This is a genomic window from Pseudomonas entomophila (assembly GCF_013523125.1).
Lineage (GTDB): Bacteria > Pseudomonadota > Gammaproteobacteria > Pseudomonadales > Pseudomonadaceae > Aquipseudomonas > Aquipseudomonas entomophila_B.
Genome location: NZ_JAAMQJ010000026.1, coordinates 1 through 57164 on the forward strand (window position 1 = coordinate 1; position 57164 = coordinate 57164).

At 66.7% G+C, this 57164-nt stretch carries 48 protein-coding genes and 1 riboswitch; of the genes, 20 read left to right on the forward strand and 28 right to left on the reverse strand.

All coding sequences use genetic code 11. The features are described from left to right. Positions 1–255 precede the first annotated feature (255 nt). The 7 genes from G7007_RS14115 to gshB form a co-directional block, all read right to left on the reverse strand. Positions 256–1527: a dihydroorotase gene (locus G7007_RS14115; protein ID WP_181102626.1), complete on the reverse strand. Its 1272-nt coding sequence runs from the start codon at positions 1525–1527 to the stop codon at positions 256–258. Continuing rightward, positions 1524–2528 (reverse strand): aspartate carbamoyltransferase catalytic subunit, encoded by a 1005-nt coding sequence (locus tag G7007_RS14120; RefSeq protein ID WP_181102628.1) that lies wholly within the window; start codon positions 2526–2528, stop codon positions 1524–1526. Before G7007_RS14120 ends, G7007_RS14115 begins: the two co-directional genes overlap by 4 nt. 10 nt (positions 2529–2538) lie before the next feature. Continuing rightward, positions 2539–3057 (reverse strand): bifunctional pyr operon transcriptional regulator/uracil phosphoribosyltransferase PyrR, encoded by a 519-nt coding sequence (gene pyrR / locus G7007_RS14125; RefSeq protein WP_181102630.1) that lies wholly within the window; start codon positions 3055–3057, stop codon positions 2539–2541. A gap of 49 nt (positions 3058–3106) precedes the next feature. Further along, on the reverse strand, positions 3107–3538 hold the full coding sequence (gene ruvX / locus G7007_RS14130) for a Holliday junction resolvase RuvX (RefSeq protein WP_181102632.1): 432 nt from the start codon (positions 3536–3538) through the stop codon (positions 3107–3109). Continuing rightward, positions 3538–4107, reverse strand: a complete 570-nt coding sequence (locus G7007_RS14135) for a YqgE/AlgH family protein (RefSeq protein ID WP_181102634.1) — start codon at positions 4105–4107, stop codon at positions 3538–3540. The genes ruvX and G7007_RS14135 overlap by 1 nt, the downstream gene beginning before the upstream one ends. Before the next feature lie 228 nt (positions 4108–4335). Then, positions 4336–5241, reverse strand: coding sequence for an energy transducer TonB (locus G7007_RS14140; protein WP_181102636.1), 906 nt, complete (start codon positions 5239–5241; stop codon positions 4336–4338). A 107-nt stretch (positions 5242–5348) separates the two neighbouring features. Continuing rightward, positions 5349–6302: a glutathione synthase gene (gene gshB / locus G7007_RS14145; protein ID WP_181102638.1), complete on the reverse strand. Its 954-nt coding sequence runs from the start codon at positions 6300–6302 to the stop codon at positions 5349–5351. Between the two features lie 431 nt (positions 6303–6733). On the opposite strand from gshB, the gene G7007_RS14150 reads away from it, so the two are divergent. From G7007_RS14150 to trhA, 7 genes are all read left to right on the forward strand, one after another. Continuing rightward, positions 6734–7138 carry a response regulator gene (locus tag G7007_RS14150; RefSeq protein WP_181102640.1) on the forward strand — a complete coding sequence of 135 codons (405 nt, stop codon included), beginning with the start codon at positions 6734–6736 and terminating at the stop codon, positions 7136–7138. Between the two features lie 44 nt (positions 7139–7182). Next, positions 7183–7548: a twitching motility response regulator PilH gene (gene pilH / locus G7007_RS14155; RefSeq protein WP_181102642.1), complete on the forward strand. Its 366-nt coding sequence runs from the start codon at positions 7183–7185 to the stop codon at positions 7546–7548. After that, the gene (locus tag G7007_RS14160) at positions 7545–8099 is read left to right on the forward strand and encodes a chemotaxis protein CheW (RefSeq protein WP_181102644.1); all 555 of its coding nucleotides are present in this window, start codon (positions 7545–7547) and stop codon (positions 8097–8099) included. The genes pilH and G7007_RS14160 overlap by 4 nt, the downstream gene beginning before the upstream one ends. A gap of 14 nt (positions 8100–8113) precedes the next feature. Then, positions 8114–10174, forward strand: coding sequence for a methyl-accepting chemotaxis protein (locus G7007_RS14165; protein WP_181102645.1), 2061 nt, complete (start codon positions 8114–8116; stop codon positions 10172–10174). Beyond that, on the forward strand, positions 10171–15135 hold the full coding sequence (locus G7007_RS14170) for a hybrid sensor histidine kinase/response regulator (RefSeq protein WP_181102646.1): 4965 nt from the start codon (positions 10171–10173) through the stop codon (positions 15133–15135). The genes G7007_RS14165 and G7007_RS14170 overlap by 4 nt, the downstream gene beginning before the upstream one ends. Continuing rightward, the gene (locus G7007_RS14175) at positions 15128–15586 is read left to right on the forward strand and encodes a chemotaxis protein CheW (protein ID WP_181102647.1); all 459 of its coding nucleotides are present in this window, start codon (positions 15128–15130) and stop codon (positions 15584–15586) included. The genes G7007_RS14170 and G7007_RS14175 overlap by 8 nt, the downstream gene beginning before the upstream one ends. Before the next feature lie 628 nt (positions 15587–16214). Then, a complete protein-coding gene (gene trhA, locus G7007_RS14180; RefSeq protein ID WP_181102648.1) occupies positions 16215–16832 on the forward strand; it encodes a PAQR family membrane homeostasis protein TrhA in 618 nt (205 codons plus the stop codon). A 24-nt stretch (positions 16833–16856) separates the two neighbouring features. On the opposite strand, the gene G7007_RS14185 is transcribed toward trhA, so the two are convergent. Both G7007_RS14185 and G7007_RS14190 read right to left on the reverse strand, forming a co-directional pair. Then, a complete protein-coding gene (locus G7007_RS14185; RefSeq protein WP_181102649.1) occupies positions 16857–17576 on the reverse strand; it encodes a 16S rRNA (uracil(1498)-N(3))-methyltransferase in 720 nt (239 codons plus the stop codon). Positions 17577–17649: 73 nt separating this feature from the next. Continuing rightward, positions 17650–19056, reverse strand: coding sequence for an adenosylmethionine--8-amino-7-oxononanoate transaminase (locus G7007_RS14190; protein ID WP_181102650.1), 1407 nt, complete (start codon positions 19054–19056; stop codon positions 17650–17652). 201 nt (positions 19057–19257) lie between these two features. On the opposite strand from G7007_RS14190, the gene G7007_RS14195 reads away from it, so the two are divergent. The 3 genes from G7007_RS14195 (at position 19258) to G7007_RS14205 (ending at position 22532) form a co-directional block, all read left to right on the forward strand. Beyond that, on the forward strand, positions 19258–21162 hold the full coding sequence (locus G7007_RS14195) for a flavin monoamine oxidase family protein (RefSeq protein ID WP_181102651.1): 1905 nt from the start codon (positions 19258–19260) through the stop codon (positions 21160–21162). Between the two features lie 195 nt (positions 21163–21357). Continuing rightward, positions 21358–21912 carry a cytochrome b gene (locus tag G7007_RS14200; RefSeq protein ID WP_181102652.1) on the forward strand — a complete coding sequence of 185 codons (555 nt, stop codon included), beginning with the start codon at positions 21358–21360 and terminating at the stop codon, positions 21910–21912. Between the two features lie 35 nt (positions 21913–21947). Continuing rightward, a complete protein-coding gene (locus G7007_RS14205; RefSeq protein WP_181102654.1) occupies positions 21948–22532 on the forward strand; it encodes a YceI family protein in 585 nt (194 codons plus the stop codon). A 141-nt stretch (positions 22533–22673) separates the two neighbouring features. Here G7007_RS14205 and G7007_RS14210 read toward each other — a convergent pair whose 3' ends face one another. From G7007_RS14210 to ahcY, 4 genes are all read right to left on the reverse strand, one after another. Next, complete coding sequence (locus G7007_RS14210) at positions 22674–24575, reverse strand: DEAD/DEAH box helicase (protein WP_181102655.1); 1902 nt, start codon at positions 24573–24575, stop codon at positions 22674–22676. Between the two features lie 220 nt (positions 24576–24795). Further along, positions 24796–25575: a substrate-binding periplasmic protein gene (locus G7007_RS14215; RefSeq protein WP_181102657.1), complete on the reverse strand. Its 780-nt coding sequence runs from the start codon at positions 25573–25575 to the stop codon at positions 24796–24798. Between the two features lie 97 nt (positions 25576–25672). Further along, positions 25673–26518 (reverse strand): methylenetetrahydrofolate reductase [NAD(P)H], encoded by an 846-nt coding sequence (gene metF / locus G7007_RS14220; RefSeq protein WP_181102659.1) that lies wholly within the window; start codon positions 26516–26518, stop codon positions 25673–25675. A 189-nt stretch (positions 26519–26707) separates the two neighbouring features. After that, positions 26708–28117 (reverse strand): adenosylhomocysteinase, encoded by a 1410-nt coding sequence (gene ahcY, locus G7007_RS14225; protein ID WP_181102661.1) that lies wholly within the window; start codon positions 28115–28117, stop codon positions 26708–26710. A gap of 20 nt (positions 28118–28137) precedes the next feature. Continuing rightward, a riboswitch (S-adenosyl-L-homocysteine riboswitch) is annotated at positions 28138–28234 on the reverse strand. 174 nt (positions 28235–28408) lie between these two features. On the opposite strand from ahcY, the gene G7007_RS14230 reads away from it, so the two are divergent. After that, positions 28409–28807: an acyl-CoA thioesterase gene (locus G7007_RS14230; protein ID WP_181102663.1), complete on the forward strand. Its 399-nt coding sequence runs from the start codon at positions 28409–28411 to the stop codon at positions 28805–28807. 80 nt (positions 28808–28887) lie between these two features. On the opposite strand, the gene G7007_RS14235 is transcribed toward G7007_RS14230, so the two are convergent. Then, positions 28888–30132 carry a cation:proton antiporter gene (locus G7007_RS14235; protein ID WP_181102665.1) on the reverse strand — a complete coding sequence of 415 codons (1245 nt, stop codon included), beginning with the start codon at positions 30130–30132 and terminating at the stop codon, positions 28888–28890. A gap of 225 nt (positions 30133–30357) precedes the next feature. Between G7007_RS14235 and G7007_RS14240 the strand changes: the two genes are divergently transcribed. Next, positions 30358–30744: an MAPEG family protein gene (locus G7007_RS14240; RefSeq protein ID WP_181102667.1), complete on the forward strand. Its 387-nt coding sequence runs from the start codon at positions 30358–30360 to the stop codon at positions 30742–30744. Positions 30745–30754: 10 nt separating this feature from the next. On the opposite strand, the gene mltA is transcribed toward G7007_RS14240, so the two are convergent. The 6 genes from mltA to G7007_RS14270 all read right to left on the reverse strand — a co-directional run bounded on the left by mltA (position 30755) and on the right by G7007_RS14270 (position 37118). Beyond that, positions 30755–31912 (reverse strand): murein transglycosylase A, encoded by a 1158-nt coding sequence (gene mltA, locus G7007_RS14245; RefSeq protein WP_181102668.1) that lies wholly within the window; start codon positions 31910–31912, stop codon positions 30755–30757. Between the two features lie 194 nt (positions 31913–32106). After that, on the reverse strand, positions 32107–32502 hold the full coding sequence (locus G7007_RS14250; protein WP_181102670.1) for a DUF1090 domain-containing protein: 396 nt from the start codon (positions 32500–32502) through the stop codon (positions 32107–32109). Between the two features lie 138 nt (positions 32503–32640). Then, on the reverse strand, positions 32641–33036 hold the full coding sequence (locus tag G7007_RS14255) for a DUF1090 domain-containing protein (RefSeq protein ID WP_181102671.1): 396 nt from the start codon (positions 33034–33036) through the stop codon (positions 32641–32643). Positions 33037–33094: 58 nt separating this feature from the next. Then, the gene (gene ligB / locus G7007_RS14260; protein WP_181102673.1) at positions 33095–34768 is read right to left on the reverse strand and encodes an NAD-dependent DNA ligase LigB; all 1674 of its coding nucleotides are present in this window, start codon (positions 34766–34768) and stop codon (positions 33095–33097) included. Positions 34769–34912: 144 nt separating this feature from the next. Further along, positions 34913–36103, reverse strand: coding sequence for a methionine adenosyltransferase (gene metK / locus G7007_RS14265; RefSeq protein ID WP_181102674.1), 1191 nt, complete (start codon positions 36101–36103; stop codon positions 34913–34915). 19 nt (positions 36104–36122) lie between these two features. Beyond that, positions 36123–37118: an ArsR/SmtB family transcription factor gene (locus tag G7007_RS14270; protein ID WP_181102675.1), complete on the reverse strand. Its 996-nt coding sequence runs from the start codon at positions 37116–37118 to the stop codon at positions 36123–36125. A gap of 238 nt (positions 37119–37356) precedes the next feature. Between G7007_RS14270 and tkt the strand changes: the two genes are divergently transcribed. The 5 genes from tkt (at position 37357) to fba (ending at position 43211) form a co-directional block, all read left to right on the forward strand. Continuing rightward, the gene (gene tkt, locus G7007_RS14275; RefSeq protein WP_181102676.1) at positions 37357–39354 is read left to right on the forward strand and encodes a transketolase; all 1998 of its coding nucleotides are present in this window, start codon (positions 37357–37359) and stop codon (positions 39352–39354) included. Positions 39355–39503: 149 nt separating this feature from the next. Continuing rightward, the gene (gene epd, locus G7007_RS14280) at positions 39504–40583 is read left to right on the forward strand and encodes an erythrose-4-phosphate dehydrogenase (protein WP_181102677.1); all 1080 of its coding nucleotides are present in this window, start codon (positions 39504–39506) and stop codon (positions 40581–40583) included. Continuing rightward, positions 40583–41746, forward strand: coding sequence for a phosphoglycerate kinase (locus G7007_RS14285; protein ID WP_181102678.1), 1164 nt, complete (start codon positions 40583–40585; stop codon positions 41744–41746). The genes epd and G7007_RS14285 overlap by 1 nt, the downstream gene beginning before the upstream one ends. A 32-nt stretch (positions 41747–41778) precedes the next feature. After that, positions 41779–42000, forward strand: coding sequence for a hypothetical protein (locus tag G7007_RS14290; protein ID WP_181102679.1), 222 nt, complete (start codon positions 41779–41781; stop codon positions 41998–42000). Positions 42001–42146: 146 nt separating this feature from the next. Continuing rightward, complete coding sequence (gene fba, locus G7007_RS14295; RefSeq protein ID WP_181102680.1) at positions 42147–43211, forward strand: class II fructose-bisphosphate aldolase; 1065 nt, start codon at positions 42147–42149, stop codon at positions 43209–43211. Positions 43212–43389: 178 nt separating this feature from the next. Here the strand turns inward: fba and G7007_RS14300 are convergent, their stop codons facing one another. After that, positions 43390–43857: a nuclear transport factor 2 family protein gene (locus tag G7007_RS14300; RefSeq protein WP_181102681.1), complete on the reverse strand. Its 468-nt coding sequence runs from the start codon at positions 43855–43857 to the stop codon at positions 43390–43392. Positions 43858–44202: 345 nt separating this feature from the next. On the opposite strand from G7007_RS14300, the gene G7007_RS14305 reads away from it, so the two are divergent. From G7007_RS14305 to G7007_RS14315, 3 genes are read left to right on the forward strand one after another with little or no spacing between them, the layout of a single operon-like run. Further along, entirely contained in the window at positions 44203–46335 is a 2133-nt protein-coding gene (locus G7007_RS14305) for a putative bifunctional diguanylate cyclase/phosphodiesterase (RefSeq protein ID WP_181102683.1), read from the forward strand. 26 nt (positions 46336–46361) lie between these two features. Continuing rightward, complete coding sequence (locus G7007_RS14310; protein WP_060395182.1) at positions 46362–46862, forward strand: M48 metallopeptidase family protein; 501 nt, start codon at positions 46362–46364, stop codon at positions 46860–46862. A gap of 20 nt (positions 46863–46882) precedes the next feature. Continuing rightward, on the forward strand, positions 46883–47176 hold the full coding sequence (locus G7007_RS14315) for a winged helix-turn-helix domain-containing protein (RefSeq protein ID WP_369811824.1): 294 nt from the start codon (positions 46883–46885) through the stop codon (positions 47174–47176). A gap of 11 nt (positions 47177–47187) precedes the next feature. On the opposite strand, the gene G7007_RS14320 is transcribed toward G7007_RS14315, so the two are convergent. The 7 genes from G7007_RS14320 to G7007_RS14350 all read right to left on the reverse strand — a co-directional run bounded on the left by G7007_RS14320 (position 47188) and on the right by G7007_RS14350 (position 57087). Further along, positions 47188–47640: a GNAT family N-acetyltransferase gene (locus G7007_RS14320; protein ID WP_181102685.1), complete on the reverse strand. Its 453-nt coding sequence runs from the start codon at positions 47638–47640 to the stop codon at positions 47188–47190. Positions 47641–47708: 68 nt separating this feature from the next. Beyond that, positions 47709–49889: a YccS family putative transporter gene (gene yccS / locus G7007_RS14325; protein ID WP_181102687.1), complete on the reverse strand. Its 2181-nt coding sequence runs from the start codon at positions 49887–49889 to the stop codon at positions 47709–47711. 109 nt (positions 49890–49998) lie between these two features. Beyond that, the gene (locus G7007_RS14330; protein ID WP_181102689.1) at positions 49999–51180 is read right to left on the reverse strand and encodes a BaiN/RdsA family NAD(P)/FAD-dependent oxidoreductase; all 1182 of its coding nucleotides are present in this window, start codon (positions 51178–51180) and stop codon (positions 49999–50001) included. Between the two features lie 241 nt (positions 51181–51421). Further along, positions 51422–52759 carry an ATP-dependent RNA helicase DbpA gene (gene dbpA / locus G7007_RS14335; RefSeq protein WP_258198582.1) on the reverse strand — a complete coding sequence of 446 codons (1338 nt, stop codon included), beginning with the start codon at positions 52757–52759 and terminating at the stop codon, positions 51422–51424. A 105-nt stretch (positions 52760–52864) separates the two neighbouring features. After that, positions 52865–54292, reverse strand: coding sequence for a multidrug transporter subunit MdtD (gene mdtD / locus G7007_RS14340; protein WP_181102693.1), 1428 nt, complete (start codon positions 54290–54292; stop codon positions 52865–52867). A 21-nt stretch (positions 54293–54313) separates the two neighbouring features. Then, positions 54314–55645, reverse strand: a complete 1332-nt coding sequence (locus tag G7007_RS14345) for a TldD/PmbA family protein (protein WP_181102695.1) — start codon at positions 55643–55645, stop codon at positions 54314–54316. Continuing rightward, positions 55645–57087: a TldD/PmbA family protein gene (locus tag G7007_RS14350; protein WP_181102697.1), complete on the reverse strand. Its 1443-nt coding sequence runs from the start codon at positions 57085–57087 to the stop codon at positions 55645–55647. Before G7007_RS14350 ends, G7007_RS14345 begins: the two co-directional genes overlap by 1 nt. Positions 57088–57164 lie beyond the last annotated feature (77 nt).

A 57164-nucleotide genomic window follows, 5' to 3' on the forward strand; every position in this document is an offset into this window, starting at 1 on the left:
GACGAGTGGTGGGGGGGACGGGCTGGAGGCTGCAAGCTACAAGCTACGAGCTACAAGTGGCCTGGCTGTGGAGAGAGGGTGGCTGGCGTGTGGGCCCTGCGGGCCCAATCGCGGCCGGTCCGGCGCCCCGGCAGGGGCCGCTCACCCACCGCTGTGGTGCAGGCAGCCGCGGTGCCCTGTGGGGGGGGCGTGCCGCGATGGGCCGCCAAGCGGCCCCAGACTCGCAACGTCGCTACTGCCCTGAGCAATACCCGCTCACCCCTCGTGACACACCCGCCCATCGACCAACGTGTAGCGAACCGCCCCCGGCAGGCAATGCCCGATGAACGGGCAGTTCTGCCCCTTCGAATGCCAGTGCTCGCCCGCGACGGTGGAGGCCTTGGGATCGAAGAGCACCAAGTCGGCCGCCGCGCCCACTTTCAACGCACCCGCCGACAGGCGCAGGGCCTCGGCCGGGCCTTGGGTCAGGCGGGCCAGCAACGTCGGCAGGTCCAGCAGGCCGTCCTCGACCAGGGTCATGGCCAGCGGCAGCAGGATGTCGACGCTGCTGATGCCCGGCTCGGTGGCACCGAACGGGGCCAGCTTGGCGTCGCGCTCGTGAGGCTGGTGGTGGCTGGAGATCGCCTGGATCACCCCCGACTTCACCGCCTCGCGCAGGCCGTCGCGGTCCGCGGCGGTGCGCAGCGGTGGCTGGACGTGGTACAGGCTTGAGAAGTCGCGCAGCGCCTCGTCGGTCAGGATCAGCTGGTACAGCGCCACGTCGGCGGTCACCGGCAGGCCGAGGGCCTGGGCCTGGGCGATCAACCGTGCGCCACGGGCGCTGGTGATCTGCGTGAAGTGCGCCCGCACGCCGGTCTGCTCGACCAGCAGCAGGTTGCGCGCCAAGGCCACGGTCTCGGCCGTTTCGGGAATGCCCGGCAGGCCGAGGAAGCTGGCCATCGGCCCTTCGTGGGCCAGCCCGCCCTGGGCCAGGTCGCGGTCCTGGGAGTGGAAGATCACGGTCAGGTCGAAGGTCGCGGCGTACTCCAGCGCGCGTGCCAGGGTCCGGTTGTTGCCGATGCTGGTCAGGCCGTTGCCGAAGGCCACGCACCCGGCGTCGCGCAGGGCGACCAGTTCGGCCAGTTGCTCGCCTTCCAGGCCCTTGGTCAACGCGCCGATCGGGAAGACCTTGCTGTGGCCGGCGTCCCGGGCACGGTCGAGGATCAGCTCGGTCACCGCCGAGGTGTCCAGCACCGGCTTGGTCTGCGGCGGGCAGCACAGGCTGGTGACGCCGCCGGCGACCGCTGCGCGGGTTTCGCTGGCGATACTGCCCTTGCGGCTGTAGCCCGGCTCACGCAGGGCCACGTCGAGGTCGACCAGGCCGGGCGCGGCCACCAGGCCCTGGGCCTGGATGATCCGTTGCGCTTCGAACCCGGCAGGCGCCTGACCGATCGCCAGCACCTTGCCCTGGTCCAGGTGCAGGTCGGTGATCTCGTCCAGCCCGCTGTGGGGGTCGATGACCCGCGCGCCAAGAATGCTGATGCTCACAGGGCGTTCTCCTGAGCGAATTGACGTTGCGCGGTCTGCCCGCTCATGGCCATGGACAGCACCGCCATGCGCACGGCGATGCCGTAGGTGACCTGGTTGAGAATGACCGAGTGAGCCCCGTCGGCCACCGCCGACTCGATCTCCACGCCCCGGTTGATCGGCCCCGGGTGCATGACGATGGCATCCGGCTTGGCCACGGCCAGGCGCGCAGTGGTCAGGCCGAACAGGCGATAGAATTCGCCCTCGCTGGGCAGCAGGCCGCCGGCCATGCGTTCGCGCTGCAGGCGCAGCATGATCACCACGTCGACGTCCTTCAATCCCTCGGACAAGTCCGTATAGACCTTGACGCCGTATTGCTCGATGCCGATCGGCAGCAGCGTCTTGGGGCCGATCACGCGGATGTCCGGGCAGCCCAGGGCCTTGAGCGCCAGCATGTTGGAGCGGGCGACGCGCGAATGCAGGATGTCGCCGACGATGGCCACCGAGAGGTTTTCGAAGCTGCCTTTGTGGCGGCGGATGGTGAGCATGTCGAGCATGCCCTGGGTCGGGTGCGCGTGACGGCCGTCGCCACCGTTGATCACCGCCACGTCCGGACAGACGTGTTCCGCGATGAAGTGGGCAGCGCCCGAGTCGGAGTGCCGCACCACGAACATGTCGGCAGCCATGGCCTCGAGGTTGCGCAGGGTGTCGAACAGCGTCTCGCCCTTGCTGGTCGAGGAGGTCGAGACGTTCAGGCTGATCACGTCGGCCGACAACCGCTGGGCGGCCAGCTCGAAGGTGGTGCGGGTGCGCGTGGAGTTCTCGAAGAACACGTTGCAGACCGTCTTGCCGCGCAGCAGCGGGACCTTCTTGACGGCACGCGCGCCGACCTCGAGGAAGGAGTCGGCGGTGTCGAGGATTTCGGTCAGCAGCTCACGGGGCAGGCCGTCGAGCGAAAGGAAATGGCGCAGCTGGCCCTGATCGGTGAGCTGCAGCGGGCGCTTGGCGTCGAGTGGCGTCATCGCGAGGTTCTCAAGGGGCGGTGGCAGGGACGAGGTCCTGGCGCTCGAGGGCGAGCGGCGTGGGGCCGGACAATTTTACCCGTTCGTGGGCGTCCAGCGACAGCGTGGCGCCGAGCACGTCGGGGCGGATCGGCAGCTCGCCGGCCTCGAGGTCGAGCAGGCAGACCAGGGTGACGCTGGCAGGGCGGCCATAGTCGAACAGTTCGTTGAGCGCGGCGCGAATGGTGCGGCCGCTCATCAGCACGTCGTCCACCAGCACCAGGTGCTGGCCCTCGATCTCGAACGGCAGCGCCGACGGGCGTACCTGAGGGTGCAGGCCGTTCTGGCTGAAATCGTCGCGGTAGAACGACACGTCGAGCGTGCCCAGGGGGCTGTCATCGCCCAGCTCGGCCTGCAGGGCCTGGGCGACCCAGACGCCTCCGGTGTGGATGCCGATGAAGCGGGGCGTGTCGATGGCGCGGCGCGTCAGGTGCGCGCGCAGGTCCACGGCCATCTGCCGAACCAGGTCGGCGGGATTGGGTAGGCTCATGCTTGCTCCTCAAGAAGCCGGGCGGCCCCGGCCTGAAACCGATGTCGAATCATTGTCCGGCGTTGGCGTCCAGCCAGCCTTGCAACAGCAAGGCCGCGGCGATGGCGTCCACGGGGTTGTCGCGATAGCTGCCACGCTGGCCGCCCCGGGCCAGGCGCTCGCCCTTGGCCTCGAAGGTGGTCAGGCGCTCGTCATGGGTGTGCACCGGCAGGTTGAAACGGCCATTCAGGCGCCGGGCGAACTTCTCGGCGCGCGCGCTCATGTCGCTGGGCGTGCCGTCCATGTTCAGGGGCAGCCCGACCACGATCGCGTCGGGTTTCCATTCGGCGACCAGGCGCTCGACCTGGGTCCAGTCCGGGACACCGTTCTGGGCCTTCAAGGTGCACAGCTCACGGGCTTGACCGGTGACCACCTGGCCGACCGCCACGCCGATCTGCTTGGTGCCGTAGTCGAAACCCAGCAGCAGACGCAACCCGGCCATCAGGCGTGACCTGCCTGGCGGGTCAGCAAATTCAGGTCGATCCCGAGACTGCTGGCCGCAGCGGCCAGACGCTCGTCGCTGCGGGTGTCGAACAGGATGCGCGGGTCGAACGGGCAGTTCAGCCAGGCGTTGTCGGCCAGTTCGGCCTCCAGTTGACCGGCTTCCCAGCCTGCGTAGCCCAGGGTGATCAGGCTCTGCCGAGGGCCGGTGCCCTCGGCGATGGCGAACAGCACGTCCTGGGAGGTCGACAGCGAGACGCCCTGCAGCTCGACGGTGCCCTCATAGCCGGCATCCTGGCTGTGCAGCACGAAACCTCGCTCGGTCTGTACCGGCCCGCCCTGGTAGATGGGCACGTGCAGGCAGCCCGGCGAAGGTTCTTCGTCGGGACGCAGCTGCTCGAGGATGTCGGCCAGGCTCAGTTCCTGCGGACGATTGACCACCAACCCCATCGCACCGTTGGCATTGTGCTCGACGATGTAGGTCAGCGTATGGGCGAAGTTCGGGTCGCTCATGTGGGGCATGGCGATCAGGAACTGATGCTTGAGGTAGCTGGGGGTATGGTTTTTCATGTTCGATAGTGTGGCGCCAGGCGGGGCGGGCCGCAAGGTGGCGTGTGGGGCGGGGCGTTACAAGGGGTGAGTGGCAGGTTGTGAGCGGCAAGTTGCAAGCGACAAGCCGCGATGTGGCTGAGCCCGTATGCTTGGCTGGGAGACGGTGGGGCCGTCAATTCGCACAATCGATACTGGATCTTGGACGTTTCGAAGAACCCTCGCCCAACGCCACTTGCCTCTTGCCCCTCAATTGCTGGACAACCGATCCCCCCGCGCGAAGCGCCAGGTACGGATGATCTCCAGCCGGTCGAACTCGGCCAGGTCGCCGGTGAAGGGCGCGAAGGGCGCTGCCAGCCTGACGATCCGCTGGGCTGCCTGGTCCAGCAGGGGCTGGCCGGACGATTCGAGCACCAGCACTTCGTACAACGAACCGTCCCGGTTGATCGACACCATCATCCGCAGGCTGCCGTAGATCTGCTGGCGGCGCGCCTCGTCGGGGTAGTTCAGGTTGCCGATGCGCTCGACCTTCTTGCGCCACTCTTCCTTGTACCAGGCGCCCTTGTCGCGCAGGGTCGAGGCGGCGTTGAGTCGGTGGATGCGCGGCCGCTTGGCGTATAGCTGCTGTTCATGGGACAGCTCCGCCTCCAGGCTGGCGATCTGGCTGGACAGCTGCGAGCTGTCGAACTCGGGCGCGGCAGGCTCGGGCGTGGGTTTGGGTGGGGTGGCCTTGGGCTGGCTGACCGCCTTCTCCGGCTTGGGCGTGCGCGTGGCCACGGCGGTCTTTTCCGGCTTGGGGGGCGCCGGGACCGGAGGTTTGGCGACCGGCGGCGGCGCCACCTTGTTGACCTTGCTGTCCTGGAACGGCGCGACCTCGGTGGTGGTCGGCACGGCCTTCTTGTCCAGCGTGCCGCTGCCCTGCTGGTTGTCCTGCGCCTGGTAGTCGGCCTTGTCCGGCGCCTTCTCGCTCTTGAAGATGGCGAGCGTGATGTCCATGGAGCGTCGGACCTCCTTGGGCACGTCGTAGGAAAAGCCCAGGCCCAGGATCAGACCGAGGTGTATCAGGGCCGCCAGGGCCACGGTGAGGCCCAGCCGGCCGCTTGGGCGTCGGCGGGCTGAGCGCAGGGTATCGGGAATGTCGGCAGGCAACGTCATCGGGCATCCAGCGAACCGCGAAAGCCGGCGGCGCCAGGGCGGGCACGCCGGTCAGGAAAGAAGACCGGCATGATACCGCACTCTGTCGGCGCGCCTGGCGTCAGTGATCAACGCGCCTTGAGCTGGCGCTCGATGGTGTCCATCAGGCGGGCGCCGATCCGGGTGTCCTGCGCGGCGTCGATCTCGCGGATGCAGGTCGGGCTGGTGACGTTGATCTCGGTGAGGTAGTCGCCGATCACGTCCAGGCCGACGAACCACAGGCCTTTCTCGCGCAGGGTCGGGCCGACCTGGGCGGCGATCCAGCGGTCGCGCTCGGTCAGTTCGCGTACCTCGCCCCGGCCGCCGGCCGCCAGGTTGCCGCGGGTCTCGCCCTTGGCCGGAATGCGTGCCAGGCAGTAGGGCACCGGTTCGCCATCGATCATCAGGATGCGCTTGTCGCCGTCGACGATCTGCGGCAGGTAGGCCTGCGCCATGATCTGCTGCTGACCGTGCTGGGTCAGGGTCTCGAGGATCACCGACAGGTTCGGGTCACCCGGACGGTGACGGAACACCGAAGCGCCGCCCATGCCGTCCAACGGCTTGAGGATGACGTCGCCGTGGGTGCTGGCGAATTCGCGCAGGATGTCGGCACGGCGGCTGACCACGGTGGGCGCCATGCACTGGGGGAAACGGGTGGCGAACAGCTTCTCGTTGCAGTCGCGCAGGCTCTGCGGACGGTTGACCACCAGCACGCCTTCGGCTTCGGCCTGTTCGAGCAGGTAGGTGCTGTAGACGAACTCCATGTCGAAGGGCGGATCCTTGCGCATCAGGATCACGTTCAGCTCGGCCAGCGGGCTGTCCTGCTCCTCGCCCAGCTCGAACCAGCGTGCCGGATCGGCGAAGACCGTGAGCGGACGCATCTGCGCCCGCGCCTGGCCGGCGCCCAGGTACAGGTCGCGCTGTTCCATGTAGAACAGCGACCAGCCGCGCGCCTGGGCGGCCAGCAGCATGGCCAGCGAGCTGTCCTTCTTGTACGAGATGCCCGCAATGGGGTCCATGACAATCCCGAGGCGAACGCTCATGGGGAATTCCTCTTGGCGGCGAGGCCGCGGTGATTCGATTGAAAGTCGCTCAGGGTGGCGCCGAGTGCACGGCGGGTCAAGGGGAGAGCGGCAAGTCGTCAGTGGCAAGCGGCAAGCGGCAAGCGGCAAGCGGATCGGCGTCGTGAGTGCCAACCGTGCAAAATTGAGGATGATCGTGGCAGAGGAGGTTGTGCCGGGGGGAACGACTCGCCCAGCGCCGCCATTTTCGTTGACTCCCCCGCCCCAACCGCGCACGCTCCCTACTTGCTACTTGCTACTTGCTACTTGCAGCTTGCAGCTTGCAGCTTGCAGCTTGCAGCTTGCAGCTTGCAGCTTGCAGCTTGCAGCTTGCAGCTTGCAGCTTGCAGCTTGCAGCTTGCAGCTTGCAGCTTGCAGCCCCGCCCAGCCCCGCGACACCCGAGGTCCACGCCATGGAACATCCGCTGAAGGTGATGGTGATCGACGATTCCAGCACCATCCGTCGCACCGCCCAGATCCTGCTGGGTGAAGCCGGCTGTGACGTGGTCACCGCCAGCGACGGATTCGAGGCCCTGGCCAAGATCGTCGAGCAGACGCCCGACGTCATCTTCGTCGACGTGCTGATGCCGCGCCTGGACGGCTACCAGACCTGTGCGGTGATCAAGCACAACAGCACCTTCAAGGATACCCCGGTGATCCTGCTGTCCTCCCGCGACGGGCTGTTCGACAAGGCGCGGGGCAAGGTGGTGGGCGCCGACCGGTTCCTGACCAAGCCGTTCAGCCGTGACGAACTGCTCGACGCGATCAAGGCCCACGTACCCGGTTTCGTCGCCGGTCAGGAACGACACGCCTGCTGATGTCGCATAAGATGGCGGTACCGATTTCTCCCAGGGGACACAGCATGGCTCGAGTTCTGATCGTCGACGACTCACCGACGGAAATGTACAAGCTGACCGCGATGCTCGAGCGTCACGGGCATCAGGTGCTCAAGGCCGACAATGGCGCCGATGGCGTGGCCCTGGCGCGTCAGGAAAAACCCGACGCCGTGCTGATGGACATCGTCATGCCCGGCATGAACGGCTTCCAGGCGACCCGGCAGTTGAGCAAGGATGCCGAGACCAAGGCCATCCCGGTGATCATGGTCACCACCAAGGACCAGGAGACCGACAAGGTCTGGAGTCAGCGGCAGGGGGCACGCAGCTACCTGATCAAGCCGATCGAGGAACACGACCTGCTCCAGGTGCTCGAAGGCGTGCTGCCACGTTGATCTCGCGCCAGCCCCATGCGGCGCCCACGGCGTTCGAGCTGTTGCTGGAGATCGACCGGCGCTGCCGCCTGGTGGCCGCCGAGCAGCCGTTCCAGGCCAGCCGCGCCGAGCAGTGGAGCGGGATCGGCTTTCGCATCGCCGGGCAGTGGTTCGTCGCCCCCATGGGCGAGATCGCCGAGGTGCTCGACGAACCACGCAGCAGCCGTGTCCCAGGCGTACAACCCTGGGTACGCGGCATCGCCAACCTGCGCGGCCGGCTGTTGCCGGTGATGGACCTGAACCGTTTTCTCGGCCTGGGCCACGTGGCGCCTGGCAAGCAACGCCGAGTGCTGGTCCTGGACCACGAGATGGTGTTCGCCGGTCTGCTGGTCGATGAAGTGGTAGGGCTTCAGCACTTTCCCACGTCGTCGCTGCAGGCGGCCGTGCCACAGCCGCTGTTGCGCGCTGCCGTACCGTATGTCCGTGGCCATTTCGTGGCCCAACGCACCTGGGCCGTGTTCAGCCCACATGCCCTGGCGCAGGCACCCGGCTTTCTCGACGTGGCGCTGTAGAGGACCTTCGTACCGTGAGCACACCTGCCACTCCCGTCATTTCCCCACGTCCGCGCAGCAGCGTGCAGATCACCGTGCTGTTCGGGGTGCTGATCCTGTCGATCGTGCTGCTGTTCGCCAACTTCACGCACCTCAACACCCAGTCGGCCTACGACAAGCAGTACATCGGGCATGCCGGCGAACTGCGCGTGCTGTCCCAGCGCATCGCCAAGAACGCCACCGAGGCCGCGGCCGGCAAGGTCCTGGCCTTCAAGCTGCTGAGCGATGCGCGCAACGACTTCGAGCGCCGCTGGAGCTACCTGAAGGCCGGCGACAAGACCACCGGCCTGCCGGCCGCACCGCGCGAAGTGCATGACGAGATGCGCGCCGTGCAGCGCGACTGGGAGACCTTGCGCGGCTACACCGATACCATCCTGGCCAGCGAGCAGACCGTGCTGTCGCTGCACCAGGTCGCGGCGACGTTGGCCGAAACCGTCCCGCAATTGCAGGTCGAGTATGAAAAGGTGGTCGAGATCCTGCTGCAAAGTGGCGCTCCGGCCAGCCAGGTGGCAGTCGCCCAGCGACAGCTGCTGCTGGCCGAGCGCATCCTCGGCTCGGTCAACACCGTGCTGGCCGGCGACGACACGTCCGCGCGGGCTGCCGATGCCTTCGGCCGCGACGCCAGCCGCTTTGGGCAGGTGCTGGACGGGATGCTCAACGGCGACGCATCGATCCAGGTGACCCGGGTCGAGGATGCCGATGCGCGCGCGCGGCTGGCCGAGATCGCCGAGCTGTTCCAGTTCGTCGCCGGCTCGGTCGACGAGATCCTCGAGACATCGCCCGGGCTGTTCCACGTGCGCGAGGCCGCCGGCAGCATCTTCAGCCTCTCGCAGACGCTGCTCGACGAGGCGTCGCACCTGGCCAACGGCTTCGAGCACCTGGTCGCCAGCCGGACCCTGGACACGCTGGGCGGGTACGCCCTCGGCCTGCTGGCGCTGACCTCGATCCTGCTGATCGCCTCGATCATGGTGCGGACCACGCGGCGGCAGCTGCGCGATACCGCACAGAAGAACGAACGCAACCAGCAGGCGATCATGCGCCTGCTGGACGAGATCGAAGAACTGGCCGATGGCGACCTGACCGTGACCGTGTCGGTGACCGAGGACTTCACCGGAGCGATCGCCGACTCGATCAACTACTCGGTCGACCAGTTGCGCGACCTGGTCCTGACCATCAACCAGAGTGCCGAGCAGGTGGCCAGCGCCGTGCAGGAAACGCACACCACCGCACGGCAGTTGGCCAAGGCCTCGGAGCACCAGGCCGAGCAGATCAGCGAGGCCTCCCTGGCGGTGGGCGACATGGTCGAATCCATCGATCGGGTCTCGGCCCACGCCTACGAGTCGGCCAAGGTAGCGGAACGCTCGGTGGCCATCGCCAACAAGGGTAACGAGGTGGTGCACAACACCATCGAGGGCATGGACAACATTCGCGAGCAGATCCAGGACACCGCACGGCGCATCAAGCGGCTGGGCGAATCGTCCCAGGAGATCGGCGACATCGTCAGCCTGATCGACGACATCGCCGACCAGACCAACATCCTGGCCCTGAATGCGGCGATCCAGGCCTCGCTCGCCGGCGAGGCCGGACGCGGGTTCGCGGTGGTTGCCGACGAGGTGCAGCGCCTGGCCGAGCGTTCCTCGTCGGCGACCCGGCAGATCGAAGCCCTGGTTCGCGCGATCCAGACCGACACCAACGAGGCCGTCATCTCCATGGAGCAGACCACTGCCGAAGTGGTCCGGGGCGCGCGCCTGGCCCAGGATGCCGGCGTGGCGCTGGCCGAGATCGAAGGCGTGTCGCAGACCTTGGCCGAGCTGATCCACAGCATCTCCGACGCGGCGCAGTTGCAGACCTCGTCGGCCGGACAGATCTCCCACACCATGGCGATCATCCAGCAGATCACCGCCCAGACCTCGGCCGGTTCCGGCGCGACTGCCGACAGCATCCGTCACCTGGCGCGCATGGCCAGCCAGATGCGTCGTTCGGTGTCCGGCTTCACGTTGCCCGCACCGACGCCTGCGCCCGAGTCCACGCAATGACCGTCCGCCCAGAGCGCCCGTCCGTGCCACGCGACGTCCATGACGCGGTCGCGCTGGTGTGGACGCACGAGGCCGTCGGTGACTGCCTGGCACAGGCGCGGCAGGCGCTCGAGCGGTTCGCCGGTGCGCCCCACGAGCCCGACGTGCTGGGCGCCTTGCTCGACCACGTTCACCAGGTGCACGGCTGCCTGCACATGCTCGAGTTGCGTGGGGCGGCGCACCTGGCGTTGGAGATCGAAGCGCTGGCCCAAGCCTTGGCCATGGGGCAGATCGGTGTGCGCGGCGACGTGCTCGGCGCCCTGTTCAAGGCGCTCGAGCATTTGCCCATCTACCTGGAGCGACTGCGCAGTGCACGGCGCGACCTGCCCCTGGTGATCGTGCCCTTGATCAATCAGTTGCGCGCCTGTCGCGGCGCCGAGGCCTTGAGCCCAGGCAGCCTGTTCGAAGGCGAGCTGGCCGGGCAACGCCTGGCCGGGGCCGACGACCTGGCCAACCTGGACCTGTCATTGGGCGCCTGGCGGGAACGCTTGCAGACCGGGCAAGGCCACGATGCCTTGCGCTCGGTGGTCGAAGCGTTGTGTGGCGACCTGCTGCGGATCAAGGAGCGCCTCGATGCGTCGGCGCGCGAGGCGAACCAGCACGGGGCGCTGGAAGCACTGCTCGCGCCGCTGCGGCAGGTCGCCGACACCTTGGCGGTGCTGGGCTTCCAGCAGCCGCGGCGGGTGATCATCGACCAGGTGCTGGCCTTGCAAGGGCTGATCCAGTGCGACCTGAACGACGATGGCACCGTGTTGATGGATGTCGCCGGTGCGCTGCTGTACGTGGAAGCCAGCCTGCACGGCATGCTCGGCACGCTCGAGGAGACCGGCCAGCTGGCGCTTCCGGGGACTGACCTGGCGCAGATTCGCCAGCAGGTGCTGAGCGAGGTCCTGGTCAACCTGGCGCAGGTCAGGGACGCGCTCGCCGACGGCCTCACCGAGGTGTCCACGGACGAGCACCTGTGCCTGTCGTCGGCCCTGCTGCGCCAGGCGCAGGGCGCCTTGCGCATGCTGATGCTGCCTGAGCTGGCCCAGGTGCTGGAGGGCTGCGCCGCTTACCTTGACGGCCTCGGACGTCAGGCCGCTCCCACGCCGCCCGCCGAGGCCATGGCCGCCTTCGCCGAAGCCTTGAGCGCCGCCGAATGCAGCGTGCAATGGCGCGTCGCCGACCCCCAGGCCGACATCGCCGGCTTCCTCGAGCGGGCCCAGGCGCGTCTCGCCGACCTGGGGATCGTGCCGGGTGCGTCGAGCGCTGAGTCTGTCCTGGCCGAGCGCAGCGTCGACGCTGAACTGCGCGCTGTGTTTCTCGAAGAAGCCCAGGCCCTGCTGCCGGCCCTGGAGCGGCACTGGTTGCGCTGGCGCGCCGAAGCCCATTCGCACGCGGCGCTGGTCGAGGTGCGCCGCCTGCTGCACACCCTCAAGGGCAGTGGCCGCATGGTGCAGGCCCAGGCCATCGCCGAGCTGGCCTGGGCTGCCGAGCACGTGCTCAACCGTACCCTGGAAGGGCGTGCGGCCCTGAGCGGCGAGGCGCAAACGGCGCTGCAGCAGGCGCTGGCGACCTTGCCCGACCTGCTGGGCGAGTATGCCGCAGGAGACACGTCTGCACAGGTGCCCTGGGTCGACCTGGCCGAGCACCTGCACGCCCTGGCGCTGGACCCTGCGCAGGCGCCGCATGCGACCGAGTCGCTCGATCCGCGCCTGCTGGACATCTTCGCTCAAGAGGCGCACGAACACGTCGACGTGTTCGACGACTTCCTGGCAACAACCGAGCCGACCGGTACCCCGGTCACCGACGCCGTGCAACGTGCGCTGCACACGCTCAAGGGCAGCGCCGCGATGGCCGGTGTCCTGCCGATCGCCGAACTGGCCACGGCACTCGACCGCCTGGTGCGCGAGTACAAGGCCCACCAGTTGCCCGTGACGCAGGACGAACGGGCGCTGCTGGCGGAAGCGCATCGGCTGCTGGTGCACGGCCTGGACGCGCTGCCGTCCAAGCCTCTGAACGCGCTGCCGGGCGCCGATGCCTTGATCGAACGGCTCGGCGCCTGCGTCGATGCGCGCCTGCTGACAGCGCAGGCCCATGACGGCCCGGCCCAGCGCCCGCGTCGCGATCCCCAGGTGATCGCCGGTTTCCTCGCCCAGGGCATGGATCTCCTGCTCGACGCCGAATCCGTGCTGTCGCGCTGGCGGGAGCAGCCTGGCGTGCGCCAGTCCCTGGACACCCTGCTCGATGAACTGACGGCCTTCGGCCAGGCCGCGCACCAGGCCGATCTGTGGCAGGTCGACGAAGTCTGCGAAGCCGTGCTCGACCTGTATGGCGCCGTCGAAGAAGGCAGCCTGATGGCCGATGTTTCGTTCTTCGAGCATGCGCAGCAGGCGCACGAGACGTTGATCGACATGCTCGACGAGCTGGCTGCCGGCCAGGACGTCACGGCCAGGCCGGCCTGCGTGGCGACCTTGCGCGCGCTGCTCGAGGCGGCGTTGGACCCGGCATCGACCGGGCTGCTCAGCCCCGAGCACGGTGTGGTCGACCTGGGCCAGGCGCCGGCGACGCTGTCGCTCGACGACGACCGGCAGCCGTCCCGTCAGGCCGAGCGCCCTTCGGGCCTGGACAACCGGCCTGTCGCCAGCGCCGACCCGCACTGGCGCGGGGACAACGAACTGCTGGACGTCTTTCTCGAGGAAAGCGCCGACATCGTCGAGAGCGTCAGTGCGTCGCTGTCACGCTGGCAGGCCGATTCGCGCAACACGGTGGAGGTCGACAACCTGCTGCGCGACCTGCACACGCTCAAGGGCGGTGCGCGCATGGTGCAGATCAGCGCCATCGGCGACCTGGCCCACGAGCTGGAATTTCTCTACGAATGGCTGGCCGCCGGGCAGTTGCCGCCCAGCCCGGCACTGTCCAGCCTGCTGCAGACCTGCCACGACCGGCTGGCGCACATGCTCGATGCGGTACGCCTCGGCCAGCCCCTGCACGCGGCCACGGCCCTGATCGACCACATTCGCAATTTCAGCAGCGCGGCCCTGAACGACAATGCCGCGCGCCGCACGCCGGTGCCACTGGCCGTGGCCGAGATGCCGGCCGCCCTCCCTGAGCGAGCGGTCGGCGACACGGTGAAGGTGGCGGCCGAGCTGCTCGACGACCTGGGCAACCTGGCCAGCGAACACGCCATCGTGCGTGGCCGCGTCGAGCAGCAGATCAACGATGCCCAGGTGGCCTTGAACGAAATGGAGACCACCCTCGAGCGCATGCGCGATCAGTTGCTCAGGCTCGACGGCGAGACCCAGGGCCCGCTAGGCCGCCTGGCGACCGAGGGCGATGCCTACGAGGACTTCGACCCGCTGGAAATGGACCGCCATTCGCACCTGCAGCAACTGTCCCGGGCCTTGTTCGAGGCCTCCTCGGACCTGCTCGACCTCAAGGAGACGCTGAGCCAGAAGGCCCAGGCGGCCCAGGGGTTGCTGCTCCAGCAGGCCCGGGTCAACAGTCAGTTGCAGGAGGGCCTGATGAGCACCCGCATGGTGCCGTTCGAACGGCTGGTGCCGCGCTTGCAGCGGGTGGTGCGCCAGGTCGCCAGCGAGCTGGGCAAGCAGGTCGAGCTGCTGGTGGAGAACGCCGAAGGCGAACTCGACCGCAGCATCCTGGAGCGCATGGTCGCGCCCCTCGAGCACATGCTGCGCAACGCCGTGGACCATGGCCTGGAAAGCCGCGAAGCGCGCCTGGCCGCGGGCAAGCCGGCCCAGGGCAGCATCTGGCTGAACCTGCTGCACGAAGGCGCCGACATCGTCATCGAGATGAGCGACGACGGCGCCGGGGTGCCGCTCGAGGCCGTGCGCCGCAAGGCGATCAAGCGCGGCCTGCTCGACCCCCAGGCGCGCCTGAGCGACCACGAGATCCTGCAGTTCATCCTGCGTCCGGGGTTCTCCACGGCCGAACGGATCACCCAGATCTCCGGGCGCGGGCTGGGCATGGACGTGGTCCACGAGGAGGTCAAGCAACTGGGCGGTTCGATGAGCATCGCCTCCAGTCCGGGCAAGGGCGCGACCTTCTCCATCCGCCTGCCGTTCGCCGTGTCGCTGAACCGGGCCCTGATGGTCAACCTGGATGACGAGCAATACGCGATCCCCTTGGACACCCTGGAAGGGATCGTCCGGGTGCCGCCTGCCGAACTCGAAGCCTGCTACCAGCGCCAGCCGCCGTCCTATGCCTATGCCGGCCAGCAGTATCAGCTGCGCTACCTGGGCGATGTGCTGCAAGGCAATCCGCAACCGCGCCTGATCGGGCAGAGCATGCCGGTGCCGGTGCTGCTGGTCCATTCGGTCGACCAGGCCTTCGCCATCCAGGTCGACAGCCTGTCGCCCAGCCGCGAGATCGTCACCAAGAGCCTGGGCCCGCAATTCGCCGCCGTGCCGGGGCTGTCGGGGGCCACCTTGCTGGGCGATGGCCGGGTGGTGCTGATTCTCGACCTGCTGGGGCAGTTGCAGGGCCAGCAGCGACGCCGTGCGCGCCTGCCCGATACCCAGGCGCCCGCGTTCGGCGAAGCCGCTCGACCGCCGCTGATCCTGGTGGTCGACGATTCGGTGACCGTGCGCAAGGTCACCACCCGCCTGCTGGAGCGCCATGGCATGCAGGTGCTGACGGCCAAGGACGGTATCGATGCCATGATGGTCCTGGACGAACGGCGCCCGGACCTGGTGCTGCTGGACATCGAGATGCCGCGCATGGACGGCTTCGAGGTGGCCACGCGCATTCGCCGCGACCCGCGCTTGCACGACCTGCCGATCATCATGATCACCTCGCGCACCGGCCAGAAGCACCGCGAGCGCGCCATGGCCATCGGTGTCAACGAGTACCTGGGCAAGCCTTATCAAGAGTCGGTGCTGCTGCAGAGCATCGCGCAGTGGAGTGCACCCCATGCTTGAACATGCCGCCGGACAACGCAGCAGCCTCACCGGCCTGCTGTTGCCCCTGGCCGACCGTCACTTGGTGCTGCCCAACGTGGCAGTCGCCGAGCTGCTGGGCCAGCGTGGCGAGCTGCTCGAACAGGGCCGGACCGAGTGGCACCTGGGCTGGCTGACCTGGCGCCAGCAACGTCTGCCGCTGATCGGCTTCGAGGCGGCCTGCGGCGGCATCACGCCGGTGGGGGCGTGGACCAAGGTGGTGGTCCTCAACGCGTTGGGGGAGACCGGGCTGCGCCACCTGGCGATCCTGTTGCAGGGGCTGCCACGTTCCTGCCGGCTGGACAGTCAGCTCAACTATGTCGACGTGCCCCTGGCGCCGCTCGAACTGGCGGCCGTCCAGGTGGGCGATGTGGTCGCGCGGGTACCGGATCTGCCGACCCTGGAGCGGCGAGTGGCCGACGCCGGATTCTGAGCGTCATGCCTTTCAACGTCTTTGGAAAAAGCCCCGAGACAGGGTCATGGTTGCACCCACAGATTCATCGGCACGACGCAGGCAAGCGCAGCCCTCCTGTGGGGCTTGCCCGCGATGGCGTCCGGCCCATCACCGCCTGCATCGCGGGCAAGCCCCACAGGGTGGTGTCCGAGCGGATACATGCCGGCAGGTTTCATGCGGGCTGGGTGGAAGCTGGCTTGCCAGCGATAGGGCCTGTTCAGCCCCTGCAAGGTGAGTAGGCCGGCGCTCTGTCTGTCGGCGATGCAGCAAGGCTGCCGACGCTATCGCGGGCAAGCCCGCTCCCACAGGGTGGTGTCCGAGCGGATACATGCCGGCAGGTTTCATGCGGGCTGGGTGAGAGCTGGCTTGCCAGCGATAGGGCCTGTTCAGCCCCTGCAAGGTGAGTAGGTCGGCGCTCTGTCTGTCGGCGATGCAGCGAGGCTGTAGACGCCATCGCGGGCAAGCCCCACAGGGGATGAGTCGCTCTGCCAGATCGGCGATGTGGTCCACCTCGCGTTAGTCAAAAACGTTGGAAACCCTGGTTCTGAGCGTCCAAGCCGCTGGCATCGCGACGGAACCCGATGCACACCCCAAGGTCAGTTCTGGCATGTATTACGGTGAACGTTTCAATGCCTGGACACACCTGGTCGGTGCCCTGCTGGCGTGCCTGGGGGCCGTCTGGCTGATCGTGAGCGCGGGCCTGCAGGGCGACCCCTGGAAGGTCGTCAGCGTCTCCATCTACGGCGCCACGCTACTGTTGCTCTACAGCGTCTCGACGCTCTACCACAGTACGCGCGGGCGCACGAAAGTCATCCTGCGCAAGCTCGATCACCTGTCGATCTACCTGCTGATCGCCGGCAGCTACACGCCGTTCTGCCTGGTCAGCTTGCGCGGACCCTGGGGCTGGAGCCTGTTCGGCGTGGTCTGGGGTCTGGCGGTGATCGGCATGCTGCAGGAAATCAAGCCGCGCTCGGAAGCCCGGGTGCTGTCCATCATCATCTATGCGCTGATGGGCTGGATCGTGCTAGTGGCCGTCAAGCCGCTGCTCGCCACGCTGGGTGGTGCCGGCTTCGCCTGGCTCGCCGGCGGCGGCGCGTTCTACACCATCGGCATCCTGTTCTTCGCCTACGACAAGCGCTTCCGCCACTGGCACGGGATCTGGCACCTGTTCGTCATCGTCGGCAGCCTGATGCACTTCGTGGCGGTACTCGGCTTCGTGCTGTAGAGCCCCACGCAGACTTGCCTGGCCTCAGAAGTCGCCCCAGAGCTGCTGCGCCACCGCCAGCGCCACCACCGGCGCGGTCTCGGTGCGCAAGACCCGTGGCCCCAGGCGTGCGGCCTGGAACCCCTTGCCCTTGGCCTGCTCGACCTCGGCGTCGCTCAAGCCGCCTTCAGGCCCGATCAGGAAGGCCAGGCGGGCAGGGCGCTCGTGGGTGCTCCAGGGCTCGGCCACCGGGTGCAGGACCAGCTTGAGATCGGCTTCGGTGCGGGTGATCCACTCGGTCAGGGGCATCGGCGGGTGGATCACCGGCAACGTGGAGCGACCGCACTGCTCGCAGGCGCTGATCGCCACCTGCCGCCAGTGGGCCATGCGCTTGTCGGCGCGCTCGTCCTTGAGGCGCACTTCGCAGCGCTCGCTGACGATCGGCGTGATCTCGTGGGCGCCCAGCTCGGTGGCCTTCTGGATTGCCCAGTCCATGCGCTCGCCCCGCGACAGCCCCTGACCCAGGTGGACATGCAGAGGCGACTCGGGCTGGCCTGGCAAGACCTGGTCCAGGGTCACGCGCACGCTTTTCTTGCCCACCTCCAGCAGCTGGCCGCGAAATTCCTGGCCGCTGCCGTCGAACAACTGCACGGCATCACCGGCTGCCAGACGCAGCACGCGGCCGATGTAGTGGGCCTGGGCTTCGGGCAGGTCGTGTTCGCCAAGGCTCAAGGCGGCATCGATGAAGAAACGGGACACTCTCATGAAGGGGCTCTGCTCACAGGGGTGAAGGGGCCGGAGGCCCGATGGATCGTCGGTGGGGCGCGCCGGGCACGCCTCAGCCCGGGTCTCGGAAGTCGGGGTGGAAGCCCTCGGGCACGCTCACGCTGACCCGCTCGCGGGTGGCCAGATCGATGCCTTCGGTAGCCACCTCGGCCAGGAAGTCGATCTGCTCCGGCGTGATCACGTACGGGGGCAGGAAGTAGACCACGCTGCCCAGCGGCCGCAGCAGGGCTCCGCGAGTCAGGGCGTGCTCGAAGACCTTCAGGCCGCGTCGCTCCTGCCAGGGGTAGGCCACCTTGCCGGCCTTGTCGCGGACCATCTCGATGGCCAGGGCCATGCCGGTCTGGCGGACCTCGGCGACATGCGGATGATCGACCAGGTGCGCGGTGGCGCTGGCCATGCGCGTGGCCAGGGCCTTGTTGGCCTCGATCACCTGATCCTGCTCGAAGATGTCCAGGGTCGCCAGCGCGGCGGCGCAGGCCAGGGGGTTGCCGGTGTAGCTGTGCGAATGGAGGAAGGCGCGCAGCGTCGGGTAGTCGTCGTAGAAGGCCTGGTAGACATCGTTGGTGGTCAGGCAGGCGGCCAGTGGCAGGTAGCCGCCGGTCAGGGCCTTGGACAGGCACAGGAAATCCGGGCGGATCCCGGCCTGCTCGCAGGCGAACATCGTCCCGGTGCGGCCGAAACCGACGGCGATCTCGTCATGGATCAGGTGCACGCCGTAGCGGTCACAGGCCTCGCGCAGCAGACGCAGGTACACCGGGTGGTACATGCGCATGCCACCGGCCCCCTGGATCAGCGGCTCGACGATCACGGCGGCGATGCTGGCATGGTGCTCGGCCAGGGTCTGCTCCATGACCGCGAACAGGGTGCGCGAGTGTTCCTCCCAGCTCATGCCCTCGGGCCGCAGGTAGCAGTCCGGGCTGGGCACCTTGATCGTGTCGAGCAGCAGGGCCTTGTAGGTTTCGGTGAACAGCGGCACGTCGCCGACCGACATGGCGGCGATGGTCTCGCCATGGTAGCTGTTGCTCAGGGTGACGAAGCGCTTCTTGTCCGGTTGGCCGCGGTTGAGCCAGTAGTGGAAGCTCATCTTCAGCGCCACCTCGATGCACGAGGAGCCGTTGTCGGCGTAGAAGACCCGGTCCAGGCCTGCCGGGGTCAGCGCCACCAGGCGCTCGGACAGTTCGATCACCGGCTGGTGACTGAAACCGGCCAGGATGACGTGCTCGAGCTGGTCGACCTGGTCCTTGATGCGCTGGTTGATGCGCGGGTTGGCGTGCCCGAAGACATTGACCCACCAGGAGCTCACGGCGTCCAGGTAGCGCTTGCCCTCGAAGTCCTCCAGCCACACCCCCTCGCCGCGCCTGATGGGGATCAGCGGCAGCCGCTCGTGGTCTTTCATCTGCGTGCAGGGATGCCACAAGACCTCGAGGTCACGTTGCATCCACTGTTGATTGAGGCCCATGGTCGTTCTCCTGGCGGGTGGCGCGGACATGCGCGGCAAGCCTATGCAATGCGCCGCGTCAGGACAACCCACAATCATCGCGCGATCGGAGGCGTGCCGTGCTGGCAGGCATGATGGCCCTCGCGTATTCTTCGCCAGTCTCTTCCCCTAGAGGGTGTTCTGCCCTCGACTTCCTCGCCCTTGAACCGGAGTTCAGCAAAGATGGCTGGTGGTTGGCTGCGCGTGTGCGCGTTGTTAGTGATTGGCATGTCGGGCAGCGTTGCGCTGGCCCAGGACAAGACCGCGATCGTGGTCGGGGGCGGGCTGGCCGGCCTGGCCGCCGCCGTCGAGCTGCAGGACAAGGGCTGGCAGGTGACCGTGCTCGAGGCCAAGCCCAGCGTCGGCGGGCGTTCGGGCCTGGCCACCAGCGAGTGGATCGGCAAGGACAAGGTCCAGCCAGTGCTCAACCACTACCTGGAGCGGTTCAAGCTGCAGACCCTGCCGGCGCCGGAATTCGTCCGCACGCCGGGCTACCTGATCGACGGCGAGTACGTGAGCAGCGCCGACCTGGCGGTCAAGCAGCCGGCCACGGCCGACGCCATCACGCGCTACGAGAAGACCCTGGACGATCTGGCCCGCTCGATCGACGACCCCCTGGACCCCAAGGCCACCAGCACTCTGTTCGCCCTGGACCAGATCACCGTGTCCAGCTGGCTCGACAAGCTGCAGCTGCCTGCCACCGCGCGGCAGCTGATCAACCAGCAGATCCGCACCCGCTACGACGAGCCGTCGCGCCTGTCGCTGCTGTACTTCGCCCAGCAGGCGCGGGTCTACCGCGGTGTCAACGACCGTGACCTGCGTGCCGCGCGCCTGCCCGGCGGCAGCCCGGTGCTGGCCCAAGCGTTCGTCAAGCAGATCAAGACCCTCAAGACCACCTCGCCGGTCAGCGCGATCAGCCAGGACAAGGACGGCGTCACGGTCAAGGTTGGCGGTGTCGGCTACCGGGCGGATTACGTGGTCATGGCCGTGCCACTGCGCGCGCTGGCCAAGATCCAGGTCACGCCGGGGCTGGACAACCAGCACGTGTCGGCGATCAAGGCGACCAACTACGGCTGGCGCGACCAGTTGCTGCTGAAGTTCAAGAAGCCGGTGTGGGAAAGTCGCGCGCGCATGTCGGGTGAGATCTACAGCAACGCCGGGCTCGGCATGCTCTGGATCGAGCCGGCGCTCAAGGGCGGTGCGAACGTGGTCATCAACCTGTCGGGCGACAACGCACGCCTGCTGCAGGCCTTCGGTGACAAGCAGATGGTCGACCAGGTGCTGATCCGCTTCCATGCCTTCTACCCGCAGGCACGTGGCGCGTTCAGCGGCTACGAAGTGCGCCGCTACAGCACCGACGCCAACACCGCCGGTGCCTACCTGGCGTACGGGCCTGGGCAGATCAGCAAGTACTGGCGACTGTGGGAGCGTCCGGTGCAGCGTATCGCCTTCGCCGGCGAGCACACCGATGCGCTCTACCCCGGCACGCTGGAAGGCGCGCTGCGCAGTGGCCAGCGCGCCGCCAGCCAGGTGCAGGACCTGGCGGCGGGCAAGTCCTTCGACCCGGTCAAGGCCGCACCGGTCGCCGCAGCGGCTGCCGCTGGCGCTGCCAAGGCGTCGGCTTCCAAAGGGGAGAGCGGGTTCTTCTCCAAGCTGTTCGGCGGTTGGGGCAAGTCTTCCGACACACCGAAGGCGGTCGAGCCCGCCGCACCGGCAGCCCCAGGCAAGGCCGCTGACGCTCAGCCGGAGAAGCCCGGCTTCTTCAAACGCCTGTTCCACTGGGGTGGAACGACCCCTGCGCCAGCCTCGACACCAGCGCCAGCCCCGGCACCTGTCACGCCCCAAGCCAAGGACGCGACACCTGCGAGCGCCCCGGCGCCCGCTGCCGAAGCGCCCGCACCGGCCGTTGCAGCGCCCAAGGCCGTCGCTGGCAAAGCGGCCCCTGGTCATGTGAAGACACCGGCCAAAATGGCTCCGGTCAAGCACGCCAGCCCGCACAAGGCGACCCCGCCGGCGACCCACAAGGCGCCCGCCAAGCCGACGAAGCACACCCCGCCCACCAAGGGTTCACCCGCTCCGGTGAACTGATTCCCCAGGACAAGGGCGTTGAAACCTCGGCGCTCTTGTTGCATCGACTCGCGCACTGGCTATCGTTAACGTTTCCTTAACAGCCAGTGACGAGACTCATCATCGTGAATGTCGATCATTTGGAGCAGGTTTTTCCGCTTTCATTCGATCTATTAAACGCTAGTCTATGCCCAGTGCTCACAGGAACTCGACCCCATGCAACTGCGTAACACGCCTTCTCGGTACGGTTGGATCAGCATCGCGCTGCACTGGAGCGTCGCGCTCACGGTGTTCAGCCTGTTCGCGCTGGGCCTGTGGATGGTCGATCTGGATTATTACGACCCCTGGCGCAAGGCCGGGCCCGACCTGCACAAGAGCATCGGCCTGACCTTGCTGGCCGTCATGCTGGTGCGAGTGCTATGGCGCCTGCTCAGCCCGCCGCCGCCGCCTGCGCTGCCCAGCCACGGTGGTTTCACCCGTGTCGCGGCCAAGACCGGGCACCTGGCGCTGTACCTGGGGTTGTTCGCGGTCATGCTGGCCGGTTACCTGATCTCCACCGCCGACGGCGTCGGCATCCCGGTGTTCGGCCTGTTCGAGGTACCGGCGCTGGTCAGCGGCCTGCCCGATCAGGCCGACACGGCGGGCACCGTTCACCTTTACCTGGCCTGGGGTCTGGTGATCTTCGCCAGCCTGCACGGGCTGGCTGCGCTCAAACATCATGTCATCGACCGGGACGCGACCTTGCTTCGCATGCTCGGCCGCAACGCTTGATGCTCAACTCACACTTGCAAAGGAAGGACCTGAGAATGTTGAAGAAGACGTTTGCCGCACTGGCGCTTGGCACCGCACTGTTCACCGCTGGCCAGGTCATGGCTGCCGATTACACGATCGACAAGGAAGGCCAGCATGCCTTCGTCGACTGGAAGATCAGCCACCTGGGCTACAGCTTCATCCACGGCACGTTCAAGGACTTCGGCGGCACGTTCAGCTGGGACAGCGCCAAGCCCGAGGCGAGCAAGATCAGCGTCGACCTGAAGACGGCCAGCCTGTGGTCCAACCACGCCGAGCGTGACAAGCACATCGCCAGCGCCGACTTCCTGGACGTCAAGCAGTACCCGGACGCGAAGTTCGTCTCGACCGCCGTCAAGCCAACCGGCGACAAGACTGCCGACGTGACCGGCGACCTGACCTTGCACGGCGTGACCAAGCCGGTGACCTTCAAGGCCGTGTTCAATGGCGAAGGCAAGGATCCGTGGGGTGGCGAGCGTGCCGGCTTCAATGCCAAGACTACGCTGACGCTGAGCGACTTCGGCATCAACGTCGCAAAACTGGGCCCGACGTCCCAGACGCTGGACCTGGACATCAGCCTGGAAGGCGTGAAGCAGAAGTGATGTGAGCGAAGGGCGTCATCGGCAGAAGCGCCGCTTCTGCCGGCGCCCGATGCCAGATACACGAAAGGCCAGAGGGCGCTAGCCCCTGGCCTTTTCGTTGTGCGTCCGTTTGCCGGCCCCAGCAGGGCCGGCAGGGATTGCTCAGCCCTTGCGGGTCAGCAAGGCCGGACGCTCACCCCGTGGACGCCCTGGGACGTCATCCAGCTGCTCGGGCGTCGGGTAACGGTCGAGCTTGGATTCCTTGCGGATGATCACGGGTTGGTTCTGCGGCTCGCGTGGACCGCGGACGGCCGGCTCCTGCCGGTTCAGGTCGTCACGGCCGCCGGCGGGTCGATTGCGTCCCTGGGCGTTGTCACGGCGCGCGCCACCGTTGTTGCGTGGACGCTTGTCACCGCCGTTCGCGCCGCCGGCACCACCCCGAGGAGCGTTCGTCCCACGGCCTTGGCCGCCTGCGGGCGTGCGCGGTGCGCCTTGCCCCTGGCCTTGACCTTGACCGTCACCGGACTTGCCACGGTTACGGCCCTGGTTACGGTTCTGGTAAGGGCTGACGTAGTCGGCACGGTTGCCGAAGTTGTCGACCTCATCGTCCAGGAAGACTTCCGGGTCGCGGTCGGCCCGTGCGGCAGGGGCGCCGTCCTGCGGCTTGCCGGACGCCGGTTGGCGCGGCTTGTTGTCACGCGGCTTGCGAGCTGGACGACCGTCGGCCGCCGGCTTGTCGCTGCGCTCGGTTCTGTCGTTCTTCTCGCCCGACGCCTTGGCAGTGCCCTGACGCGCCTTGCCCTTGTCCTTGCCTTTGTCCTTGCGCCCGCCGGCATCATCGGTGCGGGGCTGGTTGCGCCCGCCACGGCCCTGTGGCTGGCGTTCACGGACTTCCGGCTTCTCGGCTTCCACCTGGCTGGCATCGAAGCCCATCCAGTCGCCATCGGGGATGCGCTGACGGGTGACGCGCTCGATGCTCTTGAGCAGCTTCTCTTCGTCCGGCGCCACCAGCGAGATGGCCTCGCCGGAGCGGCCCGCACGACCGGTACGGCCGATACGGTGCACGTAGTCTTCCTCGACGTTCGGCAGCTCGAAGTTCACCACGTGGGGCAACTGGTCGATGTCCAGGCCGCGCGCGGCGATGTCGGTGGCCACCAGGATGCGCACGCTGTTGGCCTTGAAGTCGGCCAGCGCCTTGGTGCGCGCGTTCTGGCTCTTGTTGCCATGGATCGCGGCGGCGGTCAGGCCGTGCTTCTCGAGGTATTCGGCCAGGCGGTTGGCGCCGTGCTTGGTACGGGTGAACACCAGCACCTGTTCCCAGGCACCCAGGGTGATCAGGTGGGCCAGCAGGGCGCGCTTGTGGCTGGCGGCCAGGCGGTAGACCCGTTGCTCGATGCGCTCGACCGTGGTGTTCGGCGGCGTGACTTCGATGCGCTCGGGGTTGTGCAGCAGCTTGTCGGCCAGCTCGGTGATGTCCTTGGAGAAGGTTGCCGAGAACAGCAGGTTCTGGCGCTTGGCCGGCAGCCGGGCCAGGACCTTCTTCACGTCATGGATGAAGCCCATGTCGAGCATGCGGTCGGCTTCGTCGAGTACCAGGATCTCGACGCGCGAGAGGTCGACGCTGCCTTGGCCGGCCAGGTCGAGCAGGCGACCCGGGCAGGCGACCAGCACGTCCACGCCCTTGGCCATGGCCTGCACCTGCGGGTTCATGCCGACGCCGCCGAAGATGCAGGCGCTGACGAACTTGAGGTCGCGGGCGTAGAGCTTGAAGCTGTCGTGCACCTGGGCCGCGAGCTCGCGGGTCGGTGTCAGGACCAGGACGCGCGGCTGGCGCGGGCCGTGGCGTTGCGATTTGTCCGGATGACCCGCCGGGAACAGGCGCTCGAGAATCGGCAGGGCGAAGCCGCCGGTTTTACCCGTCCCTGTCTGTGCGGCGACCATCAGGTCGCTGCCTTGCAACACGGCGGGAATCGCCCGCTGTTGCACGGGGGTCGGCTGGGTGTAGCCCGCAGCCTCGATAGCGCGGACTAGAGCCTCGGAGAGACCGAGGGAGGCGAAGGACATGGGCAATCCTGTTCTAGTGGGGGCTGAGCCCTATGGGATGATCGTGCCTGGCGCGATGGGCATCGAGGGATGCGATCGCGTCCGGTACTGCTGGATCTTTCGATGCAATCAAGGGTGGCGCGACGACGCGAGTCGCGTGTCACTGCCGTTCGAATGCCTGTTGCAAGACCGAGCGTCCGGGCGTGAGCCTAGGCGGGAAGGTCGGAGTATAACAGAGCATTCAGGGTGTGCCGCTGTCCTGCTGCTCAATGGCGTCAGGAAGCGCACGGGTGTACTCGGGCAGTTCGAAGGCCTGGAAACCAGGCTCTTGCCGCAAGCGCTGCAACTCTTCGGCAAACCGCTGCGCCAATCGTTCAGCACCCGGTCGAATCCCCAGTGCCAGGTACTGGGGGCGACGTTGGATCAGCAGAGGCAGCATTTCGACCGAGTCGGCGATGCCCATCTGCTGGATCAGATAGTGCCCGACATGGCGGTCCGTGACCAGCATGTCGATGCGTCCGCGCACTAATTTGCCGAAATTGGCCTCGTGGGTCTGCGCCGTTTCCCGACGAAAGAGCGTCGACGTGTTGAAGGCCGGACCATAGTCGTAGTCGGGCGAGGTCCCGATCAGCAGGCCCGCCAGGTCTTCCAAATGGTGCACCGGATGAGGGCGGGTCCGCGACTGGAACAGCACGAACTCCACCTGCGAGAGCGGTTCGGGCGCGTAGACCAGGTAGCGCTCGCGCTCCGGCGTGTGGAGCACATCCAGCACACCATCGGCCTGACCTTGCTCGACCATGGCCAAGCAGCGGCGCCAGGGCATGAACTGCCAGTCCACCTCGATGCCGAGGCGACGAAAGACCTCGGCGGCAAGACGCTGATGCACGCCCGCCGGCTGGCCGGCCTGCAAATGGACATAGGGCGCCCAATCGTCGCTGACGATGCGCAGGCGCTCGGCATGGGCGACCGCACTCGACAGGACGAGCAGAGCGATCCAGAGAAGACGTGCGAAATGGGGCATCGCGGCAGAGTACGATGGATGATCGACGAGGGCTAGAAGAATGGAATCAGGACGTGCAGCGCGTCACGTTCGGCCAGGGACGAACGCGACGAGCGGTTCAGCGCGGCAACTGCAGGTTGTTCCAGATGGCCATGCTGGCCTCGGCTTGGTTCAACGTGTAGAAGTGCAGGCCGGGTGCGCCCCCTGCGAGCAATTGTTCGCACATGCGGGTGATCACCTCTTCGCCGAACGCCTGAATGCTGCGCACGTCGTCGCCATAGGCTTCCAGCTGCTTGCGGATCCAGCGCGGGATGTCGGCACCGCACGCATCGGAGAAGCGTGCCAGCTTGCTGTAGTTGGTGATCGGCATGATGCCGGGGATCAGCGGGATGTCCACGCCCATCTTCTGCACACGTTCGACGAAATGGAAGTAGCTGTCGGCGTTGAAGAAGTACTGGGTGATCGCACTGTCGGCACCGGCCTTGACCTTGCGCACGAAGTTGCTCAGGTCGCTCTCGAAATCACGGGCCTGCGGGTGCATCTCCGGGTAGGCCGCGACTTCCAGGCGGAAGTGGTCGCCGGTTTCCTGGCGGATGAATTCCACCAGGTCGCTGGCATAGCGCAGCTCGCCATACGACATGCCCATGCCCGACGGCAGATCGCCGCGCAGGGCAACGATACGCTGGATGCCGGCCTGCTGGTACTGCTCGAGCAGGGCGCGCAGTTCGGCCTTGCTGTCGCCGACGCAGGACAGGTGCGGCGCGGCCGGGACCTTCACTTCGTGTTCCAGTTGCAACACGGTGTTGAGGGTACGGTCACGGGTAGAGCCACCGGCACCATAGGTGCAGGAGAAGAATTCAGGGTTCAGCGTGGCCAACTGGCGGGCGACGCCCATCAGTTTTTCATGGCCGGCTTCTGTCTTGGTCGGAAAGAACTCGAAGCTGTAACTGCGTTTTTCTGACATGGGTCTTCCTCTAGCTGCAAGCGCTGGGCTGCACGCTACAAGTGAAAGCCTGACCAGCTGCAAGCGGTGAGCTGCAAGCTACAAGTAAGAGCAGAACGCGGCGCCTGAGGGGCAGGAGGTGAGCAAAACAGCAAGCGCTGCAGTCGAATCTTGCAGCTTGCAGCTCACCTCTCCCTCAACCGCAGCGCCTTAGTAGCGGTAGGCTTCCGGCTTGAACGGACCTTCGACGGTCACACCGATGTACTCGGCCTGTTGCGGAGTCAACTGGGTGACCACGCCGCCGAAGCCACGGACCATCTCCAGGGCCACTTCTTCGTCGAGCTTCTTCGGCAGGACTTCGACGGTCAGGCGCTCAGCCTTGCGCTCGGCCGACAGGTCGGCGTACTTCTGCTCGAACAGGAAGATCTGGGCCAGCACCTGGTTGGCGAACGAGCCGTCCATGATCCGGCTCGGGTGGCCCGTGGCGTTGCCCAGGTTCACCAGGCGGCCTTCGGCCAGCAGGATCAGGTAGTCGTCGTTCTGTGGATCGAAGTCGCCATGGCCGGTGCGGTGGATCTTGTGCACCTGCGGCTTGACCTCTTCCCAGGCCCAGTGCTTGCGCATGAAGGCGGTATCGATCTCGTTGTCGAAGTGGCCGATGTTGCAGACCACGGCACGCTTTTTCAGCGCCTTGAGCATGTTCGCGTCGCAGACGTTGACGTTACCGGTGGTGGTGACGATCAGGTCGATGCGGCCGAGCAGGTCACGGTTGATGCCGTCTTCGGTGCCGGTGTTGATGCCGTCCTTGAACGGCGAGACGACTTCGTAGCCGTCCATGCACGCCTGCATGGCGCAGATCGGGTCGACTTCGGTGACCTTGACGATCATGCCTTCCTGACGCAGGGACTGGGCCGAACCCTTGCCCACGTCGCCGTAGCCGATCACCAGGGCCTGCTTGCCCGACAGCAGGTGGTCGGTGCCGCGCTTGATGGCGTCGTTGAGGCTGTGACGGCAACCGTACTTGTTGTCGTTCTTGCTCTTGGTGACCGAGTCGTTGACGTTGATCGCCGGGACCTTCAGCTCGCCCTTGGCCAGCATGTCCAGCAGGCGGTGCACGCCGGTGGTGGTCTCTTCGGTCACGCCGTGGATCTTGTCCAGCATGGCCGGGTACTTGTGGTGCAGGATCTCGGTCAGGTCACCGCCGTCGTCCAGGACCATGTTGGCGTCCCACGGCTGGCCGTCCTTGAGGATGGTCTGCTCGATGCACCACTCGTATTCCTGCTCGGTCTCGCCTTTCCAGGCGAACACCGGGATGCCCGCGGCGGCGATGGCGGCGGCGGCCTGGTCCTGGGTCGAGAAGATGTTGCAGGACGACCAGCGCACTTCGGCACCCAGTGCGGTCAGGGTCTCGATCAGCACGGCGGTCTGGATGGTCATGTGGATGCAGCCGAGGATGCGCGCGCCCTTGAGCGGTTGCTCACCCTGGTACTTGCGGCGCAGGCCCATCAGTGCGGGCATTTCCGATTCGGCAATGATGATCTCGCGACGGCCCCAGCCGGCCAGGGAAATGTCGGCGACCTTGAAATCGGAAAAACCTGCGGGCATGTCTACAGCGCTCATTGAGAGCCTCCATTCGTGATAGCGAATGGGCGCCGTTGTGCGTTTGAGCGTCCGCGAGACGGACAACGCCCCGACCGAGCCTGACAGGTCGAACCTGCTGCAGCGCCCCTCGGCCGGGTGGCGGGCATGGCGCGCGCTGGGCGGCCACGTGAAACGGCGTCGATTATACCCTTGCTTGGGGCGCCGACCCAAGGCTTTCCGTCGCCTATCGAGACGATGGTCGATCTTCAATGGAGTCGCGCCGAAGGCTCTGCCATGATGCTCCCACGACAGGCCAGCCGAGGAGTACGCATGAATTTCCATACCCGCAAATGGGTGAAACCTGAAGACCTCAACCCCAATGGCACCTTGTTCGGGGGCAGCCTGCTGCGCTGGATCGACGAGGAGGCGGCGATCTACGCCATCGTCCAGCTGGGCAATCAGCGGGTGGTCACCAAGTACATGTCCGAGATCAACTTCGTCAGCGCCTCGCGCCAGGGCGACATCATCGAGCTGGGCATCACCGCCACCGAGTTCGGCCGAACCTCGATCACCCTGCGCTGCGAAGTGCGCAACAAGATCACCCGCAAGAGCATCCTGACCGTCGACCGCATGGTCTTCGTCAACCTGGGCGAAGACGGCCTGCCGGCGCCCCATGGCCGGACGAAGATCAAGTACATCGATGACCAGTTCGAAGCGGCGGTAGAGTGACGCCGCCCGCCAAGCCATAAGCCGCAAGCCGCAAGCCGCAAGTTGGAAGCAAAAGCGGGCTGCTTGCAGCTTGCAGCTCATTACTCCGGCTTGGGCTGCTGTGTGACCCCTCTCACCACACGACCGATCGACAACCCCTGCACCAGGATCGACGACAGCACCACGATGTAGGTGATGCTCAGCAGCAGGTCACGTTCCTCGCCCATCGGCAACGACAGCGCCAGTGCCACCGACACCCCGCCACGCAGGCCGCCCCAGGTGAGCACGCGGATGGTGCCCTGGGGTACGCTGCGCCAGCGGCGCAGGAGCAGGATCGCCGGGGCCACGGTGAGCAGGCGCGAGAGCAGGATGGCCACGGCCAGGACGCCTGCCGCCGCGACGTGCAGCCAGTTGAACGGCAGTAGCAACAGCTCCAGGCCGATCAGCGCGAACAACAGGGCATTGAGCATGTCGTCGATCAGTTCCCAGAAGCCATCCATGTAACGCCGGGTCATGTCGTTCATCGCAAGGTGGCGGCCCAGGTTGCCGATGATCAGCCCCGCCACCACCATGGCGATCGGCGCCGAGACGTGCAGCTCGTAGCACATCGCCGAGCCACCGATGACCAGCGCCAGGGTGAGCATCACCTCGACCTGGTACTGCTCCACGCTCTTGATCATGCGGTAGGTGATGTAGCCCAGCACGCCCCCGAAGACGATCCCGCCGACCGCCTCACGCACGAACAGCAGCGCCGTATCGGCCACGCTCGGCGTTTCGCCCAGCTGAATGATCCCCAGCAGCACGGTGAACACCACCACCGCCGTGCCATCGTTGAACAGCGACTCCCCGACGATGGTGGTCTTCAACGGCTTGGACGCATTGGCGGTCCGCAGGGCACCGAGCACGGCGATCGGGTCGGTCGGCGAGATCAGTGCGCCGAACAGCAGGCAGTAGATCAGGCTGACGTGCCAGCCGAACAGGGCGAAGACCCAGTGCGCCAGGTAGCCGATCACCACCGTGGCGATCAGTACGCCGACCGTGGCCAGCAGGCCGATCGGCCAGCGGTAGCTGCGCAGGTCAGCCAGGTTCACGTGCAGGGCGCCGGCGAACAGCAGGAAGGCCAGCATCCAGTGCATCAACAGGTCATTGAAGTCGATCTGGTTCATCAGGCCTTCGACGCGTGTCTCCAGCCCTGGGTAGCCGATCAGGCTGAGCCCTTGCAGGCCCAGAGAGAACAGCAAGGCCGTGACCATCACGCCGATGGCGGGCGGCAAACCGATGAACCGGTAATTGACGTAGGTGAGGAGGGTGGTCAGGCAGATAAACGCAGCGACAAGTTCGAGCATCCCGGTTCCTGTAACAGAGGGTTCCAATTCATTGCCCGAATGACTCAGGCAATCGTTGGATGACCTTAACCACGGTTCGGGGCACAGCTTATGACCAGAATCCTACGGAACGTTCAGCTTCAACACGCCGCTAGAACCTTTTTCGTCGGCCAGTACTCCTAGCTGCAAGCAGGTCTCAACGACTGCGCTGCCCGTTTTCCTACCCGTTTCAACGAGGATTCTGCCATGACCGTTGCCCTGTGGTGCGTGCTGGTCGCGATTGTCCTGCCGCTGGTCTGCACGCTGATCGCCAAGCTCAGCAGTGGTCGTTTCGGCATGAAGGACAACCATGACCCACGTGGTTTTCTCGACACGCTGGAAGGGTTGCCCCGCCGTGCCCACGCGGCGCAGCAGAACAGCCACGAAGCGCTGCCGCCCTTCATCGCCGCCGTGCTGGTGGCCGACCTGGTCGGCAATGCGGACCAGGTCACCCAGGACGTACTGGGCGTGCTCTACATCACCAGCCGCCTGCTCTACATCATCTGCTACCTGGCCGACTGGGCCATGCTGCGTTCGCTGGTCTGGGCCGCGGGGCTGGCCATCGTCGTGGCCTTCTTCGTCGTCTCGGCCTGACCGCCCGTCGTCAAGGCATCGTGGGCACGTCCGGCAGCGGCGCGCCCTTGGGCCACAGCAGCCATATCTGACCTTTCTGCTTCATGTCGCCGGCCAGTTGCCCTGCCAGGGGGCCAGTGCCCCAGAACAGGTCGGCGCGCACTTCGCCGGTGATGGCGCCGCCGGTGTCCTGGGCGGCCACCGGGCGGATCACCGGGCTGCCGTCGGGGCGCGTGGTCGACAGCCACAACAGGCTCCCCAGCGGGATCACCTTGCGGTCGATGGCCACGCTGTAGCCGGCGGTCAGCGGAACGTTGAGCGAACCGCGGGGCCCTTCGTTGCTGTCCGGGCGTGTGCTGAAGAACACATAGCTGGGGTTGCTCGCCAACAGTTCCGGCACGCGTTCGGGGTGCGCCTGGGCCCAGGCGTGGATGGCGCCCATGGTCACGTCGTCTTTCTTCAGTTCGCCTTGTTCGACCAGCCAGCGACCGATCGGGCGGTACGGGTGGCCATTCTGATCGGCATAGCCGACGCGCAGCAGTCGGCCATCGGCCAGTTGGATGCGCCCGGACCCCTGAATCTGCAAGAACTGCAAGTCCATCGGATCGGTCAGCCAGGCCAGGATCGGTGCCTGTGCGCCCTGACGGTAGATCGTATCGGCCGTGTCGTAGGGCTTGAGCACGTTGCCTTCGAGCCGGCCGCGCAGGCGTTTGCCCTTGAGTTCGGGGTAGACACTGGCCAGGTCCACGGTGACCATGTCAGGCGGTACGCCGTAGACCGGTACGTTGGCGGCTCCCGCTTTTTCCAGGCTGCCGTAGTAGATGGGTTCGTAATAACCGGTGATCAGGCCGTCGGCGCTGTTCTGCGCCGAGCGCATGCCATACACCTGAAGATGCTGCTGCATGAAGGTGCGAACCTGGGCAGGCTCGCTCGGTACGGCGCTCGCCGCTTCGCAGACCGGCGACCAGACCGGATTGCGGGTAAGTTTCTCGCAGCCGCTGCGCCAGGCCTGGAAGCCCGCCAGCAGGTCGTCCTCGCTGACAGCCGGCAGGTCTTGCCAGCTGGCCGGGACATAGGTGGCGATGGCATGGGGTTCGGCTGGGGGCTTGTCGTTGTCGTTGCCGTTGCAGCCGGCCAACAGGGCCAGCGCGGGAAGCGCCCAGGCCAAGGGGCGCAAAACAGAAATCATGGAGGCTTCCTTGAGCGGGCATGGACATGGCCTGCCGCTGTCGTTCGTCGGGGAAAATCGTCAGGCCAGCGGTTTCACACGACGGCCGCTGGCCTGACGATCCTAACGCACCCTTTGGCCAGCGCAAGCCTCGACGCCCTGCTTCTCGAATGGTACGCAACCCGTGGTCGGGCGACGACCGGAAGCCGAGCGGCTTACCGGTCCAGCTGCCGCTTGGCCGCCTCCAGCTCGGCGCGCGCCTCCTCGAGCTTCTGCCGGCGCTTCTCGATCTTCTGCGCATCGCCCTTGGCCTGGGCCGCGGCCAGATCAGCTTCGCGTTCCTCGATCTCGGCCTGCGCCTTGCGCACTTCGGCCTCACGCGATTGCCGCAACCCAGCGTCGGTGCAATGCGCCTGGTTTTCTTTCAAGGCCTTCTGCAAGCCGGACACCTTGAACAGCAGGCCCCGGTCCTTGGCGTACTGGATTTCTTTTTCGATGGCGTCCCGCTTGGCCTCACAGCCCGTCAAGCCAGGGGCAGGCTCTGCCGCCTGCAACGACGTTGCGCCCAGGCCCATCAGGGTGACCAGCAACAGAGAAGATAAGCGTTTCATGCGCGCCTCCGGTTCAGGCAAGTTTGACAAGACTTTTCAAGATCCTGCTTGGATTCTAGACGCGCTTCTAGCCATGTGGACGAACCCCAAAGCTTATTCAGAATAATCCTACAAGAGCGAGGCGGGGGTGCGCTTGGCTCAGCGCTCGAGGTCCTGAAGCGCATCCTGTAACGCCTTGTTGGCATCCGACAGCTTTTCCTTGCGCTTGTTGATCCGCTCCGGATCACCTTTCTTCATGGCCTTGTCCAGGTCCTTCTTGCGCTGCGCCACCTCGTGTCGGGCATCGAGCACTTGCTGCTCACGGGCCTTGCGCAAGGTACTGTCAGCGCAGTGCGTTTCGACTTGGTCGCGGGCCTGCTGCAGGCCGTCGAGCCCGGCCTGGTCATCGTGCGCACGCGCCTGCTCGATACGCGTCTCGAGGGCCTGACGCTTGGCTGTACACCCTGTCGAGTCCGACTCGGGCTCGGCGGCCAGCGCGCCCGTGGCGAGCAGCCCCAGCAGGGCGGACAGGGTGAAGCGTGAAAGCAATGTCATGAGAGGCTCCAGTCGAACGGGGCGGCAAAGAGACGAATGCTGCCCTGATCCGCCGAAATTAGAAACCCTCGATCGCCTGCGCCTTGAGCTGCGCTGCCAGCACGGCGACCTGGTCATCGTTGAAAAAAGCGTGCAGTTGCCGTGCGCGTGCCTCGCCGATGCCCTCGCTGGCACGCCAGTGCGCCGGGGTCTGCGCTGCCAGGCGTCGCCAGTCCGGCGCCAGGGGCAGTGTCGCTGGCGCCGGTACGCCCAGTGCCCGCAACCAACGCTCGAACGGCTGCGCCCGGGCCTTGGCGGATGCCGCCAGCAAACGGTCGGCTCGCGCGGCACTGATCCCCGGCACGCGCAACAGCGCCTCGCGCTCCAGGGAGAGCCAGTCGACCAGCGAGACGATCTGGCCGTGCTCGACCAAGGCCGCCCAGGTACTGCGACCCATGCCCGGCAGGTCCAGCCCCTGTTTGCCGGTCAACCAGGTCAGGCGCGCCAGGAACTGCTCGCGACAGGGCGGATTGGCCTGCCAGCAGCTCAAGGGGTGGTGGTGCGCTGGATCCGGCACGCGCACGGGCGTGCGCTCGATGCTGCGATGCACCACCTCGTCCAGGCGTGGAATGGTCAGCCCGGCCAGGCCGATGGCGACCTGATCACCCGGGCGGATGTCCAGGCGACGCCAGCGGGCCAGCGAACCGACGCTGACCTGGGTCACGCGGCGGTCGTCCAGGATCACCGGGATCACCTGCAGGACGGGTGTGATCCGCCCCGTGCGACCGATCCTGAAGTCGACGGCGCGTACCTCGGCCAATGCCTGGGCAATGGGGTGCTTCCAAGCGGCGACCCAGTGGGACGTGCCGGGTTGCCAGCGCGCGGCAGGTGGGCGAACGCCCTGGCGCAGAATGACGCCATCGGTGGCGAACGGCAGCGGCGTGCGATACCAGCGGTCGCGCCAGTACGCTGCCTGGGCCAGGTCGCTGACCGGCAGACTGAACCCCGTGCTGTCGTTGAAGCCCAGCGCAGCCAGGCGGGTTTGACGTTCGGTCTGTGTCTCGGGACCGTCGGGCCACTCCCAGACGAACAGCCGGACCTTGCTGCCTTCGGCCTCGGTCATCTGTCGACGCGCCATCAGCCCGGCGACACGGCTGCGTGTGGTGAGGCTGCCCGCCCTGGCCTGGACGTGGTCGGGCAGGGACTCGTACAGCTCGCCCTGCACCACCAGGTCGAGGGGTTCGGGCAAGTGCTGGGGCAGGGCGGACAGGTGAGGCAGGTGCCGGCTCCAGTCATGCCCATGGCGGCCGTCGCCGCGGCTGATCAGACGGGCCAGCCTGCCCTGGCGGTAGACCAGGGTGACGGCCACGCCATCGACCTTGGGCTGGATCCAGACCCCGCGTTTGCCTTGAAGCCAGCGCTGCACCGCCGCCTCGTCGGCCAGCTTGTCGACGCCCGTGTGCGGCACGGGGTGGGCGATCGGCCCACGTGCGCTGGCCAGTGGCATGTCACGAACGTCGAGGTCGAAACAGCGCGCCAGCCGGTCCAGCCGCTGACGGCTCTGGTCGTAGAGCGTATCGGCCACCGGCGTCTGGCCCAGTCGATGGTACTGATCGTCCCATTGCCTGAGGGTGTCGCGCAGCCGCTGGACCTCGGCCTCCGCTCGTGGCGTCGGCCAGGCCGGGCAGGCCGCGGCCCAGGCGGGGAAGAGCGCAAGCGCTGTACAGAACGTCAGCAGCCGGAGGTATTCCATGACATGGCATCCTTGCCCTGTGGTCGAGGCCATTCAGGCTAGCCGCTCGCCTGCCGATGCGCAGGGCGAAGTTGTCAGGCGATATGACACGAAAAAGCCCTCTGTCGATCGCTCGACAGGGGGCTTCGGGACCCGGCAGCCGGCTTACAGGCCAGCGGCCGCGCGCAGTTGTTCGGCGCGGTCGGTGCGTTCCCAGGTGAAGGTGGTGAAGGTGTCGTCACCCACGGTCTTTTCCTGCGGCACGCGGCCGAAGTGACCATAGGCCGCGGTTTCCTGGTACATCGGGTGCAGCAGGTCGAGCATGGTGGTGATCGCGTACGGACGCAGGTCGAAGCAGTCACGGACCAGCTGGACGATCTTCTCGTCGGAGACCTTGCCGGTGCCGAAGGTATTGAGCGAGATGGACGTCGGCTGGGCCACGCCGATGGCGTAGGACACCTGGATCTCGCAACGCTCGGCCAGGCCGGCGGCGACGATGTTCTTGGCCACGTAGCGGCCAGCGTAGGCGGCCGAGCGGTCGACCTTGGACGGGTCCTTGCCGGAGAACGCGCCGCCACCGTGACGGGCCATGCCGCCGTAGCTGTCGACGATGATCTTGCGACCTGTCAGGCCGCAGTCGCCCACCGGGCCGCCGATGATGAACTGGCCGGTCGGGTTGATGTGGAAGCGCGTGTCCTTGTGCAGCAGCTCGGCCGGCAGGGTGTGCTTGACGATCAGCTCCATCACCGCTTCCTGCAGGTCCTTCTGGGACACTTCAGGGTTGTGCTGGGTGGACAGCACGACCGCGTCGATGCCGACCACCTTGCCACCGTCGTAGCGGCAGGTGACCTGCGACTTGGCATCCGGGCGCAGCCACGGCAGCAAGCCGGACTTGCGGGCCTCGGCCTGGCGCTCGACCAATCGGTGCGAGAAGCAGATCGGCGCAGGCATCAGCACGTCGGTCTCGTTGCTGGCGTAGCCGAACATCAGGCCCTGGTCGCCTGCGCCCTGGTCTTCCGGCTTGGAGCGGTCCACGCCCTGGGCGATGTCCACCGACTGCTTGCCGATGATGTTCATCACCGCGCAGGTGGCACCGTCGAAGCCGACGTCGGAGCTGTCGTAGCCGATGTCGACGATCACCTTGCGCACGATGTCCTCGAGGTCGACCCAGGCCGAGGTGGTGACTTCGCCGGCGATGATGGCGACACCGGTCTTGACCAGGGTCTCGCAGGCCACGCGGGCGAACTTGTCCTGGGTGATGATGGCATCGAGCACCGCATCGGAAATCTGGTCGGCGATCTTGTCCGGATGGCCTTCAGACACGGACTCGGATGTAAAAAGGGAGTATTCGCTCATCTCGACGGGTTCCTAAAATTTACCGATGGTGAGTGTCGCCAGCAGGTCGCTGGAAGTGTCGGACCTGGATCTGGAAACCGTTACGCAGTCCGACATAGAGGCTGTCGCCCGGCGTCAGCCCTGCTGCCGTGGCCCAACGGGCCAGTTCGTTCTGTTCAAAGCCCAGCCACAGATCGCCACAGGCCTCGCGGGCCCAGGCCTGATCGTGGCTGCACAACTCGGTGACCAGCAGGCTGCCGCCGGCCTTGACGCACCCGGCCAGGGCCGCCAGGGCGCGTGCCGGGTCGTCGAAATGGTGCAGCACCATGTTCAGCACCACGCAGTCGGCCGTCACCTCGGTGACGGTGAGCGCATCGCCCAGGCGCAGCTCGACGTTGTCCAGCCGCTCGCGCAGGCACACCTGGCGCGCCAGCTCGAGCATGGTCGGGCTGTTGTCCAGGGCCGTGACCTGTGCGAAGCGGCGTGCCAGGTCCGGCAGGAAGCCGCCATCGCCCGGGCCGATTTCCAGCGCGCTGGCCGTGCCGTCGAAGGCCAGCTTGTCGAGCAGGGCCAGCAGGCTCTCGCGGTACTGCGGCAGGCCGGCGATCAGGTCTTGCTGGGCGCGGAAGCGCTCTTCGACGCGCAGGAAGAAATCCTGGCTGGTCAGCGCGCGGCGCTGCTGCACCTGGGCGATGCGCGCCTGCACCTCGTGGGCCAGGGCCAGGTCGTCCACTTCGTCGAGCAGCGCCGCGTGCAGGCGGCCGCCGGCGCGCGCCGTGTCGGGCAAGGCGCGTCGGTAGAAGATGGCGTTGCCTTCACGCCGGGTCGCCACCAGGTCGGCCTGGGCCAGGACCTTGAGGTGATGGCTCATGCCGGACTGCCCGATGTCGAAGATTTGCGCCAGCTCCAGCACGCCGAAGGAATCGCTGGCCAGGGCGCGCAGCACGTTCAGCCGCAACGGATCGCCACCGGCCTTGCACAGGGCGGTGAGGTCGTCGCGGTGCCGAAGGGGCGGGGCTAGGGTCGAAAGGCTCATGGGGTCGCAGTCTAGACAGAGGCGGACGCCACCGCAACGTCAATATCAAAACTTTTTGATATTGACGTTGCGGTGCTGGAAAGGCGCTCTTTCGAGACGTCCTCAAGACGTTCGTGGGGCCGCCAGACCGGATAATTGCGGCGGTGCGACCATCCGTCATTGCTCCCGAGGGGCAACGTGGGCGAAAATGGGCGTCATTTTGTTTCATCACCTTTTACAAAGCCCCAGGAGATCAGCGATGCCTAGCCGTCGTGAGCGTGCTAACGCAATTCGTGCACTCAGCATGGATGCCGTGCAAAAAGCCAACAGCGGCCACCCCGGTGCCCCGATGGGCATGGCCGATATCGCCGAAGTTCTGTGGCGCGACTATCTGAAGCACAACCCGAGCAACCCCCAGTTCGCCGACCGCGATCGCTTCGTGCTGTCGAACGGGCACGGCTCGATGCTCATCTACTCGCTGCTGCACCTGACCGGCTACGACCTGTCGATCGACGACCTCAAGGGCTTCCGCCAGCTACACAGCCGCACCCCGGGCCACCCCGAGTACGGCTACACCGCCGGTGTCGAAACCACCACCGGCCCACTGGGCCAGGGCCTGGCCAACGCCGTGGGCTTCGCCATCGCCGAAAAGATCATGGCCGACCAGTTCAACCGTGACGGCCACGCCATCGTCGACCACAACACCTACGTGTTCATGGGCGACGGCTGCCTGATGGAGGGCATCTCCCACGAGGTGGCTTCCCTGGCCGGTACCCTGGGCCTGAACAAGCTGATCGCCTTCTACGACGACAACGGCATCTCCATCGACGGCGAAGTCCATGGCTGGTTCACCGACGACACCCCAGCGCGCTTCGAGGCCTACAACTGGCAGGTCATCCGCAATGTCGACGGCCATGACGCCGACGAGATCAAGACCGCCATCGACACCGCCCGCAAGAGCGATCGTCCGACCCTGATCTGCTGCAAGACCACCATTGGCTTCGGTTCGCCGAACAAGCAGGGCAAGGAAGACTGCCACGGTGCACCGCTGGGCAACGACGAAATCGCCCTGACCCGCCAGGCGCTGAACTGGAACCACGGTCCGTTCGAGATCCCGGCCGACATCTACGCCGAGTGGGACGCCAAGCAGGCCGGTGCGCAGGTCGAAGCCGACTGGAACCAGCGCTTCGACGCCTACGCCCAGGCGCATCCGGAGCTGGCGGCCGAATTCAAGCGTCGCGTGAGCGGTGAGCTGCCGGCCGACTTCGCCGAGAAGGCCCAGGCCTACATCGCCGAGGTCGCCGCCAAGGGTGAAACCATCGCCAGCCGCAAGGCCAGCCAGAACACCCTGAACGCCTTCGGCCCACTGCTGCCGGAACTGCTGGGCGGCTCGGCCGACCTGGCCGGCTCCAACCTGACCCTGTGGAAGGGCTGCAAGGGCGTGGACGCCAAGGACGCCAGCGGCAACTACCTGTTCTATGGCGTGCGCGAGTTCGGCATGACCGCGATCATGAACGGCCTGGCCCTGCACGGTGGTCTGGTGCCGTACGGCGCGACCTTCCTGATGTTCATGGAATACGCCCGCAACGCGGTCCGCATGTCGGCCCTGATGAAGCAGCGCGTCGTCCATGTCTACACCCACGACTCCATCGGTCTGGGCGAAGACGGCCCGACCCACCAGCCGGTCGAGCAGCTGACCAGCCTGCGCAGCACGCCGAACCTGGACACCTGGCGTCCGGCCGACGCCGTCGAGTCGGCGGTCTGCTGGGCCCAGGCGCTGCAGCGCAACGACGGTCCGTCGGCGCTGATCTTCTCCCGTCAGAACCTGCAGCACCAGCCGCGTGATGCCGGCCAGATCGCCGCCATCGCCCGTGGTGGCTATGTGCTCAAGGACTGCGCGGGCGAGCCCGAGCTGATCCTGATCGCCACCGGTTCGGAAGTCGGCCTGGCCGTGCAGGCCTACGACGCCCTGACCGAGCAGGGCCGCAAGGTCCGCGTGGTGTCCATGCCGTGCACCAGCGTCTTCGATGCCCAGGACGCCGCCTACAAGCAGTCGGTCCTGCCGTTGGAAGTGGGCGCGCGCATCGCCATCGAGGCAGCGCACGCCGACTTCTGGTACAAGTACGTCGGCCTCGAAGGTCGCGTCATCGGCATGACCAGCTACGGCGAATCGGCACCGGCCGCCGCGCTGTTCGAAGAGTTCGGCTTCACCCTGGAGAACATCCTGGGCACCGCTGAGGAACTGCTGGAAGACTGATGTGCGATCGAGAGGGTCGATTCGGCCCTCCCTGATCGTGTGACCGGCCCCCGCGCGCGTTCGCCATGCACCTTGAAGGTGCACCGGCGGGCGCGGGCCGGGGCCGATCTGCGACCGCCGTATCAACGTCATCGCCACGTGAGTCACTCATGCACCCAACGCGTCCCTACAAGGTTGCACTCAATGGTTACGGCCGCATCGGCCGCTGCGTCCTGCGCGCCCTGGTCGAGCGAGGCGCCGACACGGGCGTCGAGATCGTCGCGCTCAACGACCTGGCCGACCAGGCCAGCCTGGAGTACCTGACCCGGTTCGACTCGACTCACGGTCGTTTTCCGGGCGAGGTCCGGGTCGAGGGGGATTGCCTGCACATCAACGGCGACTGCGTGAAGGTCATGCGCAGCGCCACCCCGGAAGGGGTCGACTGGCGCGCCCTGGGCGTCGACCTGGTGCTGGAGTGCTCCGGCGCGTACCACACCCGGGCCGACGGCCAGCGGTTTCTCGATGCCGGTGCGCCGCGGGTGCTGTTCTCGCAGCCGATGTCCGGCGAGGCGGACGTGGATGCCACGGTGGTCTACGGCATCAACCAGCACGACCTGACCGGCCGCGAGCGGCTGGTGTCCAATGCGTCCTGCACCACCAACTGCGGTGTGCCGTTGCTGCGGGTGCTGGACCGCGCCTTCGGGATCGACTACGTGTCGATCACCACGATCCATTCGGCGATGAACGATCAACCGGTCATCGACGCCTATCACCACGACGACCTGCGTCGTACCCGTTCGGCCTTCCAGTCGGTGATTCCGGTGTCCACCGGCCTGGCGCGCGGCATCGAGCGCCTGCTTCCGGAACTCGCCGGGCGAATTCAGGCCAAAGCCGTACGCGTGCCCACGGTGAACGTCTCGTGCCTGGACATCACCTTGCAGACGGCCCGCGACACCTCGGCTGCCGAGGTCAACCAGGTCCTGCGCGAGGCTGCCCTGCACGGGCCGCTGCGCGGGCTGCTGGCCTACACCGAGTTGCCGCACGCCAGTTGCGATTTCAACCATGACCCGCATTCGGCGATCGTGGATGCCAGTCAGACCCGTGTCTCGGGTCCACGCCTGGTCAACCTGCTGGCCTGGTTCGACAACGAATGGGGCTTCGCCAACCGCATGCTCGACGTTGCAGGGCACTTCCTGCAGGTCGTCCACCACACCGCTCCACTCGCAAACAGCTCTGAAGGATTGCATTGATGACCGTTTTGAAGATGACCGATCTCGATCTGCACGGTAAGCGCGTACTGATCCGCGAGGACCTCAACGTGCCGGTGAAGCATGGCGTGGTGACCAGCGATGCGCGCATCCAGGCGGCCCTGCCGACGATCCGCCAGGCGTTGGAAAAGGGCGCGGCGGTGATGGTCTGCTCGCACCTGGGGCGTCCGACCGAAGGCGAGTTCTCGGAGGAGAACAGCCTCAAACCGGTGGCCGAGTACCTGTCCAAGGCGCTGGGCCGTGACGTACCGCTGATCGCCGACTACCTGGGCGGTGTCGAGGTCAAGGCCGGCGACGTGGTGCTGTTCGAGAACGTTCGCTTCAACAAGGGCGAGAAGAAGAGCAGCGATGAGCTGGCCCAGCAGTACGCGGCGCTGTGCGACGTCTTCGTCATGGATGCCTTCGGCACCGCGCACCGCGCCGAGGGCTCGACCCACGGCGTCGCCAAGTTCGCCAAGGTGGCGGCGGCGGGCCCTCTGCTGGCCGCCGAGCTCGACGCCCTGGGCAAGGCCCTGAAGGCACCGGCCAAGCCGATGGCGGCCATCGTCGCCGGTTCCAAGGTGTCCACCAAGCTGGACGTGCTGAACAGCCTGAGCGCGGTCTGCGACCAGCTGATCGTGGGCGGCGGCATCGCCAACACCTTCCTGGCCGCCGCGGGTCATCCGGTGGGCAAGTCGCTGTACGAGCCTGACCTGGTCGACACGGCCAAGGCCATCGCAGCCAAGGTCAGCGTCCCGCTGCCGGTCGACGTGGTGGTTGCCAAGGCCTTCGCCGAGAACGCCGAGGCCACCGTCAAGGCCATCGCCGACGTGGCTGCCGACGACATGATCCTGGACATCGGTCCACAGACGGCGGCCCACTTCGCCGAGCTGCTGAAGTCGTCGAAGACCATCCTGTGGAATGGCCCGGTCGGCGTGTTCGAGTTCGACCAGTTCGGCAAGGGCACCGAAGTGCTGGCCAAGGCCATCGCCCAGAGCGACGCCTTCTCCATCGCCGGCGGGGGTGACACCCTGGCAGCCATCGACAAATACGGCGTGGCTTCGCAGATCTCCTATATTTCCACCGGCGGCGGTGCCTTCCTCGAGTTCGTCGAGGGCAAGGTGCTGCCGGCCGTGGAGATCCTGGAACAGCGGGCCAAGGCCTGAACCGGCCAGGGGCCGAGCGGAGGAACGGCTCGATGATCAAGCGATTGCCCATCCTGGCGATGGCTGCGATGCTGGGCGCCTGCTCGGGCTCGCCAGCTTCGCAGGACGGTGAGGCGCCGGCGGTGCCGAACGGTGGCTGTTATCAGTCCGAATGGCAGGCCGAGACCGTGCCGGTGATCAACAAGCGGCTCGGTCCGACCGCCCTGGAAAAGTACGACGAAGACCACCAGCGCCTCGCGCCGGGCTGTCCGTGACCTGCGTCCGGACGGCCGACTGAGCGGGCGCCGCACGGCACCGTGACGGGCCGGGCCGCCCTGGCGGCCCTTTATTACTTGAACTGCGGCCGCCGACAGCGGCAGGTCGCACGCACACACGACGCTTGTCGGGAGAGAGATACACCATGGCACTCATTAGCATGCGCCAGATGTTGGACCACGCCGCAGAGTTCGGTTACGGCGTGCCAGCATTCAACGTCAACAACCTCGAGCAGATGCGCGCCATCATGGAAGCGGCCGACAAGACCGATTCCCCGGTCATCGTCCAGGCGTCTGCCGGTGCCCGCAAGTACGCCGGTGCACCCTTCCTGCGTCACCTGATCCTGGCGGCGATCGAAGAATTCCCGCACATCCCGGTGTGCATGCACCAGGACCACGGCACCAGCCCTGACGTCTGCCAGCGCTCGATCCAGCTGGGCTTCAGCTCGGTGATGATGGACGGCTCGCTCAAGGAAGACGGCAAGACCCCGTCCGACTACGAGTACAACGTGCGCGTCACTCAGCAGACCGTCGCCTTCGCCCACGCCTGCGGCGTGTCGGTCGAAGGTGAGCTGGGTTGCCTGGGCAGCCTGGAAACCGGTCAGGCCGGTGAAGAAGACGGCGTCGGTGCCGAGGGTACCCTGGACCACAGCCAGATGCTGACCGACCCGGAAGAGGCCGCCGACTTCGTCAAGAAGACCCAGGTCGATGCCCTGGCGATCGCCATCGGCACCAGCCACGGCGCCTACAAGTTCACCAAGCCACCGACCGGTGACATCCTGGCGATCGATCGCATCAAGGAAATCCACAAGCGCATCCCCAACACGCACCTGGTCATGCACGGTTCGTCTTCGGTGCCGCAGGAGTGGCTGAAGATCATCAACCAGTACGGCGGCGACATCAAGGAAACCTACGGCGTGCCGGTCGAAGAGATCGTCGAAGGCATCAAGTACGGCGTGCGCAAGGTCAACATCGACACCGACCTGCGCCTGGCCTCCACCGGTGCCATCCGTCGTTACATGGCCGAGCACCCGAGCGAGTTCGATCCACGCAAGTTCTTCGCCGAAACGGTCAAGGCCATGCGTGACGTGTGCATCGCCCGTTACGAAGCGTTCGGCACCGCCGGCCATGCCTCGAAGATCAAGCCGATCTCCCTGGAAGGCATGTTCCAGCGTTACGCCAAGGGTGAGTTGGCCGCCAAGATCAACTGATCGGGCGCCACGCCTGAGGTGAGCCAAGGGCCTGAGCGTTCAGGCTCCGGCTCGCGTCGTCAGCACCGATGCCCGTCTCGCCAGAGGCGGGCATTTTCATTGGCGTGACGCTCGCCCTCCGTTTCGCGCGCGAGACCTGCCTCAAGACCCATTGGCGCAGCCATGCGACAGGCCCCGTTCAGAGGCCCAGTTCGTCGAGCCCTGGGTGATCGTCCGGACGCCGGCCCAACGGCCAGCGAAACTGGCGTTCGGCCTCGCTGATCGGGTGCTCGTTGATGCTGGCGTGACGCGTGTGCATCAGACCGTGCTCATCGAAGGCCCAGTTCTCATTGCCATACGCCCGGAACCACTGACCGCTGTCGTCATGGTATTCGTAGGCATAGCGCACCGCGATGCGATCGTCGGTGAATGCCCAGAGCGCCTTGATCAGCCGGTATTCGAGCTCTCGGTTCCATTTACGCGTCAGGAAGGCCTGAGCTTCGGCGCGGCTGGTGATGAATTCCACACGGTTGCGCCAGCGTGTGTCGAGGGTGTACGCCAAGGCCACCTTGGCCGGGTCCCGACTGTTCCAGCCGTCTTCCGCCAGACGGATTTTCTCGAGGGCCGTTTGCCGGGTGAAGGGGGGCAGAGGAGGGCGTGGGGTCATGGGCGGTACCTGATGGGAGGGTGGAGGAGACGGTTTCGAGCGGCAAGCGGCAAGCTACAAGTGGACGGTAGTGCGGTTCGCCAAGTGTTGACAGAGCGTTGAGGTGGCGCTGATGCTCTAGCTTGCAGCTTGCAGCTTGCAGCTTGCAGCTTGCAGCTTGCAGCTTGCAGCTTGCAGCTTGCAGCTTGCAGCTTGCAGCTTGCAGCATGTCGTCCGCGCCCTATAACCGACCGTCGGGTGTCCCTGAACATTTTGTCGAAACAACCGGGCATTTCGGCCAGGTGCGCGCTAAAGTCAATCATCGGATCCAATGATTTGGCAGTGGCTGCGGAGTCTCGAGACAGCATGGATGGCGCTCACCTTCACCCGTCGGACAGGGGGCCAGTCCTTCTGGTGGTCGACGATTACCCCGAAAACCTTGTGAGCATGCGTGCGTTGCTGGATCGGCACGACTGGCAGGTGCTGACGGCCAGTTCCGGCATGGAGGCGCTGGGCGCCTTGCTCGAGCACGAGGTCGACCTGGTGCTGCTCGACGTGCAGATGCCCGAAATGGATGGGTACGAGGTCGCGCGCCTGATGCGCGGCAGCCAGCGCACGCGCCTGACGCCGATCATCTTCCTCACCGCTACCGAGCACTCGCAGGCCGCCATCGCGCGTGGCTATGCCAGCGGCGCGGTCGACTACCTGTTCAAGCCCTTCGACCCGGAGGTGCTCAAGCCCAAGATCCAGGCCTTGCTCGAACAACAGTGCAACCAGCGCATGCTGCAGCGCCTGAGCCGCGACCTGGAGTCGGCCAGGGCCTTCAGCGCCTCGATCCTGGAGCACGCCGCCGAAGGCATTCTGGTTGTTCAGGCCGACGGGAAGGTGAGTTTCGCCAACCCGGAAATCAGCCGGCTGCTCGACACCCCGGTCGACTGCTTGCAGGGCATGCACCTGCTGGACCTGCTGCAACTGCCCAGTGCCTTGCCGTGGGAGGCGTCGGAGCTGTTCACGGCCTACCAGCGACGCGACATCCTGCGACTGCACGACGCGCAATTGCGCACCTCCAGCGGTCAGCCCGTGCCCGTGGCGCTGTCCTGTGCGCCCTTGCCCGAGGAACGGCAGGCCATGGTGGTGACTGTGCTGGACATGTCGGTCGTGCGCAGCCTGCACGTACAACTGGAAAACCAAGCCATCACCGACCCGCTGACCGGCCTGCTCAACCGCCGCGGGTTTCAGCAGGCCGCCGAAAGTGCGCTGATCCGCCACGAACGCTCGGAGCGCGCCCAGGCCTTGATGTACATGGACCTGGATGGGTTCAAGCGGGTCAACGACTCGCTCGGCCACGAGGCCGGTGACCGCTTGCTGTGCTGGGTCGCCGAGCAGTTGAAGGACTGCCTGGGCAGCCAGGCCCTGCTGGCGCGCATGGGTGGCGACGAGTTCACCGCGTTGTTCGACGAATTGCCCTACCTCGAACAGGCCGGGCGTCTGGCCGAGAACGTGCTCGAGCGCTTGTCGGCGTGCCAGCAGATCGACGGTATGGACATCTGCCTGGGGGTGAGCATCGGTATCGCCACCTACCCGGAGTGCGGTGACAGCGTGCACAGCCTGATCCGCGCGGCCGACACCGCGATGTATGCGGCCAAGCAGGCCGGACGGCAGCAGTACCGTTTCTACGACGAAGAACTCAATGGCCGCGCCCGTTCCCGGCTGATGCTCGAGGACAGCGTGCGCACGGCCATCGAGGAGCGCGATTTCAGCCTGGTCTACCAGCCTCAGGTGGCCTTCGCCGACGGATGCCTGCGCGGCTTCGAGGCGTTGCTGCGCTGGCGCCATCCCAGCGTCGGTGACGTCCCGCCCGGGCTGTTCATTCCCTTGCTCGAAGAGGCGCGGCTGATCAACCGCCTGGCCAGCTGGATCTACCGTCAGGGTGTGGCGCAACGGACCGCGTGGGGCGCCCGGTTCCCCGATGAACTGATCCTGGCGATCAGCCTGGGCCGGGCGCAATTCGCCATGCCGGGCCTGGCCGACGAGCTGCGGCACGTGATCGACGACCAGGGGCTCGACCCTCGGCAGCTGGAGCTTGAGGTCGCCGAGACCTCGTTGATGAGCAACATCGATGCGGCCATCAAGCAGCTGCAACGCTTGCGCAGCCTGGGGGTGCGCATCGCCCTGGACGACTTTGGCGCAGGCGACTGCTCGTTGCGCATGCTGCGTGACCTGCCCATCGACACCCTCAAGCTCGACCGGCACCTGGTGGCCCGGCTGCCCGACTCGGTGGCCGACGCGGCGCTGGTGAGCAGCGTCATTGCACTCTGTCTGGAGTACGGCATCACCGTGATCGCCGAAGGCGTCGAGACCCAGGCCCAGGCACAGTGGCTCAAGGCGCATGGGTGCCAGTACGTGCAAGGCTTCCTGGTGGCGCGCCCCCTGACCGCGGACGATGCACAGGATTTCCCAGAGCGGTTTTCCTGGCCGGGCCTGTGCTTGGTAGACTGACGCCTCTTTCTGCCCGATCGTTCGTCATGACCGTACTGCGCTACTTGCAAGCCTACCCACCGCACCTGCAGGAGCAGGTCCGCCAGCTCATCGCCACCGACCGGCTCGGCGACTACCTGCGCCAGCGTTACCCCGACCGGCATGCCGTGCAGAGCGACAAGGCGCTGTACGGTTATGCCCAGGATCTCAAGCAGGCCTACCTGCGCAACGCGCCGAGCCCCGACAAGGTGCTGTTCGACAGTCGACTCGACCTGACCCACCGCGCCCTCGGGCTGAACACGGCAGTCTCGCGGGTGCAGGGCGGCAAGCTCAAGGCCAAGAAGGAAATCCGCATCGCCTCGCTGTTCAAGGACGCGGCACCGGAATTCCTGCGCATGATCGTCGTGCATGAGCTGGCGCACCTGAAGGAGCGCGATCACAGCAAGGCGTTCTACCAGCTGTGCCAGCACATGGAGCCGGCCTACCACCAACTGGAATTCGACCTGAGGGTCTACCTGACCTACCAGGAATTGCCCGGCTCTGCCTGAGGAGACCCCCTGTGAACGACGTGACGAGCAAGACCCGCAGCAGCTTCTACCGACGCCTGTACGTCGCCTGGCTGATCGACAGCCAGCAGGCGAGCAGCGTCCCGGCCCTCATGGAGGCAACCGGCATGCCCCGGCGCACGGCCCAGGACACCATCGCCGCCCTGGCCGAACTGGATATCGTCTGCACCTTCGAGCAGCAGGAAGGTGCCCGTCATCACGCCGGCCACTACCGCATCAGTGACTGGGGGGCGATCGATCGACAGTGGGTCGGCGCGCACCTGGCGCAGATTCGCGGGGTGCTGGGGTACCCGTGAGCGTCCGTGCGTCAGGCCTTGCGCATGCCGATGTGCGGGATGCCGTCCTCAACGTATTCGTCGCCCACCGCTTCGAACCCCTGGCGGCCATAGAAGCCTTGCAGGTGCGCTTGCGCTGACAGATAGACCGGTGTCTGCGGCCAGCAGTGCGAGGCGCACTCCAGCCCCTTGAGCAGCAAGTGCTCGCCCAGGCCGCGGCCACGGGCACAGGTGGCCGTCAGGACCCGGCCGATCACCACGTCGCCGCCCTGGGACTGGGGGTCGAGCAGGCGCAGGTAGGCGATCAACTGGCCGTCTTCCCAGGCCATCAGGTGGCAGGTATCACCGCTCAGGTCCTGGCCATCCACCTCCTGATAGGCGCACTGCTGCTCGACCACGAACACCTCGACCCGCAAGCGCAGGATGGCGTACAGCTGCTCCTTGTCGAGGTCGCTGTGGTGGGTGCAAATCCATTCAAGGGACATGGGAAGGCTCCTGTGGCGGGGCGTCGATCATCGCAAATGTGCGCGATGAAGGCGACCCCGCGCGGCAGTCAGGTCGGCGTCGCCTTGCCCAAGTGCGCTGCCAGGGTCCGCAGCGGGGCGAGTTGCCGGCCGATCAGGGCCAGTTGGCTCTGGATCAGGCGCTGGTGCTCGTCGAGGTCGTCGGGCATCTGTTCGAGGCTGCTGGCCAGCGCCTGCTCCTGCTCGCTGTGGATCGCCACCGGCTGGCGCGCTGCCAGGGCGGTGGCGATTTCGTCCAGGCTGGCGGCCAGGCTGGCCCCGGCGCCGTCGATCAGGTGCTCGTGGACTTCGGCCGGCAGGCTGGTATCGCGATGCGCGCCCAGGCCCGAGAGGTAGCTGAGCAGGGTGTGCGACAGCACCAGGAAGCGAAAGCCCAGGTCGGCCTCCTTGCGGAAGTGCCCAGGCTCCATGAGCATGTTCGCCAGGGTCGTCGACAAGGCCGCATCGGCGTTGTGCGCGTTGCGCCGGGCCAACCGGTAGGCCAGGTCATCGCGCTTGCCCTCGGCGTACTGCTGCATGATCTGGCGCAGGTATTCGCTGGCGCAGGCCAGGGTCGTGGCCAGCACCTTGTTCAGCTTGCGGCCCTGCCAGTCCGGCAGGAACAGGAACACCGCGAGGATCGCGATCAGGCTGCCCACCAAGGTATCGACCAGACGCGGCAGGAACAGGCCATAGCCGTCCCCGACCTGGTTGAAGCAGAACAGCACCATCAGCGTGATCGCTGCAGTCGCCAGGGTGTAGCGGGTGGTGCGGTTGACGAAGAACACCACGCCGGCGATCACCGCGAACATCGACTGGACGATCGGATTGGGGAACAGGTCGAACAGCGCCCAGCCCACGGTCAGGCCGATGGCGGTGCCGATGATGCGCTGCACCAGCTTGCGCCGGGTCGCCCCATAGTTGGGCTGGCAGACGAACAAGGTGGTGAGGATGATCCAGTAGCCCTGGGTCGGGTGGATCAGGTGCACCATGCCGTAGCCGATCGACAGCGCCAGCGGCAGGCGCAGGGCGTGACGGAACACCAGGGAGGTTGGCGTCAGCTGAGTGCGCAGACGCTTCCAGATCTCCCGCAGGCCGCGCGGTGAGCGGTCGAGCAGGCTGTTGTCGGTGGCCTCGGCCAGGGTCTCGGGGTTGCTCGCCGCGTTGAGCAGGCGGTGCAGCGTGGCCAGGTTGTGCGCCAGCGCGCGCAACGAACGCAGCAGCCCGCGCCAGGCCGGGTTGTTCTGCTGGCGCAGGTAGTCGAGCGAGGCATGCAGGTCGTCCAGCGCCTCGGCGAAGCCGCTGTCGTCACCGAAGGGCTGGCGCAGCCGGATCGACTCGGCCAGTTGTTGGCAGAGGCTGCCCTGCTGGCGCAGCAGGCGCTGGCAGCGGAACATCACGTCGCTGTGGAAGAAGGTCTCGGCCAGCGCGTTGTAGGGGTAGTGCGAGGCGCTGACGCGTTCGTGGATGTCCTGGGCCAGGAAGTACAGTTTCAGGTAACGGCTGACCTTGGAGTTGGGCTGGCTGTTGCCGACCCGGTGCAGGATGATCTCCTTGGCCGCGTTCAGGGCCGCCACCACCTTGCCGTTCTGCTGCGCCAACTCCAGCCGGCGGGCCTCGACGTCGAGGTTGCGCACCGGCTCGAACAGGCTGGCCTTGAGCTTGATGTAGCGGCCCAGCGCCCAGAACAGCTTGGCCAGGCTCTGCTGCACCGGCTGGTTGGAGAACAGCGCCTGCCACAGCACCGAGAGCAGCCCGTACCAGGCCGCGCCGGCGACCAGCAGCGCCGGCTCGTGCCAGAAGTCGCTGACCTCGCCCCCGCGCTGGTCGACCCCGATCATGGTGTAGACCGCCAGGATCAGCGTGGCCGAGGCGATGGCGCCGTACCGCTCGCCCAGCGCACCGAGCATGGTCAGGGCGAAGGCCGACAGCGCCAATGCGACGACGAACACCCAGGGGTAGGGAAACAGCAGCTCCACCGCCAACGCGGCGATGGCGAAGCACACCAGGGTGACCAGCAACGCGCTCAGGCGCCCCTGCCAGCTGTCGTCGGTCTCGGCCAGGGCGCTGGCGATGATGCCGAGGAACAGCGGGATCAGCAGGCTCATCTCATCCTGGTACCAGCACAGCGCCATGCTGCCGGTGAGCGCGAGGGTGACCCGGATGCTGTAGCTGAACTTGTCCTGCGCCCAGAGGCGGCGCAGGGTATGGCGGAATGAAGAAAAGGGCATGGTGGCCTGCTGGGCAAAGGTCGATGATCGCGGGTCAGGAGAGCGTTACACCCTCTTGGTCACGGGCCAGCAAGAAGCGTTCCGTGAGCCCGCGATTCTAGCGCGAAGCCTAGACCACCTGTGCGGCGGCGTAAGCCGAGGCCCAGGCCCACTGGAAGTTGAACCCCCCCAGGTGACCGCTGACGTCCAGCACTTCGCCGATGAAGTACAAGCCGGGGCTCTTCAGCGATTCCATGCTTTTCGACGAGACTTCCCGCGTGTCGACGCCGCCCAGGGTCACTTCGGCGGTGCGGTAGCCTTCGGTGCCGGCCGGCACCAGCTGCCAAGTCGACAACCGCTCGGCGACCTGCGCCAGCTCGGCGGGCGTGTACTGTTTCAACGGCTTGGACACGAACCATTGCTCGGCCAGCAGGTGGGCGAGCTTGCGCGTGAAGACTTCGGCCAGCACGGTCTTGAGTTCGGTGTTGGGCCGTTCGGCCTGCTGTTCGCGCAGCCACGCCAGCGCGTCGCGATCGGGCAGCAGGTCGATCTCCACGGTGTCACCGGCCTTCCAGAACGACGAGATCTGCAGGATGGCCGGGCCGCTGAGACCCCGGTGGGTGAACAGCAGGTTCTCCCGGAAACTCATGCCGTTGCAGCTGGCCGTGCAATCCAGGGACGTGCCGGACAGTTCGCTGCACAATGCCTTGAGCTGGGGCTCGGTGATGATGAACGGCACCAAGGCGGCGCAGGTCGGCAGCACGGTATGGCCGAACTGCCGCGCCACCTGATAGCCGAAGCCGGTCGCGCCCAGGGTCGGGATCGACAGCCCGCCGGTGGCGATCACCAGCGACTGGCAGGCGAACGGCCCGGCGCTGGTCTGCAGGCGATAACCGTCCTCCAGGCGCTCGATCTGATCGATCCGGGTGTTCATGCGCAGCTCGGCGCCTGCCTGGTCGCATTCGCTTAGCAGCAGCTCGAGGATATCGCTGGCCTTGTTGTCGCAGAACAGCTGGCCCAGCTTCTTCTCGTGGTACGGCACGCCATGCCGCGCCACCAGGTCGATGAAGTCCCACTGGGTGTAGCGCGCCAGGGCCGACTTGCAGAAGTGCGGGTTCTGCGACAGGAAGTTGGCCGGCTCGGTGTACAGGTTGGTGAAATTGCAGCGGCCGCCGCCGGACATGAGGATCTTCTTGCCGGGCTTGTTGGCGTGGTCGAGCACCAGCACCCGCCGTCCACGGTAGGCAGCGAGGTGGGCGCACATCAGGCCGGCGGCGCCGGCACCGAGGATGATGACATCGGTGGTTTGCACGGGAGGTCCTTGGTGAGGAAAAGGGTGGAGGTGGGGGCGGGCGTGTCTTTCGGTTCGGCAGAGGGGCAAGCGATCGGGTTGGCGGGTTCACGGTCCCTGTGGGCCCGATCGCTGGCAAGCCAGCTCCCACAAGGTGCTGGCTCGAATGAAGCGATCAATGCTGCGCATGCCCGTGTGGGAGCTGGCTTGCCAGCGATCGGGCCTGAAAGGCCCGTAAAGCCGGTGTCTCGGGTCTAGCCCTTCACACGATCCGCACCTTCAGCGCCCGCCCCTTGATCTTCCCGCTGTTGAGTCGCTGCAACGCCTGTTTGGCCACGCCACGCTCCACCGCCACATAGGCCTGGAAATCGAAGATGGCGATCTTGCCCACCTGGCTGCCGGGAATCCCGGCATCGCCGGTCAGCGCGCCAAGAATGTCACCCGGACGCAACTTGTCCTTGCGCCCGGCGGCGATCGCCAGCGTGCTCATCAGCGGCAACAGCGGCTCACCGCCCTTGCTCTTCAGGCTGTCGAGCTGTTCCCAGCGCAGCGGCTGGCGTTGCAACTGCTCGATCGCCTGGGCGCGATGCGCCTCGGCCGGCGCCACCAGGCTCACGGCCAGGCCTTTCTCGCCTGCGCGGCCGGTACGGCCGACACGGTGCACGTGGATCTCGGCATCGCGCGCCAGTTCGACGTTGATCACCATGTCCAGACCGTCGATGTCCAGGCCGCGCGCCGCGACGTCGGTGGCCACCAGCACCGAGGTGCTGCGGTTGGCGAACAGCGCCAGGACTTGGTCACGGTCCCGCTGCTCCAGGTCGCCATGCAAGGCCTGGGCGACGATGCCCTTGGCCTGCAGGTGAGTGACCACGTCCTCGCACTGCTGCTTGGTGAAGCAGAAAGCCACGCAGGACTGCGGACGGAAGTGCCCGAGCACACGGGTCACCGCCTCCAGTCGCTGCGCCGCGTCGATCTCGATGAAGCGCTGCTCGATCTGGTTGTCGGCGTGCAGGCTCTCGACTTTCACCTGCTGCGGCTGGCGCATGAACGCGGCGGCCAGTTGCTCGATGCCCGCCGGGTAGGTGGCCGAGAACAGCAGCGTCTGACGACGGGCAGGCGTACGCTCGATGATGCTGGCGATGGCGTCGTAGAAGCCCATGTCGAGCATGCGGTCGGCTTCGTCGAGCACCAGGGTGTTGAGGCCGCCGAGCACCAGGGTGCCCTTGTCCAGGTGCTGCTGGATCCGCCCTGGGGTGCCGACGATGATGTGCGCGCCATGCTCCAGCGAGGCGATCTGCGGGCCGAGCGAGACCCCGCCGCAGAGGGTCAGGATCTTGATGTTGTCCTCGGCGCGTGCCAGGCGGCGCAGTTCCTTGGCGACCTGGTCGGCCAGCTCGCGCGTCGGGCACAGCACCAGCGCCTGGCAGCCGAAATAGCGCGGGTTGAGCGGGTTGAGCAGGCCGATGCCGAAGGCGGCGGTCTTGCCGCTGCCGGTCTTGGCCTGGGCGATCAGGTCCTGGCCCCTGAGAATGACGGGCAGGCTGCGTGCCTGGATGGGCGTCATCGACGCATAGCCCAGGGCGTCCAGGTTGGCCAGCATGGCGGTGGACAGCGGCAAGGTGGCGAAGGCGGTGGATTCAGTGGTCACGAGACAGGCCTGAGAGCAAAAATGCCGCACAGTCTACCAGCCTCGCGACCTCCGTTTCTAAGCTTCGATCTCCGGTTCCGGACGGGGGGCACGCCTTCCGTCCGTCGGGGCCAGTTGCAGGAAGATCGCCGCCGCCAGCATCGACATCAGGCCGATGGTCAGGAAGGTCAGCTGGAAGGCGCCCAGGGTGGTTTCGGCCGCATCGACGCCTCCGGCCGCGGTGAAGCCGCCCAGCAGCGCACCGGCGCAGGCCACGCCCAGGCTCAGCGCCAGCTGCGCCACCACCGACAGCAGGCTGTTGCCACTGCTGGCGTTGGCGTCGTCCAGGTCGATTAGGGTCACGGTGTTCATGGCCGTGAACTGCAGCGAGTTGATTGCCCCCAGTATGCCCAGCTGCACCAGCAGCAGTTCGTAGGGCGTCTGCTCGTCCACCAGGGCCAGGCTTGCCAGCATCAGGCCGAGCAGCAGGGTATTGCCGGTGAGCACGATGCGGTAGCCCAGGCGCTCGATGATCGGCCGCGCCACCGACTTGGCCAGCATTGCGGCGGCGGCCAGCGGGATCATGCTCATGCCGGCCTCGACCGGCGAGTAACCGAGCGCCACCTGCAGCAGCAAGGGCACCAGGAAGGGCAGGGCGCCGCTGCCCAGGCGGGCGAACAGGTTGCCGAGGATGCCGATGGCGAAGGTCCGCACGCGGAACAGTCGAGGCGAGAACAGCGGGTCCGGGTCACGCCCGGCCCGCAGCCAGTAGGCGGCCAGGCAGGCCATGCCGGCGAACAGCAGCAGCATCACGCGCAGATGCGGCAGGTGCAGCTCGCCCAGCCCCTCCATGGCGATGGTGATCAGCACCATGGCCGCGCCGAACAGCAGAAAGCCCGGCCCGTCGAACGGCGTGCGTTCGGCGCCGCGCAGGTCGGGGATCAGCTTCCACACCGCGTAGCAGCCCAGGAGGCCGACCGGCAGGTTGAGCAGGAAGATCCAGTGCCAGCTCAGCACTTCCACCAGCCAGCCACCGACCGTCGGACCGAGCAGCGGACCGAGCAGCCCGGGGATGGTGATGAAGCTCAGGATGCGCACCAGTTCCGAGCGCGGGTAGGCGCGCAGCACTACCAGCCGCCCGACGGGCAGCATCAGGGCGCCGCCCAGGCCCTGGACCACCCGGGCGAACACTAGAAAGCCCAGGCTGTTGGCCGCCGCGCAGAGCAGCGAGCCGAAGCTGAACAGCAGGATGGCGCTGAAGAAGATGCGCTTGGTGCCGAAGCGGTCGGCGATCCAGCCCGAGGCCGGAATCAGCAAGGCCACCGTGAGCATGTAGGCGATGATCACCCCCTGCATGCGCAGCGGGTTCTCGTCCAGCGACGTGGCCATGGCCGGCAGGGCGGTGTTGAGGATGGTGCCGTCGAGCGACTGCATGAAGAAAGCGATGGCCACCACCCACGGGATCCAGCGGGCGGTGACCGGGTCCAGCGCGATGCGTTCGGGCATGGTGGCCTCGTCGTCAGGGGGTCACAAGGTCAGGGTCAGGGCTTTGACCAGCGCACCCGGCAGATGACTCGATCCAGTCTGTCGCTGACCGTAGGTGCTGGTGGAGAGGATCAGCTCGCGCTCACGGGTCAGGGCCTCCAACTGGTCGCCGAACAGGTCGTACAGGCTGTCGTCGAAGCGCATGGTGGAGACCGGCGCCTGGAGTTGCCCGTCTTCCACCCAGAAGGTGGCGAAGCGCGTCAGGCCGGTCATGCGGGCGGCGGGCAGGTCGGAGTAGTTGAGATACCAGAGGTTGCTGATGTAGAGGCCAGTACCCAGCTGCTCGAGGATGTCCGCCTGGGCCAGGGTGCCGGGGGCGAGGCTGAGCGCACAGGGCGACTCGCCGCTGTCGGCGCCATTCGCACACAGCGCGAACTCGACGGCGCTGCGGGCACTGACCAGGCGGCCGTCCACGCGGCCGTGGTCGACCAGGCAAACATCCTCGCGTGGCGAGCCTTCGTCGGAGAAGGCCGGGCTCAGCGAGCCGCTGACCTGCTCGTGCAGCGACACCATCGGCGCCAGGTGCGCCTCGCCAGCGTACAGCCGTTGCAGCGCGCTGTTGCCGCTGGCCAGCGCCTGCGCCGAGAAGCCGCCCCAGCTCAGCAGACCGGCGATTTCGTCCAGCGCTGCCGGGGCCAGGTAGGCACGGTAGCGACCTGGTGCGAGGGTCAGGGTCGGGCGCCCAAGGGCCTCGAGCTGCGTGCGGCAGTGAGTCAGGCGCGCCGCGAAGGTGTCCGGGCACCAGGTCTGCCCGGCATAGTTGGCTTTCACCGCCTGACCGTTGGCGTGGAACACGCTCCAGTCCAGGTTGAAGCTGCTCGCCTCGTGCCAGCCGCGCGCACCGGCCGAGCTGGCGAAGCCCCGGCTGATCGGCCCGGCGGCATAGATGCCGACCAGGTCCAGCCCATCGGTTGCGTGCTGCAACTGACTCAGGACCGCCTCGGCGTCGGGCAAGGGGTACAGCTGTTCGCTGAGGCTCTGCCAGGCACGCTCATCCAGGCTCAGCCAGGGGTCCTCCGGCAACAAGGGCAGGGTCTGGCGCAGTTGTGCCAGGGCCTCGTGCAGGCGGGCACGGTCGAGCGCTGCGTCCCCGCACAGCGTGAAGGTCAGGTGCGCCTGGCGATTCGCTTGCAACAGGCGAAGGCTCGCCGTGGCCTGTTCGACCTGTCCGGCCTGGCGGACCTTGCCGTGGTTGAAGCGGATGAACTGCGAGCACTCGGCGTCGTAGCCGAGCGTGAAGTGCTCGTCGGGCCGCAGGGCCTGGTGCAGGTCCTGGACCAGGGTGTCGAAACGATCGCGTGGGGTCCGTTGCATCAGGCCTGGCCTCCGAAGACATCGATCTGGCTGAACAGGCACGCCGGCGACGCATGGCCGACGCGGATCACCTGGTTGGGTTCGCCCTTGCCGCAGTTGGGCGTGCCGAGCACCTGCCGGGTCGAGGCATCGCCCACGCCGATCAGGCTGCGCCAGAAGCCGGCCGAGATACCCCGGTAGTTGGGGTTCTTCACCACGCCCTTGAGTTCGCCGTCCTCGATCAGTTGGCCCCATTCGCAGCCGAACTGGAACTTGTTGCGCGCATCGTCGATGGACCACGAGCGGTTGGTGCGCATCAGGATGCCGCGCTCCACGCAGCCGATCAGCTGTTTCAGGCCCTGCGTCCCAGGCTCGATGTTGAGGTTGGCCATGCGATCGATCGGCGCGCGGTTCCAGCTGCAGGCGCGGCTGTTGGCCACGCCGTCGAGGCCCGAGCGCGCTTGCGACAGGGCGCCGCCCAAGGGCCGCAGCAGCACGCCGGCGCGGATCAGGAACTGCTTGCTGGCCGGCGTGCCGTCGTCGTCGTGACTGTAGCTGGCCAGCTCTTCGGGCAGCGTCGGGTCGAACGTCACGTCGAGCAAGGGCGAGCCGTAGCGCAGGTGACCGAAGTCCGCCGGGGTGATGAAGCTGGTCCCGGCGTAGTTGCGCTCGTCGCCGAGGATGCGGTCCATCTCCAGCGGATGGCCGATGGATTCGTGGATCTGCAGGCTCATCTGGTCGGGCATCAGCAGCAGGTCACGGGCGCCGCTAGGCGTATTGGGCGCCAGCAGCAGTTGCAAGGCCTCGTCGGCCACCCAGGCGCCGGCACCGATCAGGCCACAGCGCTCGACCACTTCGGCCCCGCCTTGCTGGCCGAAGTTTTCCCGGCCCAGGCTGCGGCTCTGGCTGTCACGGCCGTCGCTGGCGGTCACGCTCATGCCCGGGAACAGGAAGCGCTGAGCCTGGCGCAGTTCGGCCCCGGCGCTGTTCAGGTAGATCTGCTCCACCTCGGTGATGCCCAGGCTGGCCTGCCAGTCCACCAGGCGGTCGTCCTTCGGCACCCTGGCCGACTCCGTCGCCAGCAGTTCCAGCCAGTGGCCCAGCGCGGGCAGCGATGCGTCGAGGTTGGGCGAGACGTGGTCGTGGCGTGCGCTGGACACCGGTTGGCCGCTGAGGTCGAGCAGGCTGAAGCGCGCGATCTGCCGCGCCAGCCGTTCGGCCCGCTCGAGCGCGGCCTGCAAGCCCGCCTGGGACAGGTCGGCGGTGGCGGCGTAGGCTTCAACGCCCTGAAGCCGCACGGTGAGCATGGCGCCTTCGTCGCGGCTAAAGAACGGCGGTTCCACGACGTTGCGGCGCACCGACAGGCTGTGCTGGGACTGGCGCACGTGACGCAGGGAGAAGACCTCGGCCGTGCTGCGCAACGCGGCGAAACGCTGGCGCAACGGGGCGCTGGACTCGAACATGCAGACCTCCTTGGCAAGGACGCGCAGCGAGCGCGACACAGTGGTGTGGACGGGAGTATGACCCAACCGGCTGCAAG

Excerpts from the sequence above, each read along its gene's own strand:
- G7007_RS14135 (WP_181102634.1), bottom strand. The coding sequence starts at position 4,107 with ATGAAAAACCATACCCCCAGCTACCTCAAGCATCAGTTCCTGATCGCC.
- G7007_RS14205 (WP_181102654.1), top strand. The coding sequence starts at position 21,948 with ATGTTGAAGAAGACGTTTGCCGCACTGGCGCTTGGCACCGCACTGTTC.
- G7007_RS14200 (WP_181102652.1), top strand. The coding sequence starts at position 21,358 with ATGCAACTGCGTAACACGCCTTCTCGGTACGGTTGGATCAGCATCGCG.
- ligB (WP_181102673.1), bottom strand. The coding sequence starts at position 34,768 with ATGGAATACCTCCGGCTGCTGACGTTCTGTACAGCGCTTGCGCTCTTC.
- metK (WP_181102674.1), bottom strand. The coding sequence starts at position 36,103 with ATGAGCGAATACTCCCTTTTTACATCCGAGTCCGTGTCTGAAGGCCAT.
- tkt (WP_181102676.1), top strand. The coding sequence starts at position 37,357 with ATGCCTAGCCGTCGTGAGCGTGCTAACGCAATTCGTGCACTCAGCATG.
- G7007_RS14270 (WP_181102675.1), bottom strand. The coding sequence starts at position 37,118 with ATGAGCCTTTCGACCCTAGCCCCGCCCCTTCGGCACCGCGACGACCTC.
- G7007_RS14320 (WP_181102685.1), bottom strand. The coding sequence starts at position 47,640 with ATGTCCCTTGAATGGATTTGCACCCACCACAGCGACCTCGACAAGGAG.
- G7007_RS14350 (WP_181102697.1), bottom strand. The coding sequence starts at position 57,087 with ATGTTCGAGTCCAGCGCCCCGTTGCGCCAGCGTTTCGCCGCGTTGCGC.
- gshB (WP_181102638.1), bottom strand. The coding sequence starts at position 6,302 with ATGAGCGTTCGCCTCGGGATTGTCATGGACCCCATTGCGGGCATCTCG.
- G7007_RS14150 (WP_181102640.1), top strand. The coding sequence starts at position 6,734 with ATGGAACATCCGCTGAAGGTGATGGTGATCGACGATTCCAGCACCATC.
- G7007_RS14210 (WP_181102655.1), bottom strand. The coding sequence starts at position 24,575 with ATGTCCTTCGCCTCCCTCGGTCTCTCCGAGGCTCTAGTCCGCGCTATC.
- G7007_RS14190 (WP_181102650.1), bottom strand. The coding sequence starts at position 19,056 with ATGGGCCTCAATCAACAGTGGATGCAACGTGACCTCGAGGTCTTGTGG.
- ruvX (WP_181102632.1), bottom strand. The coding sequence starts at position 3,538 with ATGGCCGGGTTGCGTCTGCTGCTGGGTTTCGACTACGGCACCAAGCAG.
- ahcY (WP_181102661.1), bottom strand. The coding sequence starts at position 28,117 with ATGAGCGCTGTAGACATGCCCGCAGGTTTTTCCGATTTCAAGGTCGCC.
- G7007_RS14230 (WP_181102663.1), top strand. The coding sequence starts at position 28,409 with ATGAATTTCCATACCCGCAAATGGGTGAAACCTGAAGACCTCAACCCC.
- G7007_RS14240 (WP_181102667.1), top strand. The coding sequence starts at position 30,358 with ATGACCGTTGCCCTGTGGTGCGTGCTGGTCGCGATTGTCCTGCCGCTG.
- G7007_RS14250 (WP_181102670.1), bottom strand. The coding sequence starts at position 32,502 with ATGAAACGCTTATCTTCTCTGTTGCTGGTCACCCTGATGGGCCTGGGC.
- G7007_RS14185 (WP_181102649.1), bottom strand. The coding sequence starts at position 17,576 with ATGAGAGTGTCCCGTTTCTTCATCGATGCCGCCTTGAGCCTTGGCGAA.
- metF (WP_181102659.1), bottom strand. The coding sequence starts at position 26,518 with ATGTCAGAAAAACGCAGTTACAGCTTCGAGTTCTTTCCGACCAAGACA.
- G7007_RS14170 (WP_181102646.1), top strand. The coding sequence starts at position 10,171 with ATGACCGTCCGCCCAGAGCGCCCGTCCGTGCCACGCGACGTCCATGAC.
- G7007_RS14285 (WP_181102678.1), top strand. The coding sequence starts at position 40,583 with ATGACCGTTTTGAAGATGACCGATCTCGATCTGCACGGTAAGCGCGTA.
- G7007_RS14235 (WP_181102665.1), bottom strand. The coding sequence starts at position 30,132 with ATGCTCGAACTTGTCGCTGCGTTTATCTGCCTGACCACCCTCCTCACC.
- yccS (WP_181102687.1), bottom strand. The coding sequence starts at position 49,889 with ATGCCCTTTTCTTCATTCCGCCATACCCTGCGCCGCCTCTGGGCGCAG.
- G7007_RS14175 (WP_181102647.1), top strand. The coding sequence starts at position 15,128 with ATGCTTGAACATGCCGCCGGACAACGCAGCAGCCTCACCGGCCTGCTG.
- G7007_RS14120 (WP_181102628.1), bottom strand. The coding sequence starts at position 2,528 with ATGACGCCACTCGACGCCAAGCGCCCGCTGCAGCTCACCGATCAGGGC.
- G7007_RS14345 (WP_181102695.1), bottom strand. The coding sequence starts at position 55,645 with ATGCAACGGACCCCACGCGATCGTTTCGACACCCTGGTCCAGGACCTG.
- fba (WP_181102680.1), top strand. The coding sequence starts at position 42,147 with ATGGCACTCATTAGCATGCGCCAGATGTTGGACCACGCCGCAGAGTTC.
- G7007_RS14305 (WP_181102683.1), top strand. The coding sequence starts at position 44,203 with ATGGATGGCGCTCACCTTCACCCGTCGGACAGGGGGCCAGTCCTTCTG.
- mltA (WP_181102668.1), bottom strand. The coding sequence starts at position 31,912 with ATGATTTCTGTTTTGCGCCCCTTGGCCTGGGCGCTTCCCGCGCTGGCC.
- G7007_RS14195 (WP_181102651.1), top strand. The coding sequence starts at position 19,258 with ATGGCTGGTGGTTGGCTGCGCGTGTGCGCGTTGTTAGTGATTGGCATG.
- G7007_RS14310 (WP_060395182.1), top strand. The coding sequence starts at position 46,362 with ATGACCGTACTGCGCTACTTGCAAGCCTACCCACCGCACCTGCAGGAG.
- epd (WP_181102677.1), top strand. The coding sequence starts at position 39,504 with ATGCACCCAACGCGTCCCTACAAGGTTGCACTCAATGGTTACGGCCGC.
- G7007_RS14215 (WP_181102657.1), bottom strand. The coding sequence starts at position 25,575 with ATGCCCCATTTCGCACGTCTTCTCTGGATCGCTCTGCTCGTCCTGTCG.
- G7007_RS14140 (WP_181102636.1), bottom strand. The coding sequence starts at position 5,241 with ATGACGTTGCCTGCCGACATTCCCGATACCCTGCGCTCAGCCCGCCGA.
- dbpA (WP_258198582.1), bottom strand. The coding sequence starts at position 52,759 with ATGCTGGCCAACCTGGACGCCCTGGGCTATGCGTCGATGACGCCCATC.
- pyrR (WP_181102630.1), bottom strand. The coding sequence starts at position 3,057 with ATGAGCCTACCCAATCCCGCCGACCTGGTTCGGCAGATGGCCGTGGAC.
- G7007_RS14300 (WP_181102681.1), bottom strand. The coding sequence starts at position 43,857 with ATGACCCCACGCCCTCCTCTGCCCCCCTTCACCCGGCAAACGGCCCTC.
- mdtD (WP_181102693.1), bottom strand. The coding sequence starts at position 54,292 with ATGCCCGAACGCATCGCGCTGGACCCGGTCACCGCCCGCTGGATCCCG.
- trhA (WP_181102648.1), top strand. The coding sequence starts at position 16,215 with ATGTATTACGGTGAACGTTTCAATGCCTGGACACACCTGGTCGGTGCC.
- pilH (WP_181102642.1), top strand. The coding sequence starts at position 7,183 with ATGGCTCGAGTTCTGATCGTCGACGACTCACCGACGGAAATGTACAAG.
- G7007_RS14290 (WP_181102679.1), top strand. The coding sequence starts at position 41,779 with ATGATCAAGCGATTGCCCATCCTGGCGATGGCTGCGATGCTGGGCGCC.
- G7007_RS14255 (WP_181102671.1), bottom strand. The coding sequence starts at position 33,036 with ATGACATTGCTTTCACGCTTCACCCTGTCCGCCCTGCTGGGGCTGCTC.